Origin of the sequence: Granulicella sp. L56 (assembly GCF_009765835.1) — a bacterium.
Taxonomy (GTDB): Bacteria; Acidobacteriota; Terriglobia; order Terriglobales; family Acidobacteriaceae; genus Edaphobacter.
Map to the genome: position 1 here is coordinate 937,452 of NZ_LMUS01000006.1, position 57,671 is coordinate 995,122.

The following is a 57,671-nucleotide window of genomic DNA, read 5'->3' on the forward strand; positions in this document are numbered from 1 at the left end:
TCCACCGTCCTTCAAGCTCGAAACCGCATAAGCAAAAGAAAGGATAGGCTCCATGAAGTTCGTGATCTTCTGTCTGCTGTTTGCAGCAAGCTCAGTCTTTGCCCAAACCAAGACTCTCTTCTACATGACAGATCAGTCGCAGTCGGTCCGCGACTTCATGGAGCATCAATCCAAGATCGACATCATCGTCCCCACCTGGTACAGCGTCGATGAGACGGGCCTCGTCTACGGCGAGCCCGACCCCTCTGTCCTGCGCGTCGCCAAACAGCGCCACATCGCCCTCTTCCCCATCGTCGCGCTCTTCGACAAGGTAAAGATCCACACCTTGATGACCGATGACAAAGCACAGACAGCGATGACCGACTCCCTCATCGCCGCCTGCAAGAAAAATGGCTACGACGGCTTCCAGCTCGACTTCGAGAACATCAGCTGGAACGACCGCGACCTGCTCTCCGCCACCGTCAAACGAGTCGCCGACGCATTCCATCAACAGCATCTTCAGCTACAGATCGCAGTCGTCCCCAATGCCCCCGGCTATCCCGGCCACACTCCCTTCAGCAAATGGATCTTCTCCGACTGGCGCGGAGCCTTCGACCTCAAAGCCATCGGCGAGTCCGTCGACCTGCTCTGCCTGATGACCTACGACCAGCACACACGCTGGACGACTCCCGGCCCGGTCGGCGGTTGGATATGGACTAATGAAAATCTCGACTATGCGTTGAAGTCCGTCCCCAAAGACAAGCTCTCCCTCGGCATCGCGCTCTACGGATACCACTGGTTCACCGGCGATCCCGGCCTCAACGAAAAAGTTCAGAAGCCCAACATCACCGCCGAATACATCAGCGCCACCAACGCCCAATTCCTTCGCGACACCTACAACGGGCAGGAGCAGTGGGACCCCGTGGACCACACCGCCTGGTTCTACTTCTATCGCGACCAGATGCGTGAGTGGATCTTCTACACCGAAAAGCGCGGCTTCGTGGATCGCTACAACCTCGCCAAAGAACAGCACCTGCAGGGAATCTGTGCCTGGGTCCTCGGCGAAGAAGACCCTGCGATCTGGAGCGTACTCCCAGACCGCGCATCCAACTGACATCTCTAGGTGAGAATCTAAGCGTTCGTCAGGTTCTCGATCATCGCGCGCACATCGTCGCTCTCGACCACAAACCGGGACTGAGCAGAAGATCCGGCATCATCGTGCACGTCACGCCCACCATAGCGACGAGGCCCGGCAACGATCCGCCGTATCGAACCATGAAAGTGCCGTGCGCCGGTCGTTCGTGCCACCGCCGCGGCATTCTTCAAACGCAATCCTCCACCAGCTGCGATCTCGATCCTCCCGGCAGCCTGCTCGATCAGCCGCGCCAGAGCCTTGCCTCCACTCACAACATCGCGTTCGCCACCCGAGGTCAGCACACGCTGACAACCAGTCGCGATGACATCCTCCAACGCGTCATCAAGTGAAACAGCATGGTCAAAGGCTCGATTAAAAGTCACTTCAAGCGGCCCAGCCATCTCCACCAGCTCATGAGTACGCTCAACATCGACAGATCCATCTTCGCGCAGCACACCTAGCACGACACCGCTCGCGCCCAGCAGGCGCAGATGCTTCAAGTCATCGCGCATCACATCAAACTCCGCATCGGTATAAACAAAGTCACCGCCGCGAGGACGCAGCAGCACATGTACCGGCAGCCCACCGCGGCTTACAGCTTCACGAATCAAGCCATGGCTCGGCGTCAGCCCACCTTCACTGAGCGCACTGCAAAGCTCAATACGGTCCGCTCCTCCGTCACGCGCGACGAGGCATGCGTCGATACTCTCGGCACACAATTCAAAGATAATCTCACGCATTACAAACACACCCGCCTCAAAGCCACTAACACTAATATTTTCTAATCAAACACTTTGAATAAGCTATACGCTCAGCGTCGGCTCAAAGTTCCGAGCCGACGCTGAACTAATTCACAGAGACTGCACATTACCTGACGATCGCACAGCTAAAACCTGTAGTGCGCGGAGAATTGCAGATGGCGCTCGCTGGAACGAATCGAATTCTGCTGTGCAATCTGGCCAAAGCCAGTGTCGTTGATGCCGATATCCGGGTTGCCATAGCTCACGATGTTGAACGCATTGAAAGCATCGAACTGGAAACCAAGCGACTGCTCTCGATAGATGTGGAAGTCCTTCATCGCCGACATATCTACGTTGAGATACCCAGGGGCGCGAACAGAGCCATTCCGGGAAGTGCCAAAGGTGTTGGATGCCGGTGCGCCAAAGGCGCATGTACCATTGTCCACACCAGGCGTTGTGCAGGGCTGGGCAGATGGGTCTGTTCCAAACCAGTGGTAGATCGAACGATTGACGATCTTCAGCTTTCTGTACTGATTCGGCCGTTCATTGCCGTAACTGAGGGAGTTGCTGCTGACGCCGGTGGTAAGGGTCTCCGGAAAGCCCGAGTACGCCACGCCGGCAGCGGAAATCCTCCATCCGCCTACGGCTAGATCCACAATGCGATTGACGCCGTTCAGGTACTCCTGGCCTCGGCCGACAGGCAACGCATAGACGGCAGTGCCGGATACGTTATGGGTCACGTCATATCCTGCCGGACCATAATCCGCACCGCTGTCATAGTAGTTCTGAAATGCGCCGCTGAAGCCGTTGACGTTCAATCCATAGTTGCCCAGACTGTTGGTCATTGCCTTGCTATAGGTGTAGTTCAACTTGTACTCGAGCCCATGGCTCACCCGTTGCCGCAACACCGCCTGGAGGGCGTTGTAGTTCATCATCGCCCGCGACTCGGTAACCAGCAGAGAATTTGACCCGATGCCCAGGGCCGAATTCACGCCGATGTACTGGTTGTTGTAATACGGCGCCGAGGTCGGGTCGCCGTTGACCCGATACTGGTTCAGGTTGCCATAGTCCTCGATATGCTGCCCCTGCTCTCCGAGATATCCAACCTGAAGAGACAGTGTGCTGCTCAGCGCGTACTCCGTCGTCAGGTTCCACTGCTGCACATAGGCTGGCTGCATGTTCTTCGGATAGACGTTGAAGGTACCCCCGTTGCTGCTCGGTGAATCAAAGGCCGTCTCCGCAGTAAGCGGAGTCGGGATATCGGTGAGCGTTGGTTGCGTCAGGTTCACATTGATTGCCTGGATAAAGGGCGTAATCGAAGTCAGTCGCTGGTTGGAAGAGTTGCCTTCAAAAAAACTGGTCGCACCGTAACCACCACTAATCACGAGCCTGGGCTTTGCCTGATACGAAAATCCGAAGCGCGGCATAATCTGGCGATAGTTGTTGTCATAACATGCGCGGTTGCTGCAGAGTCCCGATCCAGCAGGCGCTCCAGCAGGGATACTGTGCGCGTACAGCACCTGACCCGTGGCTTCGTCGATATTTCCGGTTTTATTGTTGGACTCAACCCACGGCTGATCGAACTCGTACCGAACTCCAAAGTTCAAAGTGAGATCAGGAAGTACTTTGAAGTCATCGTTGATGAAACCGGCCACGCGCCATTGGCGCTGCCCGACATTGACACTGGCCAGGGTCGCGGCGACCTGACTCACACGATCCAACAGGAAGTCAGCGCCGCCATAACCCGAATTGGCGTCGTTAGGACTCTTGGTGTAATTGCCGTTGTAGTTGAGCGAACCCAGATAGCCGTTGTTGTTCGCGGTTGGGTAGTTATTCTGGTAACGCAAAGCTTGTGCGCCGATGCTCAATAGGTGGCGGCCACGTTGCCATGTCAGGTTGTCGATGTAGCTGTAGGTGTTGTCAATCAGACCGCCGCCAAACACCGGGTTACCACCTGCAAAGATACCGCCATTGATGGTCTGGCCAGAGTAGCCCGCGTACGCCTGATTCGGGAAGGTAATTCCCACCTTGGAATTGCCCGAGTCTCCAAATTCGCCAGTCGTATCGACAGGAAAATTCTGGGCCCAGACCGTGCGCGTGAATCCGATACGGGCGGAGTTGATCAGCGCTGGCGAGAACGTGTGCACCCAGTTGACGCCGAAAAGCTTGGTTGGATACAGCGTCACCCCGGTAAAGCTGATCGCCAGCACAGGGGTTGAGCCATTGTAGGCAGTGGACATGGAATAAAAGCCGGTGAACTTATCGCTCGTCCGGGGATCAAACTCGATCTTGATATCTCCCTGATTGTTGGCCGTGAAGGTGCGTGATGGGGCCTGGTAGTTGTCGTTCACGATTCCATCGGTCGGTGTTGCGTTTGGCAGCGGGTACAACTTGGAATTTGCAAACAGGAACTTGGCAACTGGGTTAGTGATTGGTATTCCCTTGTTATCTGCGTAGGGGGCGAAATTGTTGAGTGGATCATACAACTGCTTCGGAGTGGCTCCATCCAACAGAACGGAGAAATCGCCGTTGCGCATCGCCTGCGTAAATACGCTTGTCGAGCTGATGCCGCCCTTGTGATTCCGAGAGCCCAAGTAGTCGACGAAGAAGAACAACTTATCGCGCTTGATTGGACCACCGAAGGTTCCGCCGAACTGGTCCTGCGAGTACGGATTGACCGCAATGCTCTGGTTATTGTTTTGCCACGAGTTGGCGTTCAGCCTGTAGTCCTGCAGGTAGCCGTAAGCTGAGCCATGGAAGCTGTTAGTGCCGCTCTTGAGAACGCTCACAACTCCCGCACCATTGACATTGCCACTGTCCGTCGACGAGTTTGCGGTGATCACCTGCACCTCCTGGAGCGCCTCCGGAGCGGGACTATAAGAGATCAGGTTGTTGAACGTCTCGTTCATGTCGATACCGTCCAGCGTGTAATTGTTGGCCTGGGCGCGATTTCCATTGAGGTTGACCGAATCGGTGTAGTAGGTGCTGCGCTCAATGCTGGTCGTTCCGCCCGTGCCAGCCGTGCTCACAGCGCCGGGAACGTAGAGCGTAATTGCCGAAAAGTCGAGGCCGTTCAAGGGAAGGTTCCGGATCATATTGGCCGTGAACGTGCTACTCAGGGTGTCATCGTTTGTATTAAGGATGGGCGCTGTCTCCGCCGATACCTGCACCGTCTCCGCGACGCTGCCGGCATTCAATTGCACATTGAACTTGGCGGTCTGAGCTATCTCCAGAGAGAACGTAGGCAGAGTCTGCAAGGAAAATCCATTTGCCTGCACTGTAACTTGATAAGGGCCGATCGGCAGAAACTGGATCGTGTACGCTCCCGCATCGTTCGTCGTCGCCTGGGTCTTAACGCCAGTTCCGGTATTCAGTGCCGTCACCTGTGCACCCGGAACCACAGCACCGCTTGAGTCAGTCACCACTCCCGTAATCGATCCCGTCACCGTCTGCGCCACTGCGGGCGACACACAAAAGAGAACCGCGAGCGCACACCCGGCAAAATACTGAAAAAGCTTCGTCCTCATAAGATTCCTCACTCCGTGGTACTGGCTAATTTGGCTGCTTACGCAAAAAGAAAGAAAAACAAAGGCAATCGCATCTGCTCGCCTCTTTGAAACTTCACAGCGAGCTACTGATGGCGTTGAGCATAGAAACCAGAATGGACGCATGTCAACAAATATTTTCACTATTGTGCAAATAAATTACACAAATGATCATTTAAATGTTTAATAGTCGCCAGCAACGAATTCCGGTAACCTTATCGATACCGAGATTTGCCTTTGAAAGGACGCATCCAAGTGGCTGCAAAGACACACGATCGTGCAAATCAGATCCTTCACCTGCTTCTGCAGAAGGGCACCAGTAGCGTCGAAGACCTCGCCGCTACCGTTGACGCCTCATCAGCCAGCGTCCGGCGCGACCTCATCAAGCTCGAACAGCGCGGCCTGGTCCACCGCACGCACGGCGGCGTTGAGCTCGCCGGCAAGCTGACCTACGAACCCTTCCGCTTCGACGCAGCCTTCCCTCTCCGCGAAGAGCGCTTCGCCGACGAGAAGCGCCGCATCGCCATCGCCGCCGCCGAGATGGTCGCCGAAGGCGACACCATCGCGCTCTCTCCCGGCACCACCACCACCCAGGTCGCTCGCAGCCTGCGCCATCGCGAAGGCATCCACCTCGTCACCAGCGCAGTCAACATCGGCATGGAACTCTCCAGCCAGCCCAACGCCCGGGTCACCCTTACCGGCGGCACCATCCGCTGGCCCGGTTCGTTCTCCATGGTCGGAGCCACCGCATTCCATTCCATCCAGAAGCTCTACTTCGATAAGGTCTTCATGGGAGCCACCGGCATCCATCCTGAATATGGCCTGACCGTCATCGAGTCGGACGAAGCCCTCATCCTTACAGAGATGGCAAAGCATGCACGCCAGGTCGTCGCCGTAGCCGATGCCAGCAAACTCGGCATGATCAGCACCAACAAAGTCTGCGAGCCATCTCAGATACACACCATCATCACCGACGACAGCATCGACCCCGAGCTAGCCGAACAATTTCGCAGCCAGAACATTCACGTGCTCATCGTCTAGAGCAAAATAGGAGTTGGTGTAGAGTCTGCCGAGTCCTTTGTTTGTCATTCCCGAAGGGAATCTGCGGTTGCCTTCCTCCACACCAACAGCTAATCCGCTCTAAGCACGAAGCCCGTCAGCCGCCTGCGCCTTCTTCAGATCATCGCCCAGCACAATGGCGTCGGCAATCTCACGCATCGAGATCCGTCGCTGGCGGCTCTCTCGTTGCATCGTCCGATAAGCTTCGTCTTCGCTCATCGTCAGATCGCGCTGCAGAATGCCCTTCGCGCGGTCCACGGCCTTGCGCGTCTCCAGTCGCCCGGCCAGTTGCAGATTTTCCGTCTCCAGCCGCGTGCGCTCAATCTCTGCGCCCACCAGAAAGCCAAGCATCGAGAGCAGCCTGATCTCATTCGCTGTATGTTGATAGCTCATCTGGTGCTGCAGATTGATAACGCCGACGACCTTACTCGCACAAAGAATAGGCGTGCACAAAATCGCCTCGAAGTGATCTTCCGGCAGATTGCGAAACATAACGAACCGCGGATCGTTCGACGCCCCCGAAGCGATCGCCACCGGCTCGCGATGCTCCGCCACCCAGCCCGTGATTCCCTGCCCCAGCGACATGCCCAGATGGTCTACAAGGTCAGCATGAGGATTCTTCGATGCGCGCAGCACCAGCTTCTCGTTCTCCATCACATAGATGAAGCATGAGTCGCACGGAATCACCGTCGTCACAAAGTCAACGATGCTGCCCAGCACCACATGAAACGAGTCCGCCGATGCAAGCCTGCTGCTGATCTCGTGCAAAAAGTCGATCGAGGTAAGCCCATCGCGAAATCCCGCCATCGTAGGCGTGGAGACAGCAACGCGGCGCACCCCGGACTTCGGCTTCTCCACCGGCGCATCGTTGCTTTTATGAGAGGTCACCAGCGCACCGGCACCCGCGCTGCGTTTCCGCTCCAGGATCTTGCGGGAGTACTGCGCCGCCTCATTGACCAGGAAGCCCATCTTCGGATGCGATGGTTCAAAGTCGGGAGTGATTCCATAATGCGTCAACTCTTCCGACGTCGTAGGCCCAATCGAAACCACCACCATCGATATCAACCCGGCGCGCAGCTCCTCACGCATGACCATCTCCTCGGCTACCTGGAAGAGATGAATCACCTGCACTGCCGTCATAAACAGGACCACATCCACGCTGCCATTCGCAACGCCAAGCACGCACTCCCGCAGCGGCCCCACATCCTCAGGCAACGTCCACTGATACACAGGGACTTTCGTCACCTCACCACACTTCACCGTAAGCTCGGAGAGAAACTCAGGGTTCGAAGCCCCATACTCCTGCACCGCAACCCGCATCCCGCTCAACTGGTCGCCAAACTCCGCTTCCATCGAGTGCATCATCTCGCGCCACGTATTCGGTTCAGGCGCAGTCACCGTTACCGGAATGTTTAGCTCACGCAACGCAGCAGCAGGCTTCGGTCCCCGCGCGCCGATCTTTACCGATCGCAGCGCTTCAATCAACTCTTCGCGGTTGAACTTCGTCTGGGCAATGTCCAGCAAAGCGCGCAACCCCAGGCCAGTCAAAAATACAACAAGATCGAACTTCCCATGCAGTAGTCCCTCTGCGAACTCAAGCGCCTGCTTGTTCGAGTCCAGCGGCGCTTCGCGCATCGCAGGCACGACAAAAGGTTCCCCGCCATAGGTGCGTATCAATTTCGCGATCTCTTTTGCGCGTCGCGATTCAAGCGACAGAACCCGCAATCCATCAAAGCTCGCGTGAGTCATCCATCTCCCCCAGCCAGTCTGCAATCACAAATTACTTTGCGCTGGCCACCTGTTACTCACAATTCTAGCGGCTCTGCATCAACAATCACAGAGCCGCCGACAAAATCGTGCTGAACCGCTCTAGAAGATCAATCGCCCAGTCAGCACAAGGCCATGGTTATAAGCGTGATAAGTAGAAGTAGCGATCTGCATCCCTCCGCCAAACACCAGCCCCAGCCTGTCCTTCGGGTCTTTGCGCAACTTAATCCTGCTCACCATCATTCCAGGAGTTACAAAGGTCTGGTTCTTTCCATTGTTCGGCCCAAGATGGAAATAGCTCGCATTCACCTCAACCTCAGGCCAGAAGATCTTTGCCACCTGATATTGCGCGACCGTATTCCATACAATCGTTCTTCCAATCGTATGGACTGAGCCCACCGGCAAGGTTCCTCCCAGACTAGACTGAACATCGAACCGACCAAATCCTTTACCCAGAATCAACGTTGGATTGATCGTAGTTCTGGCCGTCCCATTCTTATAACTTCCAGTCGCACCCGTAGCTGCCACTTGAAACGCAGTCGAGTAGTTTCCCTTCTCTGCGCCTCCAGCAAACGGACGATACTTCAATACCATCGAAAAATCTCCGGCTCCATCGATCGCCTTCGGAGTATTGTGCTCGACATACGGCGGCAGATTCACATCCACCTCCGTCTTGTAGTACGGAATGAAGTTGAAACCCTTGCTATTGCCATAGTTCCACGTCGAAGTATGAGTCGAAGTCCATTGATGCAGCACATCGACTCGCGCCAATTGCACGATACCAGACGGCGGAGCCACGACAGGCACAGCCCAGCCCGGCTGTTGAGCAGACGTCTTCCGTACTCGATCCTGCCACTTGTCGAAAAAATTATCCTGCGCGACAGTCAGTGCTCCGGACAACGCCTGCACGGAAAAAAGAACGGCTAAAATAACACGTTTCATGGGCTCCCCTTGTAAGTGCCACAGTTAGGTACTTCGAATGAAGAGTTAGCCTCGCCCAGGGCAGCCATAGAGACAGAAATGCGTCCGGCTCGATAGTCGTGGCTTGACGCGAGAATTGAGTGTTGTTTGCTCAGGCGTAGAGCAGAAGAGTCCCATTGAAGCGGGATAGGTCGACACATCAAGGTGTCATTGAGCTGTGGGAGCTGTTACCAGTTTTGTAACATCGCAGCTCGAATGGAACAACAAACGAGCGCCTGTATAACAAAAACTTCTACTCCCCATCAAACTTTATTTGCCTCTTCCAATTCACCGCTTCGTCACTTGCACTCATGCAAAGCCCACAGTAGTATCAAGTTCACCGAATGCTATTCAGCCCGATCTGGATAGCCGAAGAAGTTCAGCCCGGCACCATGCTGTGTCCCGGCTCCCACTCTCACATTGTTTCATGCTCCCTGACGAGCCTTGAATCCATCGCACCTGAGCTATCTCAGCGCGATGTTTATCTGGCCCGCATCTGGCTGCACTCAATCCAGATTGCGCTTCAGGATCTTCCGGCCTTCATCCGCCGCAGACCGTAAAGGAGATTCAGCATGGAATCGCAAGCCACCACCACTCTGATCGAGACGCCAGGCTTCTCCCTCGCGCAGCAGCAGTATCTGCAGGGCTTCTTCGCTGGCGTAGCGCAGCGTGGTGTCATGCCCTTCGTCGGCCACACCGTCGGCGGGCAGATCACCAACGACCCAACCTCCGGCCTCGTCAACCAGGCTGCCGAAGAAGCTGAGCCAACCTGGTTCGGCACACCTCTCTCCGACCTGTGCAAAGAAGAACGTTGGAAGCAGGAAGAAAACGCGCTCGACATCTGGGACAAGCTCGTCGCACACTCCAACGAAGACAAGGTACCCGCTCCCGACGATCTCTTCCGCTTCAAATTCCACGGTCTCTTCTACGTCTCTCCAGCGCAGGACTCTTTCATGCTGCGCATGCGCGTTCCCGGCGGCACCCTCAGCGCGCACCAGCTTCGCGGCCTCGCGCAGATGGCCGCCGACTGGGGCTCGGGCCGCGCCGATCTCACCACGCGCAGCAACCTCCAGATCCGCGAGTTCCAACCGAAAAATATCGTCAACGTCCTCTCCAAAATTCAGGACCTCGGCATGACCTCGCGCGGATCGGGTGCGGACAATATCCGCAACATCACCGCGTCTCCCATCACCGGCATCGACCCGCACGAGCTCTACGACGTAGCGCCACTCGCCGACGCCCTCAACCGCTACATCCTCAACTCGCGCGATATGTACGGCCTGCCGCGCAAGTTCAACGTTGCCTTCGACAACGGCGGCTCCATCAGCGTCGTCGCCGACACCAACGACATCGGCTTCGTCGCCGTCCAGGTCAAAGAAGGCCACGGCATCCCCGCCGGCATCTACTTCCGCATCCTGCTCTGCGGCATCACCGGACACAAGCAGTTCGCGACCGACTGCGGCCTTCTCCTGCGCCCCGATCAGACTGTCGCTGTCGCTGCAGCAATGATTCGCGTCTTCGCCGAACATGGTGATCGCACCGATCGCAAGAAGGCACGCCTCAAATACCTCATCGACAAATGGGGCGTCGAAAAGTTCATCTCCAAAACCGAAAAGCTTCTCGCCTTCCCTCTCATCCGCGTTCCCGCATCCGCTTGCGAGCCGCGCAAGCCCATCGACCGCGCCGGACACATTGGGGTGCACGCACAGTCGCAGCCCGGCCTCCACTACATCGGCGTCTCCGTTCCCGTCGGCCGCCTGCCTGTCGATCAAATGCTATCCCTCGCGAACATCGCAGAGACATGCGGCACCAGCGAAGTTCGCCTCACCGTCTGGCAGAACCTCATCATCCCCAACATCCCCACAGCAAATCTCGAAGCCGCAAAGGCAGCAATCCTCACAGCCGGTCTCGCCTTTGAAGCAGGTACAGTCCTCAGCGGAACCGTAGCCTGCACCGGTAACAAGGGCTGCCGCTTCGCCGCCACAGACACAAAGACCCACGCCGTCGCGCTCGCCAACCTGCTCGATAGCCGCTTCAAGATCATGCAGCCCGTCAATCTGCACGTCACCGGTTGCTCTCACTCCTGCGCGCAGCACTACATTGGAGACATCGGTCTCATGGGTGTCAAAGTCGGCGGCGAAGAAGGCTACCAGGTCGTCATCGGCGGCGGCTCCGACTGCGATCAGGGCATCGGTCGAGAGCTCATCCAGGCCATCAAGTTCAGCGACCTGCCACCAGTCATGGAGCAGTTCTTCCACTCCTACACCACGCAACGCATCCCGGAAGAATCCTTCCTCGACTTCACGCGCCGTCACTCCATCACCGAACTGCAATCGTTCTGCACAACACAGGAGCTCGTATGACGATGCAAACTACCAGTCCGACTCTAGTGCCCTACATTCCCGACAACGCGCCCTTCAACAACGATCAGCGCGCATGGCTCAACGGCTTTCTCGCCGGAATCTTTTCTTCTGCGCAGCCCGCCATCGTCACCGAGGCCCCGCTGTCACTGAAGATCGCTGTGCTCTATGCCTCACAGTCCGGCACCGCCGAAGGCCTCGCACGCAAAGTCGCGAAGGATCTCAAATCCAAAGGTCACATCGCCTCGCTCATCTCGCTCGAAGGCTACACGCCAGCTGCGCTCGCCGAAGAGCGCTACGCTATCCTCATCGCCAGCACCTACGGCGACGGCGACGCTCCCGATGCAGTCAAGCCTTTCTATGAGAAGCTCTGCATCGAGCACTTCCCCCGCTATCAGGATCTCTCCTACGCCGTGCTCGCCCTCGGCGATTCGCACTACGAACACTTCTGCAAGTTCGGCATCGACCTCGACAACAAGCTCGACTCACTCGGTGCCGTTCGTCTCCACGATCGCATCGACTGCGATGTCGATCTCGACGATGCCTTCACAAACTGGAAGCAAGGCCTCTACTCCCGACTCGAATCCATCGTCTCCACCCGCCCGGCCAAGAACACGCCGCCGCCTTCAACAAAAATCATTGCACCCACACCAAAGACCATCGCGAGCGAAACCAGCACCTCCACCTACACTCGCGAGAATCCCTTCCTCGCGCCTCTGGTAGACAAGCACCCACTCACCCGCGAAGTCTCCAGCAAGCTCACCATGCACATGGCCTTCTCCATCGCCGACTCGAACCTGAAGTACGAGGCCGGAGATGCCTGCGGTGTCGTTCCACAAAACGACTACCAGCTTGTCGGAGACATCATCACCATGCTGAACTTCAGCCCCCAGGCTCCCGTGCAGCTGCCAAAAGCCGGAACCACAACGCTGATCGATGCACTCACCAACCACCTGCAGATCACTCGCCTCACCCGCAAGATGATCGAGGCCTACGCCACCATCGGCAACTGCAAGCCGCTCTTCGGTCTGCTCGTCCCTGAACAGCAGGCGCACCTCGAAAAATATACCTGCGACCGCGGCCTCATCGATCTCCTTCACGACTATCCCGGCGTCCTGCACAATCCCGCGGACCTCGTCGCCATGCTGCCCAGGCTCGCGCCGCGTCTCTACTCCATCTCATCGAGCCCCTATGCGCACGCTGGCGAAATCCACACCACCATCGCCGTCGTCCGCTATCGTTCGCACAACCGCGAGCGCGGCGGCGTCTGCTCCACCCTGCTTGCCGACCGCACCAACACAGGCGAACGTCGTGCCATCTACATTCAGCCGAACAAGAAATTTCGTCTACCCCAGCAGTCCGACGCACCCATCATCATGATCGGCCCCGGCACCGGCATCGCGCCCTTCCGCGCCTTCCTTCATCAGCGTCGCGCTCTCTCCGCCACTGGAAAGAACTGGCTCTTTTTCGGCGAGCGCAGCGCCGCAACCGACTTCCTCTACCGCGACGAGCTCGAGTCCATGCTCAGCGACAAGCACCTCACCCATCTCGATCTCGCCTTCTCCCGCGACCAGGAACACAAGGTCTACGTGCAAGACAAGATGCTCGAACAGGCACCGCGCTTCTGGTCATGGCTACAAGACGGAGCCAGCATCTACGTCTGCGGCGACGCCGCCCGCATGGCGAAAGATGTCGATGCCACTCTCCGCAGCATCGTCGCCCAACAAGGCAACCTCGACGCAGAAGCCGCAACCGAATACGTCCAGACATTGAAAGACGACCACCGCTACCACCGCGACGTCTACTAATTCCCATTGAGGTATCGAGCGTTATTTTCCTTTTGTTTGTCATTCCGCAGCAAAGCGAAGGAATTTGCTGTTTTGAGGAACCCCTCACCATCGACATACCGCTTAAGCCTTATCAGTGATTGACAGCAACTCACCGAAAGAAAGGAGGGAACAAGTGTCTCTACCTCTACAAGAACTCGCAGAGTCTTCCGCCGCTGAATCCATCGTGCGCATGACCTTCGCCGACCTCGGCCAGCCCTCCATACCCGCGGCAACCGTCGTCACTTCGCTCATCCCCACACGCGCTCTCGAAGCCGGAGAACAGTACCGCTTCCACTTCGACATGACCAAATGCATCGGCTGCCGCTCCTGCGAGATCGCCTGCAATGAGCAGAACGGCAACCCCGCCGACATTCGCTGGCGCCGCATCGGCGAAATCGAAGGCGGCACCTACCCCGACACGCTTCGCCACTATCTCTCTATGGGCTGCAACCACTGCCTCGACGCCGAGTGCGTCAAAGGCTGCCCCGTCGACGCCTACACCAAAGACCCCATCACCGGCATCGTCCTGCACTCCGCCGACGCCTGTATCGGTTGCCAGTATTGCGTCTGGAACTGCCCTTACTCCGTTCCGCAGTTCAACGCCGAGCGGGGAGTGGTCGGCAAATGCGACATGTGCCACGGCCGCCTCACCGACGGACACGAACCAGCCTGCGTCAACGCCTGTCCCGAAGCTGCCATCGAGATCGAAATCGTCAACACCACCGCATGGCGCATCGACTACGCCTCTGCGGAGTCGCCCGGCATGCCCGCCGCTGGCCACACCATCTCCACCACGCGCATCACGCTTCCTCCCAACTCCACCACGAAACTAGAGCGCGTAGACATAGGCCGCATCCAACCCGAGCACGCCCATCTCTCGCTCGTCTTCATGACGACGCTCATCCAGTCCGTTACCGGCTCGCTCATCTTCGCTCTGCTCTTTCGCGCAGCGCAGCCCATGCTACTCACCATCCTGCTCGTCATCACCAGCATCGCGCTCAACATCTCCGTCTTCCACCTTGGCCGCCCCGCCTATGCATGGCGAGCACTCAAGATGTGGCGCCGCTCCTGGCTTAGCCGCGAAGTCCTGCTCTTCGGCCTCTTCTTCGGCGCTATCGCCACATTCACCTTCGCCACATGGCTGCTCACGCCATCCATCGCATCGATCCTGCACAGCGCTTTCCTGCAGCATCTTCAGGTATTCTCCTTCACCTCGAACTTGCTCACAACAATCGGCTGCGTAGCCGCCCTCTTCGGCGTCGCAGGCACCATCGCCAGTGCCTTCATCTATCTCGTTCCCGCGCGTCCCGCATGGAACATGATCCACACACCCATCGACTTCCTTCTCAGCAGTCTGCTCATCGGTTCCACGCTTCCCATCACACTCAACTGGATCATCAAAAACCTCAACCGCATTACGCTACTGCAACCGCTCCATCTGCAAACCATCAACGCCTTTCCCGTATGGCTCACAGCCGTCGCAGCGATTCCATGGATCACCAACCATGCCATCCGTCTCATTCGCCTCAATCGCTCCAGCCTCTTTGAAGAGCGAGCCACCGCCGAACTTCTCGGCACACAAAACTTCCGTCCCGCCGTCATCGTCACCTTCGCTCTGGCCGCAGCCGCGGGCCTGCTCTCCTTCTGCGGAGCCTTCGCCTTCGCCACACTCGCCACCTTCGCCGCAGTCATCATCGCCCGTTATCTGTTCTTCGTCTCCGTCGTTCCGCTCAACATGGCGCTCACCTTCACTCGCGGAGGCTCTCACTAATGTTGAAACGAATCCGCCGGGCCCTCGGCATCGACACCCTCCAATCCGAGTACACCTTCCAGCGCGATCCCCACGTCGGCCACATCTCATCCAGCCGCGTCGCCGAAACATGGGTCAAGACCACCTGCGGCTACTGCTCCGTCGGCTGCGGCATGCTCGTCGGTGTCAAAGACAACAAAGCCGTCACCGTACGCGGCAATCTCGACCATCCCGTCAATCGCGGCAAGCTCTGCCCCAAGGGCCTCAGCGAGCATCACATCCTCGACGCCCCCGGCCGCGCCAAACAACCGCTCCTGCGAAAAGATGGCAAGCTCGTCCCCGTCTCCTGGGACGAAGCGCTCACCGTCATGATCGAAAAAATCTCCGCCGTCCAACAGAAATACGGCAACGATGCTCTCGGCGTCATCAGCACCGGCCAGCTCGTCACCGAAGAGTTCTACACTCTCGGCAAGCTCATCCAGCTAGGCTTCGGCAGCCGCAACTACGACGGCAACACCACACTCTGCATGGCCTCCGCCGTCTCCGGCTACAAGCTCACCTTCGGCAGCGACGGCCCACCCGGTTCCTACGCCGACATGGAGACCGCCGACCTCATCCTCCTCATCGGCGCCAACATCGCCGATAACCACCCCATCCTCTGCCAGCGCCTCGAACGTAATCGCCAGCGCAATCAAAACTCCACCGTCATCGTGGTCGACCCCCGCGTCACTAAGACCGCCATGATGGCCGACATTCATCTCCCCATCAAGCCACGCGGCGACATCGCTCTGCTCAACGGCATCGCCCACATCCTCATCCGCGACGGCCTCATCAATCGCGACTACATCGACCAGCACACCACAGGCTTCGAAGAATTCGCCGCATTCGTCGCCGACTTCACACCGCAACACGTAACCGAAGTCACCGGCCTCAGCGAAGAAAGCATCGTCAACACCGCGCACCTCTACGGCAAAGCAAAGGCCGCCTTCATCGGCTGGACCATGGGCGTCAACCACTCCACGCAAGGTGCAGCCACCGTCACCGCCATCAACAACCTCGCGCTCATCACCGGCAACATCGGTCGCGCCGGAGCCGCACCCTTCTCCATCACCGGCCAATGCAACGCGATGGGCAGCCGTGAAACCAGCTTCACCACGGCCCTCCCCGGCTACCGCAAATTCGAAAAAGCCCACGACCGCGAAGAGCTCGCTAACATCTGGAACATCGACGCCACACGCATCCCAACCTCACGCGGTCTAGCCTATCCCGACATCATCGAAGCCGCCGTCGCCGGCAAAGTCAAAGCGCTCTGGTTCATCGCCACCAACCCCGCAGTGTCCTTCCCTAACTATCCTCTCCTCAAGCAAGCGCTCGAGAGCGTCGACTTCCTTGTCGTGCAGGACGGCTTCCACCCCACACCCACCGGCGAGTTCGCCGACCTCATTCTTCCCGCCGCCATCTGGGGAGAAAAAGAAGGCACCTACACCAACTCCGAACGCCGCGTCAGCAAGGTCAACCCCGTCGTCACACCACCCGGCCTCGCACGCACCGACTTCGATATCTTCCTCGACATCGCCCAGCGCCTCGGCGTCCGCGACGACCTCTTCCCCGGCTGGACCAGCACACACGACGCCTTCAAAGAATGGCAGCGAGTCTCCGCAGGCCGCATGTGCGACTACAGCAAATTCACATGGCAGCAGTTAGAAGACGAAGGCGGCGCACAGTGGGGCGGCGACCGCCTCTACGCCGACGGCATCTTCCCCACCGCCACCGGCAAAGCCCAGCTCTACAATGTCCCCTGCCTGCCCTTCGTCGAGCAGCCAAACGAAGAGTACAACTTCATCTTCAACACCGGCCGCACCGTCGAGCACTGGCACACCCGCACCAAAACCGCCGAAGTCAAAATGCTCGACAGCATGGTGCCCAACGCGTGGCTCGAGATGAATCCCGTCGACGCGGCAAAACTCGAACTCCGCCCGCACGACCGCGTCAACGTCGTCTCGCGCCGCAGCACCGTCCGCAACATCGAGCTGCGCATCACCGGCATCGTCGCTCCCGGCCAGGTCTTCATGCCCTTCCACTTCGCCGAAGCCAACTCCAATCTCGTTACCCTCGGAGCCTTCGATCCCATCTCACGCGAACCCAACTTCAAGCAGTGCGCCGTCCGCGTCGAAAAGTTTTTCAAAACAGTGAAGTAAAAAAATCGGCCACGCCGCCGAATGCAAAACAAACACCACGGTCGAACCCCGACGTTCACCTCGCACCAGATGACAGATTGAACAACTCACACTCATCTCTCAGGGGAGCTATCCATGGCAAATCTAAAAGCATTCATGAAATCCGGACACCCACCCACCCTACTCGCTGCCTTCCTCTACTTCGATTTCAGCTTCGCCGTCTGGGTCCTTAATGGAGTCATGGGTCCCTTCATCTCCGAGCAGTTCCACCTCACCCAGGGCCAGGTCGGCCTCATGGTCTCCGTCCCTACGCTCGCCGGAGCCTTCATGCGCTTCCCGCTCGGCGTCGTCTCGCAATACATCGGCAGAAAAAACGCCGCCATCATCGAGATGTCGGCCATCGTCATCGCCCTGCTCTACGGCTTCTTCTTCGTCAAAACCTTCCACGACGTCCTGGCCATGGGCGTCCTGCTCGGCATCGCCGGAGCCAGCTTCGGCGTCGCGCTCTCGCTCGGCTCAGGCTGGTTCCCCAAGCAGTACAAAGGCCTCGCCATGGGCATCGCCGGAGCAGGCAACAGCGGCACCGCCGTCGCCGCACTCTTCGCTCCGCGCCTCGCCACCCACTACGGCTGGCAGCACGTCTATGGCTTCGCCGCGGCGATGATGCTGCTTCCCCTCATCGTCATGATCGTCTTCGCCAAAGAGCCGCCAGACATCGAGCACCAAAGCCTCAGCGATCATCTCAAGTGCCTCTGGGAAAAAGATGGCTGGGCCTTCAATCTCGTCTACATCATCACCTTCGGCGGCTTCATTGGCCTGGCCACATTCCTGCCATCGTTCTTCGTCAAGCAGTTTCACGTAACTAAAATCCAAGCCGGAAGCCTCACCGTCCTCGCCACCCTCACCGGCAGCGCCACCCGCGTTCTCGGCGGCTGGTTCGCCGATCGCATCGGCGGCATCACCACACTCTCTGTCGTCTTCCTCATCGTCATCGCCGGACTCTTCGGCCTCATCGCATCGCCCTCGCTGCTCGTCACCACGTTGCTCTTCATGCTCTGCTTCGCCGCTCTGGGTGCGGGCAACGGAGCCACCTTCCAACTCGTCCCGCTGCGCTGGCCCATCACCACGGCAGTCGCTGGCGGCATGATCGGCGAAATCGGCGCGCTCGGCGGCGGCATTCTGCCCAACCTCCTCGGCCAATCCAAACAACACACCGGCTCCTACTCCACCGGCTTCATCGCCTACGCCACGCTTGCATTCCTTATCCTCATCCTGTTGCGCATCGTCTCTCGCCGTTGGATGAAGACCTGGGTCGGCGCAGGCGGACGCGCGCTCCCTGACGAAAAAACCTTGGCCATCGCAGCAGACTAGCTATCAATAGCGCGTGTGTCTGTCTCCACACCTTCGGAGGCAGACGCTCGCAGATTAAAACAGAGACACCTTAGCCCGCCCCCTGCTCACGTCATCTCGACCGAAGCCGCGCGCCTCATCGCGCGGCGCAGTGGAGAGACCCTGTATTTCGCCTTTACTCCTGCCGCTGCCTGTTCTTTCGACGAGCATCTCTCCATCCTGCGGATGAGTAAAAACTAATACTTTGTCTCGATGTGTTTGATCGACAAAATTTCTATACTCATCCGACAGCTCCGACAGAGAACAACTATGCGCCGAAACCCGAATCGTAATATGCCATCGGCTCGTTCGTGGGCGTTCGCTTTTGTTGTGGCTGATTTGAAACATGATGGAGGCGAAGTAAATTGAAGCTAAATACGCAAAAGCATGCCGGCAATCGCAAGGGCGGCCAAACCAGACAGAAGACATTTAAAGTCTCCTTGGCACTCGGCGCCGCTCTCCTCATCACTCCGCTGCTGACGACCTGTGCATGGTCGCAGGGCTGTATTCTCGCCCGCTCGCCTGAGCAATCGGGCTTGCCGACCGGCGAAGGCGGCGTCCTTCAGCCTGGCCACTTCCAGATCAGCGTCGGGGAGCGTCACCAGTTCTCCTACCAGCACTACGTCGGCGATGTGTACCAGGAGTATCGTGCACAGGCGAAAACGCAGGTCGAGAACAGGATCAACCTCGTCACGGTAAATCTGACCTATCAAATTAGCCCACGCGTCAGCGTCGAGATCGATGCACCCTGGCTGTTCGCGACACGCAAGAGCCAGAACTCGCCCATCAAATACTCCGCAACCGGATTGGGCGATACCATCCTCGGCATTAATAGCTGGCTCTGGAGCCCGGCAGTCCCGCACCGCGGCAATCTCTCCGGCGGCCTTGGAGTCTTGACGCCAACCGGCAATGACGACGTGCAGAATACCGTGAACAGCAACACCACCGGAGTTGGCCCGGCCGTGGAAACTACGGGACCGGTCGATTACTCCGTTCAACCAGGTGGCGGCGGCTGGGGACTAGTCGCACAATGGACGGGCTACAGGCAAGTAGGCTCCTCCCTCATCTTCTACACCGATGGCGACTACATCGCAACGCAGGGTGGAACCAACGGCGTGCAGCGTGCGACCAGCACAACGACTCCATTGAACAACTTCGTCGCGATTTCAGATCAATATTTGCTGGAAGCGGGAGTCTTGTTTCCGATAAACCATGTGCAGGGATTGGGAGTTACGCTGGGACCGCGTGACGAAGGCGTCCCGGCAAAGAACCTCTTCCCCAACAGCAATGCGGGCTTTCGCAGGCCGGGGTATGCCGTAACCTTCGGCCCCGGAGCACAATACTCGCGAGGCGCGAACATCCTCACCGCCGGAATCTATAAAGCCGTCCGGCGCGATCGTACTGTCAGCTATCCGGATTCCGTCTACAAAGCGCATGGTGATGCAGCCTTCGCGCAATACGTCTGGCTCGCAAGTGTTACCCATCGTTTCTAACCCAGAACTTGTCCCTGCCGGCAATTGCTGCGGCAGGGACAATCCTTGAAAGAAGTCCTCCATGATCATCAAAAAGAGAACGATCCAAACCCTAGCGTCGATGATGCTCTGTTGCCTGATAACAACGGCGTATGCCAAGCGTATTCCTAACCTCGAAGCTAAAAACCTCTCGGGTGCACCCGAAAAAGTTGAGGCTCTGCGCGGTTCGATAGCCGTCATCAATTTCTGGGCTACATGGTGCGGCCCCTGCAAAGAAGAGATGCCCCGCTTAGCGAAGCTGAAGGATGAGTACTCTGCCAAAGGCGTTCGCTTTGTAGCAATCTCTGTCGACGAGCCAAAGAGCAGAGCCAAGATCGAACCCTTCCTCAAGCTCCAGAACATTGACATGGAGGTTTGGGTTGGCGGAAATCTCGACATGCTCACGCGTGCCGGACTGGGCAACGTGCTCCCCGCCACAATCATCATCGACCAGCAGGGCGAGATCATCGGCCGCATTATGGGCGAGGCCAAAGATGAAGACATCAAAAGCCGTCTGGACTGGCTTCTGAATGGGCGGCAAGGCCCCGCACCCGAACCATCTCTGAAGCGTTACTAAGTACATTTCCCACAAATCTAAATAGATAAAACCAGGCAGGCCCAGCCATAAACTGGGCCAATCCTTTTCATAAACAATATTTTGAAGCTGCCCATCAACAGCGATTTGCAGTATCCTGCAAACGTCCATGCCCTCCACCACATCCAACCTCCGCGTCAGTCAGATCTCCCCACTCATCATCCAGTCTGAGATCCGCTCCATGTCGGTCGAGTGCGACCGCGTCGGTGGCATCAACCTCGCGCAAGGCATCTGCGACACCGATCTGCCGACCTCTGTCGCAGACGAGGCAATCGAAGCCATTCGTACCGGCCAGAATATCTACACGCGCCTCGACGGCATCGCACCTCTACGCCAAACCATTGCCGCAAAGCTCCAGCGCCACAACAACATCACCGCCGATCCCGACTCCGAAATACTCGTCACGTCAGGCGCAACGGGTGCCCTCTACGCCACCAGCCTCGCGCTGCTCAATCCCGGCGACGAAGTCATCCTCTTCGAGCCTTTCTACGGCTACCACGTCAGCAGCATGATCTCCATGCGAGTGCAACCCGTCATCGTTCCGCTCGCACCGCCGAACTGGCAGCTCAATCTCGACACCCTCCGCCAAAGCATCACCCCGCGCACCCGCGCCATCATCCTCAACACACCATCGAATCCATCCGGCAAAGTCTTCAGCGCCGCCGAGCTCCAATCCATCGCAGATCTCGCTATCGAGCACGATCTCTTCGTCATCACCGACGAGATCTATGAGTACTTCCTCTACGACGGCGCTCGCCACATCAGCATCGCGACGCTGCCCGGCATGGCTGACCGCACCATCACCGTCTCCGGTCTCTCCAAAACCTTCAGCATCACCGGCTGGCGCGTCGGCTACCTCACCGCCAGCGCAAAGTGGATACCCTCCATCGGCTACTTCCACGACCTCACCTACATCTGCAGCCCCGCGCCGCTGCAATGCGGAAGCGTCGCCGGCCTCACCCAGCTCTCCGAATCCTTCTACGAAAGCCTCTCCACTGAGTACCAACAAAAGCGCGACCAACTCTGCCAGGCCCTCACCGAAGCCGGACTTCCGCCATCGATCCCCGCCGGGGCCTACTACATCCTCGCCGACGTCAGCCGCGTTCCCGGCAACACCGCGCAGAAGAAGGCTCGCAACCTGCTCGCCGCTACCGGTGTAGCCGCCGTAGCAGGAACCGCCTTCTTCGCCGAAGGACGAGGCGAAAACATCCTCCGCTTCTGCTTCGGGAAAAAACCCGAAGCCCTCGACCGCGCCTGCGAAGCGCTAAAAACCCTTTAGCATCTCAGCAAGCACAAACCGCACATCATCTTAACTACGAGAGTGGTTTATAGCTATTTGCTCTCAGGTGTAGCTTTCTTTGTCATTCCCGAACTTGTTTTTCATTCCCGAAGGGAATCTGCGTTTTGCTCGAACCACCAAAACGCCATCTGGAGAAGAGCCCCTCAAAAAACTACGTCATCTCGACCGAAGCGGAATGGCGAAGCCCCTGTATTCGCCTTTTGCATAAACAGCCAGCCAGAAGCGGGTGCCCCACGTCCCGCTTCTGGGACGTGGGCTTCCACCACTAACTCCAAGCATTAATCAGCAACCACCTACTTACCCACCACCTCAACAATCTCCGCATCCGGCTTCGTCCACGCCTTCGCACCCGCCGAAGTCAACTTCCCCGCAGCATCCGACCAATGCAGATGAGCGATCTCATCCTTGCCCTTCTCATAGTCATACGTCGTGCCATCGTCGCTGTACAACTGGAAGTCCCCATCTGCGCCCGGATAAACACGAACCTTGGCAATCTTCTGCACCTCGTTCGTGCTCTCCACAGCTTCGCCCAACGGCACAATCGATCCCGCCCGCACAAACAGCGGAAGCGTATCGATCGGCGCAGCCACCGTCACACGCTGTCCGCCATGCAGCCGCTCATTGGTCCAGAAGTTATACCAGTCCGTTCCCGCAGGCAGATAGACCGAACGCGTCGTCGCCCCCTGTTCCGTCACCGGAGCAACCAGGAACGCCGGGCCAAACATATACTCATCACCAATATTCGCGACCTTCTCGTCGTTCGGAAAGTCCATGAACAGCCCGCGCATAAAGGGCGCGCCCGTCTCATGCGTCATATAACCCAGCGAGTAGATATAAGGCATCAACTCATAGCGCAGCCGCAGATACTTCTCCAGTATCGGCTCCGCCTGCTTGCCATACGACCAGACCTCGTTATGCTTGCGGCTTCCATGGCTGCGGAAGTTCGGTTGAAACGCACCATACTCAAACCACCGCGTATATAACTCGGGATAGTCGTCGTAGTGCCCTACGTTGTCCCGCGCATCCGAAGGATCAAGCAGCGGAGGATGCTCCGGCTTGTGATAAGCAGGCAGATACTGCCACCCACCAATATCCGTGCTCCAATAAGGCATCCCCGACGCCACAAAATTAATTCCCGTAGGCACCTGCCTCTTCAACGTGTCCCAATTAGGAGCGATATCCGAAGACCAGAAGATCGCACCATTATGTTGCGCTCCCAGATAAGCATCGCGCGAAAGAATCAACGCACGCGTCTTCAGGTCCTGACGAAACCCGTTATAAAACGCAGCCGTATGAAACAGCGGATAGACATTGAAGAACTCCGTTCCCGGCCCCCCATGAAAGTAGCTTCCATTCGGCGGCAGATCGGGCTCCGTCTCATCCGCCCAGAACGCATCGAAGCCCTTGCTCACAAAGTTGTCGCGAACCGTATCCCAATACCACTTCGCCGCATCGGGGTTCGTCGTATCGATGTCCGATCCCGCACGATCATAGGGCAGGCCATTCGTAGGCGTTCCATCCGCCAGATGTTCGAACCAGCCATTCTTCAAGATCATGTCATAGAACCGCGACCCCGGAACGAACCGTGGCCACACGCTGATCATGCTATGAAAGCCCATCGCATGAAGCTCGCGATTCATCGCCGTCGGATCAGGCCACTTCGCCGGGTCCATATCCATCTGCCCCATCTTGGTGTAATAGAACCAATCCACCACCATCACATCCGCAGGCAGATGCCGCTCGCGATACCCCTTCGCGACATCCAGCACCTCCTTCTGCGACGTGTACCGCTGCTTGCACTGGATATAGCCATAAGCCGACTTCGGCAGCATCGGCGTAGATCCAGTCAGCTGCCTGTACCCTTCATAGATCTCGTCATACGTCTTGCCTGCAATCACAAAAAACGAAACCCGCTGCCCCACATCCGAGGTCCAGCGCGTCGAATCATTAAAACCAAACGCCACCGTCGTCCGCGAAGGATTGTCCCACATCAACCCATAGCCATAATTTGTAACTACAAAAGGAACACAAACGCTCTGCCCCGCTGGCGCGTTGTAATCATGCGCGCAGCGAACGACGTGTCCGCGGCGGTCCATATATCCTTCCTGGTTCTGACCCAGTCCGTAGTAATGTTCATCCTTAGGCGAATGGAACGAAGCCCCTACCTGAAAAAACTCGCGGTCAGTCGGTCGCCGGTCATAAAGAATATCCGCGTTGCCGTCCTTGTGGTTCGGCACCGACATCTGCCATCCCTGCATACTCAAAATCGGCTTGCCATCCGGTGTCTTGAACGAGATCCCCACACCCGGCGTCGAGCCATTGAAGAACTTCGCAATATCGGCAGCCGTCCCGGTAGGAGTCCAATGGCCACTCGGGCCGACCGTCACCACGATGCGATCGGACTTGAAGACATCGCCGCTCTTGCCGCTCTCCTGCGACCAACCGGTGGCCGAAGGACTGGCCGTAATCCCATATCCCGGAGCGCTGACAGCGTCGGCCTTATTCAAGCTCAAAGTGACGCGCACAATGTTTGGAGCATAAGGCTCCAGCATCACCGTCGCTTCGCCGCGACTCAGCACCACCTTCTCCTGCGCTTGCGCCTTGACTCCAATGAGAGTCAGAAGGCAGAGGACAGTGCACCAGAAAGAGAGGGTCTTACGCGCGTGCGAGGCGTTCGGCAGTGATTGCATGGTTTTGATTTAGCCTTCCATTACGATTCAGGGGATAAATCGTTTTAGTTGAATGGCATAACCACTGTCAAACCTCAACTTCAGCACGCCCGCCCAGCCTTATCAAATACCCAATCAACCCAACACCAAACGTACGTCATCTCGACCGAAGCGCAGCGAAGTGGAGAGACCCCTGTATTTGCCGTTGCCCTTGTCGTTGCCTGTCTCCACATCCACCAAAGCGGGTGCCCCATGTCCCGCTTCTGGGACATGGGTTTCAATCACCGCACCCTTTATGCAATCAAGAAAAATGCTCAACGAATCCGTTGTCAATTAAAAAGAAATCACTAGCTCAGGCCACGGCATTCGCAAGAAACTGCCGCATCGCAGCAGCGATCACTTCAACATGACTCTCCAAAGCGAAGTGACCTGTATCGAGAAACTGTACCGTCGCATTCGGAAGATCACGCTTAAAAGCCTCAGCTCCCGGCGGAATAAAGAAGGGATCGTTCTTGCCCCAGATAGCCAGCAGCGGAGACTTCGATTTGCGGAAGTACTCCTGAAAGGCCGGGTAGAGCTTCACATTGTTGGCATAGTCAAGGAAGAGGTCGAGTTGAATGTCCGCCTTGCCGGGACGCTCAATCAGAGCCGCATCAAGCGTATAGCCCTCGGGCGCAATCGCCGCGGGATCAGGCGTGCCGTGGGTGTACTGAAAGCGAATTCCCTCAAGAGTCAACCCTTCGCGCATGGCGTCGCGATTCTCCTGCGTCGGATTGCGCCAGTACCGCTGGCTGGGAGCCCAGGCATCGCCCAGGCCTTCTTCGTAAGCATTGCCGTTCTGCGACACGATCGCGGTCACGCGCTCAGGATGCGCCATCGCTACCCGCAGGCCAGTGGGAGCACCGTAGTCGAAGACATACAGCGCGTAACGATTGAGGTGCAGCGCCTCCGTAAAAGCTTCCACCGTCTTTGCCAGCGCATCGAAGTTGTACTTGTAGTTGCGCTCGGCAGGAACCTCAGTGAAGCCGAAGCCCGGCAGGTCGGGCGCGATGACTCGGTATTTGTCGGCGAGGCGAGGAATTAGCTCGCGATACTGAAACGACGACGTAGGAAAACCATGCAACAGCAGCACCACCGGAGCATCGGCGGGGCCAGCTTCGCGGTAGAAGACGCTGATGCCATCGGCTTGAACACGATGGATGGTGGTAAGTGGAACGTTTGCTTTTTCGGTCATAGGTCTTCCTTTCGTGGTTTTTCCGGTTGAGGGTTGCGCACAGGCTACGGGAACTGCACTGGCGAAGGCAGCAGCCTGCACGAGGAAGTTGCGACGGTTCACGAAAGCCTCCTGGAAGGTCAATTTCATGTAACCACTCTAATGCATTTTTACCGGTTACACACAATAAGATGTAACCGGTAAAATAAAGCTACAATGGTTACATAAAATTTAAGGAGCAGCGCAGGATGCCAAAATCCGGTCAACCGATGGAGCAGGAATTCCTCATGCTGGCCGATCATCCGGCCCTGGATTTTCTCAATACAGAAGTTCGCATTAATGGCGAACTCGTTGATCTTCTTCAGAGCGACGACGATGTTCTGCGCTGGTTCGCCCGCGCTGGCTGGCCTGTGGATAAAGCCTCCTTGAACTTGTACCCAGAGCTTCTACTCGATATTGCACGCGGCCTCCGCGCAGCAATTCACGGTGCGATCGAGAAGTACAAAGCAGGAGAGTCAGACAACGGAATCATGAATATGTTTCTCTTCGAGGCCAAGAGCTATCTGAAGCTGGTGCCGGACAACCAGGGAGGTCTGCGCCTCGAACGGAGATGGGAGCCAAAGACTCCCGAACAGGTTCTGGGGCCGCTGATGGAATCCGCTGCCGAACTGCTGGCCGCCAACGATCTCAAGATGATTAAACGCTGCGAGGATGCAGAGTGCATCCTCTGGTTCTACGATCGCACCCGCGCTCATCGCCGCAGATGGTGCAACATGGCCACATGCGGCACCCGCAACAAGGTTGCGGCATTCCGCCAGCGCGGCTAGGAGCAAATTTTCCTCTTAGCCTTGGAATCATACGACGCCCTGTGGATTTCCTGTGTAAAAAAACATAAAAACAATGACCTCTAAGTGTGATTAGGTACAACCTTTGAGTGCGCTATACTAAATTCACTGATATCCCCTTGGGTTTTACCTGTACGCTGGATGTTTTTCCTTTCTGCCAGCCGTTCGTACAGGCACTTGTGACATTCCTGCCAAATGATATTCGCTGACGATCTGCGTCGGCACACATAGACACACTTACCTCTCCCGGAAAAGGTTGTAAAAAGCCCATGCGCATTGCGTCAGTCGGTACCGCTTATCCTCCCCACCGCTATCCCCAGTCCGTTATTACAGAAGCCCTAAAAGGCCGTATGAAAGACAGGCCAGGAGTGCCTGCCGCGATGGAACGCCTCCACGCCAACTGCGGCGTCGACTTCCGCAATATCATGTTCCCGCTCGATACCCTGGGGAGCCTCTCCGGCTTTGGCCCGACAAATGACGCCTGGATTGCGGGCGCTCTCGATCTGGGGCAGAAGGCCGTTCAGTCGGCACTCGACCGCGCCGGTCTGGTTCCGTCCGATATCTCCGCCATCTTCTTCACCTCCGTGACCGGCATCGCCTGCCCCAGCATCGACGCGCGGCTGGTGAATTTGATGGGCTTTCCGGCGACGGTTAAACGCACGCCGATCTTCGGCCTTGGCTGCGTTGCCGGGGCGGCAGGCATATCGCGCGCGACCGACTACGTCCGCGCCTTTCCCAAGCAGTACGCGCTTTTGCTTGCGGTCGAACTTTGTTCGCTTACCTGGCAGGACCAGGACCAGTCGATGGCCAACCTGGTTGCCAGCGGTCTGTTTGGAGATGGTGCCGCTGCTGTTGTGCTTGCAGGAGAAGAGACAGAGCTGGCGCAGAAGCCGACCAGCGTGCAGGACCCATGCCCACGGGTTGTCAGCACCCGCTCCACGATGTACCCCGACACGGAGCACCTCATGGGGTGGAAGATCAATGAAACCGGGTTCAATATCGTCCTCTCCGCCGAGGTTCCCGACTTGGTCACCAACGAACTCCGCAAAACCGTCGAAGGCTTCCTCGAGGATAATGACCTATCGATGGGGCATATCTGCAGCTTTATCTTCCATAGCGGAGGGCCCAAAGTGCTGAAAGCGATGGAAGCTAGCTTAGACCTGCCCCGCGGTGCTCTCGCAGCCTCATGGAACAGCCTTCGCCAGCGCGGCAACCTGTCATCCGCCTCCGTTCTGACGGTGATGGAAGACTTTTTGATGAACCGGCCGGGAAGTCCGGGCTGCTACAGCATGATTGGCGCAATGGGTCCGGCGTTCTGTTCCGAGCTGCTTTTGCTTCAGTGGTAGGTGTGGGAAGTAATGTGCGAGATGCATCCGGATGTTGCAAATCCGGTTAAATCAAAAGAAGGGAGCCCGTTGCGGCTCCCTTCTTTTGCAAAAGCTTAAGGCTAAACCTATATAGGACTAGGCCTTGAACTTGCGGCGTGCCAACCCAACGATTCCGAACAGACCGGTACCGAAGAGAGCGAGCGAAGCCGGCTCCGGAACAGGAGCGGGTGCGGCTGAGGTTGATGCTGAGAAGGATGTTAGCTGAGCGACGTCCTGACCGGTCACGTACTGAGTGGTAAAAGAGAACGTGGCTGGTCCTGACTCCCCACTAAATACACCGGTTCCAACAAAGGTTCCATTGCCGGTGACGGACAGGCAAGTGCTGCCGAGATTGCATCCGCTCATCGGGTCTGTATTGCCGGTGACGTAGCTGGCGTTGTACTGCGTCATATCGAACGTGAAGGTCTCGCCATTCCCTGAAGTCGAGAAGAGTGGGACAAAGCCGCCCGTATACGGAGGATTAGGAGGAGTATTTATCCCGTTGTTATACGGGAGAGCTCCGGGAAGAAAATTGATCAGAGCTCCATCCGACAGATAGGTGGAAAACGCGCCGCTGATTCCCCCCACAATGATTGAATTGTTGGGACTTCCGGGTGCCCCGTTGGGATTAAACGTGATGGTTGAACTGGTAAAGGTGTCAGTTCCAGTCGCGGAAAAAAACCCGCTAATAGAATCTGCATGAGCCATAGCACCGCTGCTTATGGCAAGGACAAAAAGTACCGCAAAGCGCTTAAGCATTAGGATCCTCCAAATAAAAAACTGAACTTGCGAGAAAGCTACCTCGCTCCCTGTTAGTGCAGTTAGCGTGCCAACTTGACAAATGGCATTCACGCAACTTAATGCAACAGAAAGAATCAGTTAGATTAACTTTTTTTCCTCCAGCGAAGAATCACAGTGCAACTCTTTGCACAAAAGAGGGGTTCGTTTATCGAATTTGGTTCCACTCGCAAGTTGGAAAATGGAGGAAAACCACAAGAAATCCCCAGAATCGAGTGATACCTGGAATCTCTCGGTGGGCACCGCTGGCCAACTTAGGTCCGCTCTCTCTTCAGCCCTGGCGGCCATGATCGCGACTTCCACTAAAACTCAGGGTGCACAAGCTGGTTGACGATCAGAAGCATCGAAGCCGGTCATCCATCACCGACGGACTGTGTGGCAGCGGGTATTCTAACGCACCGCAATAAAGGGCGGACTCTTTCGAGTCCGCCCTTTATTGCGGTTGTAGTTAAGGTTTCACGCGAAGCGTCGAGAACGGTACGAAGTACTATTCGGCGGCCATTTCTTCCTGTTCGCCTTCCATGCGCATCTGTTCTAGTTCGCGCTCTTCGGCGTCGTGGGCTTCCTGTACCTCGGCCTGGACCTGGGCTGCCGCTTCTTCGAGCTCGGGTGAGAGCTGGACGTTGCGGTAGTACTCCATGCCAGTGCCGGCGGGGATGAGGCGGCCTACGATGACGTTTTCCTTGAGGCCGCGGAGCGTATCGATGGAGCCGTTGATGCTGGCTTCGGTCAGTACGCGAGTGGTCTCCTGGAAGCTGGCGGCCGAGATGAAACTGTCGGTCGAGAGCGACGCTTTGGTGATGCCGAGCAGAAGCGAGCGGCCGATGGCGGGACGGCCACCTTCCATGAGGACGCGCTGGTTTTCGGCGTTGAAGCGGAAGCGGTCCGTCTGCTGATCGACGAGGAACGTGGTGTCGCCGACCTCTTCGATCTTGACCCAGCGAAGCATCTGGCGAACGATGGTTTCGATGTGCTTGTCGGAGATGGCCACGCCCTGCAGCCGGTAGACTTCCTGAATTTCGTTGACGAGGTACTGTTGCAGTGCACGCTCGCCGAGAACTTCCAGAATGTCGTGCGGGTTGCGGGGACCGTCGATGAGTGCGTCACCGGCACGGAGGCGTTCGCCTTCCTGCACGTTGACGTAGACACCGCGGGGAACGCTGTACTCCTCTTCCTGACCGTTGTCGGCAGTGACGTAGACCTTGCGCTGGCCCTTGGCGACTTCACCGAAGCGAACGACACCATCGATCTTGCTGATGATCGCCGGGTCGCGGGGCTTGCGGGCCTCGAAGAGTTCGACGACGCGAGGCAGACCTCCGGTGATGTCCTTGGTACGCGTGGTTTCGCGTGGGATCTTGGCAAGGATGTCGCCGGGGTAGAGCTCGTCGCCGTCGGCCACCATAAGGTGAGCACGCGAGGGCATGAGGTAACGCTTGTTGCCCTGCGCCGACTTGATGATGATCGCTGGCTGGCGCTTCTCGTCGGCAGAGTCGGCGACGACCAGACGGCTGAGGCCGGTGACTTCGTCGACTTCTTCGTTGAGGGTGACGCCTTCCTGGAGGTCCTTGAACTGGACGGTTCCGGCGATCTCGGTGAGCAGAGAGAAGGTGTACGGGTCCCACTCGCCGAGCTTGTCGCCGATGCTGACCTTCGCGCCTTCTTCGATCTTGAGCTTGGCGCCGTAGACGATGGCGTAACGCTCTTTTTCGCGACCCTTGTCGTCGATGATGGCGACCGAACCGTTGCGGTTCATGGCGACCAGATCGCCGGACTTGGAGCGGACGGTGACCAGGTTGATGAAGCGAACCGTACCGGAGTTCTTGGCCTCAAGGTGAGAGGCGTCGGAGACGCGGCTGGCGGTTCCGCCGATATGGAAGGTACGCATGGTGAGCTGGGTGCCGGGCTCGCCGATGGACTGCGCCGCGATGACGCCGACGGCTTCGCCCATCTCGACCATTTTTCCAGATCCGAGGTTACGGCCGTAGCACAGGATGCAGACGCCGCGCTTGGACTCGCAGGTGAGCACGGAGCGGATCTTGACCTTCTCGATACCGGCAGCCTGGATTGCGCTGGCGAGATCTTCGTCGATCTCCTGATTGACTTCGACGATGGTCTTGCCCTCGAAGTCCTTCAGCTTCTCGAGCGAGACGCGGCCGATGATGCGGTCGCGCAGAGGCTCGATGGTCTCACCGGCTTCGATGATCGGGGTGACATAGATGCCCTCGACCGTGCCGCAGTCGTTGTGCGAGATGATGACATCCTGCGCAACGTCGACGAGACGGCGGGTGAGGTAACCCGAGTCAGCGGTCTTGAGTGCGGTATCGGCGAGGCCCTTACGTGCTCCGTGGGTCGAGATGAAGTACTGGAGAACGGTGAGGCCTTCGCGGAAGTTCGCCGTGATGGGGGTTTCGATGATTTCGCCCGAGGGCTTGGCCATCAAACCACGCATACCGGAGAGCTGACGGATCTGCTGTTTGGAACCACGAGCACCGGAGTCGGCCATGATGTAGATCGGATTCATGGCGCCGTCTTTGTCGGCCTGCTTCATGTTGTTGAACATGTCGTCTGCGACGCGCTCGGTGACGGTGGACCACATCTGGATGACCTTGTTGTTGCGCTCACCGTTGGTGATGGCACCGTCGAGGTACTGCTGCTGAACGTTGATGACCTGCTTCTCCGCCTCGTGAACAACGGTGTACTTCGAGGCAGGGATGACCATGTCGTCGAGGCCGACGGAGAGGCCGGACTGGGTGGCGTACTTGAAGCCGAGGTCCTTGATCTTGTCGAGCGTCTTGACCGTAACTTCGAGGCCGAGGTTCAGGTAGCAATAGTTGATGAGCTGGCCCATGCCCTTCTTCTTGAGCAGGCCGTTGACGTAAGGCATCGCGTCGGGCAGCGCATCGTTGAGGATGGCGCGGCCGACGGTGGTCGAGATGAACTGGCGGTTGAACTCGACCGGCTCGGTGTGAGTGAGGTCCTGATCGTCGTACGCCGTGGTCATGTCGAGGACAGGGCCGGTGTAGCGCAGACGAATCGGGGTAAGCGTCTCAACCTGCTTCGCTTCGAGGGCCATGAAGACCTCTTCGATGTTGGCGAAGACGCGGCCTTCACCTTTGGCGTTGACCTTGGCCTTGGTGAGGTAGTAGATGCCGAGCACGAGGTCCTGCGTCGGCACGGTGATCGGCTGGCCGCTGGCGGGCGAGAGGATGTTGTGCGAAGCAAGCATGAGCACGCTGGCTTCGATCTGGGCCTCGGGCGAGAGCGGGATGTGGACGGCCATCTGGTCGCCGTCAAAGTCCGCGTTGAAGGCGGTGCAGACGAGCGGATGGATCTTGATCGCCTTGCCTTCGACGAGCACCGGCTCAAACGCCTGGATGCCAAGGCGGTGAAGCGTCGGAGCGCGGTTCAACAGGACGGGGTGGTCCTTGATGACCTCTTCGAGGATGTCCCAGACGATGGGGTCCTGCATTTCGACCATCTCTTTGGCCTGCTTGATGGTGGTGCAGTGGCCGGTCTGTTCGAGACGATGATAGATGAAGGGCTTGAAGAGTTCGAGCGCCATCTTCTTAGGAAGACCGCACTGGTGCAGCTTCAGCTCGGGGCCGACGACGATGACCGAACGTCCGGAGTAGTCGACGCGCTTGCCGAGAAGGTTCTGACGGAAGCGGCCCTGCTTGCCCTTGAGGGTGTCGGAGAGCGACTTCAGCGGACGATTGTTCGCGCCACGGAGAACGCGGCCACGGCGGCCGTTGTCGAAGAGAGCATCGACGGCCTCCTGCAACATGCGCTTCTCATTGCGGACGATGACCTCAGGAGCATGCAGGTCCATCAGCTTCTTGAGGCGGTTGTTGCGGTTGATGACGCGACGATAGAGGTCGTTGAGATCGGACGTGGCGAAGCGTCCGCCGTCGAGCGGTACGAGGGGGCGAAGCTCTGGCGGGATCACGGGGATCACGTCGAGGATCATCCACTGCGGCAGGTTGTCGGACTTGCGGAAGGCCTCGACGATCTTGAGGCGCTTGGAGTACTTGAGCTTCTTCTGTAGCGAGGTCTCGGTCTTCATGCGCTCGCGCAGTTCGACGGAGAGCTCGACAATTTCGACACGCTTGAGGAGTTCCTTGATGGCCTCGGCACCCATCATCGCCTTGAAGCCGGAGGGGCGGTACTGAGCATCGAGTTCGCGGAACTTGGTCTCGTCCTTGATGACCTCGCGCTCCTTGACGGGCGCGTCGCCTGGATCGACGACGACGTAGGACTCGAAGTAGAGGACGGCTTCGAGCTCACGCAGGCTGATGTCGAGCAGGTGGCCGATGCGGCTGGGCAGGCCCTTGAAGAACCAGACGTGCGAGCAGGGACTGGCGAGCTCGATGTGGCCGAGGCGTTCGCGACGGACCTTCGAGAGTGTGACTTCAACGCCGCACTTGTCGCAGATGACGCCGCGGTGCTTCATGCGCTTGTACTTGCCGCAGAGGCACTCCCAGTCGGTGATGGGTCCAAAGATGCGGGCGCAGAAGAGGCCGTCGCGCTCGGGCTTGAAGGTGCGGTAGTTGATGGTCTCGGGCTTGGTGACTTCGCCGTGCGACCAACTGCGGATCTTCTCGGGGCTGGCGAGCTGGATCTTGATGGCGTCGAAATCGGCGATGGGACCGGTCAGTTCAAAGGGGCTGGAGCGGAACATATTGGGCGTCTCCCTTATTTCCTGCGCTTGCAGGTTGCAGCGTGGGCTGCGGTTACTAAATCTGTTTGCGATGACTTGTGGCGCATCGCGTTACCAGTACTTCTAAAGCTGTTGCTCGTCTTTCAATTGTGGTGTTGCTCAAAACTTTTAATACCGGGGCAAAAGCCCCAAAGCATTCGCCGCCGGGAGTGTCCGGGCTAAAGCCCGGACTGATCCCGGAAGCAATCTGGTTAGTCGGCTGCTGCGATCTCAGGCAGTGGGTGCTTCTTCTGGTCGGCCAGCTTGATGAGTTCTACATCGAGGCAGAGCGACTGGAGTTCGCGGATCAGCACGTTGAACGACTCAGGCACACCCGGCTCGATGGCTGCTTCGCCCTTGACGATGGCCTCGTAGATCTTGGTACGGCCGAAGACGTCGTCGGACTTCGCAGTGAGCAGTTCCTGCAGGATGTAAGCCGCGCCGTATGCTTCGAGCGCCCAGACTTCCATCTCACCGAAGCGCTGTCCGCCGAACTGCGCCTTACCACCGAGCGGCTGCTGGGTGATGAGCGAGTACGGCCCGATCGAGCGAGCGTGGATCTTGTCGTCGACAAGGTGAGACAGCTTCAGCATGTAGATGTAACCAACGGTGGCGGGCTGTTCGAACTCTTCGCCCGTCATGCCGTCGTGCAGCATCGACTTGCCGGAGCTGGGCAGACCAGCGGCCTTGAGCAACGCCTTGATCTCGGACTCGCGCGCGCCGTCGAAGACCGCCGTGCCGAACCAGATGCCACGCTTCATGCCGGCGGCGACACGCAAGGTCTGCTCGTCGTCGAGGTCAAGAAGCTGGTTGAGAGCGGCAGTGTTGACGAAGCGCGCCTTGAAGAGCTCGCGGACCTCATTGGCAGACTGCATGGTGTTGGCGAGTTCGGCGACCTGCTTGCCGAGCTCGTGCGCTGCCCATCCGAGGTGCGTCTCGAGGATCTGACCGACGTTCATACGAGAAGGCACGCCGAGCGGGTTGAGGACGATCTCGACCGGGGTTCCGTCGGGGAGGTACGGCATGTCCTCTTCCGGCAGAATGCGGGCGATGACGCCCTTGTTACCGTGGCGTCCGGCCATCTTGTCGCCGACCGACAGCTTGCGCTTCATGGCGATGTAGACCTTGACCATCTTGATGACGCCGGGCGAAAGCTCGTCACCCTTGGACATCTTGCTGATCTTCTCGTTGGTGATCTTGCGCAGAACGTCGATCTGACGTGAGGTCATCTCTTCGATCTCGTCGATCTGCTCGTTGACGCGGGGATCCTTGTCAGCGTAGCGGATGCGCTTGAGGTTACGGGTGGAGATCAGCTCGATGGTGTCGCGGTCGAGAATGTCGCCCTTGTTGAGAAGCTTCTTGTTGGTGCGCTCGTCGTGCAGGTCGGCGAGAACTTCCTTCGCGCCGAGAATTGCCTCAAGACGCTTGAGGCGCTCGTCGGTGAGAATACGAATCTCATCGGCGAGGTTGCGCTCGAGCTTCTCGATCTGCTCCTGCTCGATCTGCTTGGCCCGCTCGTCCTTCTCCTGGCCCTTGCGGCTGAAGATGCGAACGTCAACGACGGTGCCTTCGATACCCGGAGGGCACGTCAGCGAGGCGTCGCGAACGTCTCCGGCCTTTTCACCGAAGATGGCGCGCAGCAGCTTCTCTTCCGGCGTCAACTGGGTCTCGCCCTTGGGCGTTACCTTGCCGACCAGGATGTCGTTGTGGCTGATCTTCGCGCCGATGCGGATGATGCCCGACTCGTCGAGATCACGCAGGGCGTGCTCGCTGACGTTGGGAATATCGCGCGTGATCTCTTCCGGCCCGAGCTTGGTGTCGCGGGCTTCGATCTCGAACTCCTCGATGTGAATCGAGGTGTAGTAGTCCTCGCGGACCAGCTTCTCCGAGATGAGGATCGCGTCCTCGAAGTTGTAACCGCGCCACGGCATGAAGGCCACCAGCACGTTGCGTCCAAGGCCGAGTTCGCCCTGCTCCGTGCAAGGACCGTCGGCGATGACCTGACCCTTGATCACACGGTCGCCCTTGCGAACGATCGGCTTCTGATTGATGCAGGTGTTCTGGTTGGAGCGCTTGAACTTCGTGAGCTGATAGATGTCGGAGCCGACCTCACGCGAGAGCTGCGTGGGGTGGTGCTCGCCTTCGACGCGCACGATGATGCGCTCGGAGTCGACCGAATCGATAATGCCGTTACGCTTGGCCAGAATGACGGCGCCGGAGTCGCGGGCGGTGACGCCCTCCATTCCGGTTCCGACGAACGGGGCCTCGGCGACGAGCAGAGGAACCGACTGGCGCTGCATGTTGGCACCCATGAGAGCGCGGTTGGCGTCGTCGTGCTCGAGGAATGGGACGAGCGAGGCGGCGACCGAGACAAGCTGCTTGGGCGAGACGTCAACGTAGTCGACTTCGGCCTTGTTGACGAGCACGAAGTTGCCCTGACGACGGGCATCGACGATGTCCTGAACAATGTTCAGCTTCTCATCGAGCTCGATGTTGGCCTGCGCGATGGTGTGACGGTCCTCTTCCCACGCCGAGAGATAGAAGCTGAAGGGGGCAAGGTCCATGGTGCGCTTCTTGTCCTTCTTCAACTGCTCATTCTGCTTGCGGGCTTCGCTGACCTCGAGGTAGTCGCCCTGACGCAGACCGGACTCACCGGCGTTGACGACGGAGACGAAGTCGAGCGCGCGGCCATCCTTGACGCGGCGGTAGGGAGACTCGATGAAGCCGTACTCGTTAATGCGCGCAAAGCAGGACAGCGACGAGATCAGACCGATGTTCGGGCCTTCCGGCGTCTCAATCGGGCAGATGCGGCCGTAGTGAGTGGGATGCACGTCGCGGACTTCGAAGCCTGCGCGCTCACGGGACAGACCACCGGGCCCAAGGGCCGACAGGCGGCGCTTGTGGGTGATCTCCGAGAGCGGGTTGGTCTGGTCCATGAACTGCGAGAGCTGCGAGGAGCCGAAGAACTCACGAATCGCGGCCATGACCGGCTTCGCGTTGATGAGGTCGTGCGGCATCGCCGTCGACATCTCCTGATAGACCGACATCTTCTCCTTGATGGCGCGCTCCATACGGACAAGGCCGATGCGGAACTGGTTCTCCATCAGTTCGCCGACAGCGCGAACGCGGCGGTTGCCAAGGTGATCGATGTCATCAACGTTGCCGATGTTCTTGCGCAGCTTGAGGAGGTAACGAATGGTGCCGTAGAAATCCTCGGGGGTCAGCGTGCGGTTGTCGAGGCCAGAGGTGTCCTGGTTCTCGTAGAGCTTGATGTTGAACTTGAGACGGCCCACGCGCGAGAAGTCGTACTTGCGCGCATCGAAGAACATTCCTTCGAAGAGCGCGGTCGCGGTGTCGAGCGTCGGTGGGTCGCCGGGACGAAGCTTGCGGTAGATCTCGATGAGAGCTTCCTCAGGCTTGCGCACGGAGTCGCGGCGCAGGGTGTTGGTGATGATGTTGCCCACGTCGTCGCGCTCGGGGAAAAAGACCTCGAAGCTGGCGACACCGGACTGGAGAATCTTGTGCAGCTTGTCGGCCGTCAGTTCCTGATTGGCTTCGTAGAGCAGCTCGCCGGTGGTGAGATCTACGACATCGGCGGCAGTCATGGCGCCGTCGAACTCGCTGGTCTCGACTTCGACCTGCTCGATCTTGTGGCTGCGCAGGCCCTTGAGCGAGTGTGCCGAGATCTTGCGAGTGGCCGGGGCAATCTCTTCGCCCTTCACCGTGATCGCAGTGGCAGGACGCGTTCCCTGCAGGTTGCTCGGCGTGCCTTCAGCGGCGACCTTCCAGCTCAGCTTGCCTTCCTTCACGTTGATGGTGTCGACGGTGTAGAAGGTCTTGAGGATCTCTTCGTCGGTGCGCAGGCCGAGCGCGCGCAGGAAGATGGTGCCGAGGAACTTGCGCTTGCGGTCGATGCGGACGTAGAGGGTGTTCTTCTGGTCGTACTCGAACTCGACCCAGCTACCGCGGTAGGGGATGATCTTGCCGAGGAAGTAGGTGCGGTTGTTGGCGGTCTCGAAGAAGACGCCGGGCGAACGGTGGAGCTGCGACACAATGACGCGCTCGGTGCCGTTGACGATGAAGGTGCCGTTCTGGCTCATCAGCGGAATATCGCCGAAGAAGACTTCCTGCTCCTTCATGTCGCGCAGGCTCTTGACGCCTGTCTCGGGGTCCTTGTCGTAGATCTTGAGGCGAATGGTGACCTTGAGCGGCGCAGAGTAGGTCATGCCGCGCTCTTCGCACTCTGCCTGGTCGTACTTCAGTTGCAGACCGACGGGGTCGCCGCACTTGGTGCAGAAGTCAGGGGTGTTCTTGTTGTAGGTTCCGCAGAAATTACAGAGCACATCGCCGGGATGAAAGGGGTCGGTGATGACCATGTGACCGCAGTGCGAGCAGGCGGTGCGCAGGTGGTTGAGGCCCTTGAGGTAGCCGCACTTGCACTCCCAGTTGCCGATGGAGAAGTCGACGAACTCGAGCTCCGAGACGTTGCGGAAGTCGGTGATCGGGAAGACCGAGGTAAAGACCGACTGCAGGCCATTGTCCTCGCGCTCCTGGGGAAGCTTGTCCATCTGCAGGAAGCGCTCATAGCTGCGGCGCTGGACCTCGATGAGGTTGGGAATCTGGATGGCGGTTGGGATTTTGGAAAAATCGAGACGGCTGCGGATCGCGCGCATTTCGCTGTTGTTGGACTGACCAGACATGCTCTCTCCTGAATACTTACCTTCGAGGTCCTCATTTGCTTTGACTGCCCACCGAAAGGCCCGTCAACGCCAATAAGGGGAGGGTTGGGTACGGCCCTCCGGGTTTACTTCTGCTTGCGCCGTTACTGCTGTTTTCGGGCCCTGCTGCCCTCGATTGCTGCAGGCCCCGTGCGCAAAATGTCTTGCCGTATACAACCGCCGGCAATCAATCAAACTCGTAACTCATGAAACTTTTACTGTTCGCCGATGTTAGGAACTGCTATAAAGAACGCGTACTAAATGTCCCGAGCGCCCGCAGGCTGCGGAAATGCCGATAAACGCGGCAAAGCGCTCGATGGGACAGCGTGTCCCATGAGCGCAAAGATCGACTTGTGCACTGTTTCTGTGATTGTGGTGTAGATGCCTGCCGCCGTTTGAGGCTCGCCGTGCCCCAAAGTTGCTGCGCTCGCTTGTCCCATGACACTATGCACTTCTGCCGCTCGAAACGCATAATGGCCGACTCCTTAGCCTGTTTTCTACAGGATGAGCCGGATTTACTGCCTAAAGTCTGCCGGTTTTTTGCCGTTCGCCAAACAGCACGCCGAGGCGGAACGAATCTTTTCTAAAGAAAAGAATATCTCATTCTGCCTCAGCGTGCAAGTTTGTGGCCAATTACTTGATTTCGACGGTTGCGACGCCTTCGAACTTCTTCGCGATGGCGGCTGCATCATCCTTCGAGATGTTCTCCTTCAAGGGCTTGGGGGCGCCGTCAACCAAATCCTTGGCTTCCTTGAGGCCAAGAGCGGTGACTTCGCGTACAGCCTTGATGGTGTTGATCTTGTTCGCGCCGGCATCCTTCAGGATAACGGTGAACTCGGTCTTCTCTTCGACTGGCGCCGCTACTGCGCCGCCGCCTGCTGCCGGGGCTGCAACTGCTGCTGCTGCCGAAACGCCGAGACGCTCTTCGAGCTTCTTGACCAGAGCCGAAGCCTCGAGGAGGCTGAGGCTAACGATTGAATCTTCCAACTGCTGGATGTCTGCCATTTTATTTCTCCAATATAAGTCTGAACTTTTGTGATGCCTATTGCCGATTACTTCTCCGAAGCCCAACTGCGCTCCGGTTGCCTATGCCCTCTTGGGTTTCCGTTGCGCCCAGACCGGCGCACCCAAAAAGACCAGGCGAAACTTGTTGTCCCGCTTAGCCTTCGACGGGGTCCGTGCTTGCCGCTTCCCCACCCTGCGATGCGGTGGAGTTCTCCGGCTGCTCTGCTCCGGAAGGCTGCTCGCCTGCCGCCGACTCAACCTCGTGCGCCTCGGCGACCTTATCGGCCTCGGGTGCTGCGGGAGCTTCAGCCTTCGGCGCTTCTTCTGCCGATGCCTCTGCCGCGGGAGCCGCTGCCGGTCCGGCAAACTTGCCCTTCTCGACGCCCTGATTGATGACGACGGCGAGATCGCGGCCAGTCGCGTTGATGACCGTGGCCAGACGCTGTGCGGGAGACTGAATCAGGAAGAGGAGCTTCGAGAAGAGCTCTTCCTTGCCCGGCATGGTCGCCAGTTCGGCAATCTCGCGAACGTCGATCACCTTGCCGTCGATGATACCCAGCTTGAAGGTGAACTCGGCGTTGTCCTTGACCCAGGTGGAGAGGGCCTTCGCCAGCGCCACCGGATCGCCCGAGGTGTAAGCCACCGAGGAGACGCCCTTGAGACCCTTCAACGCGGCTTCAATTTTGGTTCCCTCAGCCGCACGCGCGGCCAGCTTGTTCTTGACGACGTGATAGCTTCCGCCTGCGCCGCGAACTGCCTTGCGCAGCTCGAAGTCCTTCGACGCGGTCAGGCCGGAGAACGTGCCGATGATCGCCGAGGTCGAGCCTTCGAGCTCGCCCGCCAGCTTTTTAACCTTGTCCGTCTTTACTGCTCTGGTCAATGCCATGACTGAATCCTCTTCGCTTTCGCTGCCCTGCTCCTCGCTTACGCGGCCAGAGTGGGCTTGATGCTATCTAAATAAATTAGGCTTTGCCTGCTGCCTCAGCAGCGGCGTAGTCGAGCTGGATGCCGGGGCCCATCGAGGAACTGAGCGTCACGCCCTTGATGTACTTGCCCTTGGCCGCCGAAGGCTTGGCCTTGACCACGCTGGCAATGACCGTCATCGCGTTGTCGACCAGCTTCTGCGGATCGAACGAGAGCTTGCCCACGGGAACGTGAACGAGCGCGGTCTTGTCGGTGCGGAACTCGACCTTACCGGCCTTGATCTCTTTGACCGCAGACGCAACGTCGGTGGTGACCGTGCCGGTCTTCGGGTTGGGCATCAGACCCTTGGGGCCGAGCACCTTGCCGAGACGGCCGACGGACTTCATCATGTCCGGGGTGGCGATCAGGGCGTCGAAGGCGGTCCAGCCTTCTTTCTGAATCTTCTCGACCAGCTCTTCGCCGCCGAAGAACTCAGCGCCGGCAGCTTCCGCATCCTTGATGCGGTCGCCCGAGGCGATGACGGCAACGATCTTGGTCTTGCCCAGACCGTGCGGCAGAACCACAGTGCCGCGAACCATCTGGTCGGCGTGCTTGGGGTCAACGCCAAGACGCATGGTCAGATCGACGGTCTCGTCGAACTTCGCGTACTTTGCTTTTTGCAGGAGCGGAACTGCGTCCGCCAGAACGTAAGGACGTGGCTCAACAAGCGCGCGGGCCTTAGTCAAATTCTTGGAGATCTTCCTTGCCATTTTCCCTCGTCTCCCACCCCTCTGGAAGTGTTCTTCCGGGCGTGGTTATCGACTGGCCTCAACTTGGTGCTGAGACACTCTTACAAGTATGCCGGAAGCACAGCTTTTGGTCAATTTTTTTTGAATAAAGGCTGGACGCGCTCTGAACCCGCTGGTATACGTCTCTCCGTAGCTTTAGGAGATTACGATGACGCCACTTTTGGAAATGTCCTTCCACGAAACCGTTAAAGTACGAATTCATGGATTATCCGGTAGAACCTCGTCACCAAAGTTGGTTGAAGAGTTTGAGATTGCGGAGGCCACAGATGCAATTGAGCGTCATAAGGTTTTTCGTATAGAAGTGCGAACCGCCTTGGCAGAACTCATACACAAACGAATCCTCATTCGAGAATTAAGTATGGAGGAAATCTTGGCATATCGTGAAGCTGAACCTCTCAGCTAATCCCCAATATGCATCATGCCTCGCAGATGGCTCCGTGCCGAGAATCCAAGGAATGCTCATCTATCTACGCAAAGACCCGGATGAGCACATTCGAACTGCTTACTGCACTGCGACCTGTTGCGCGAAGACGCCTGCGAATGCCCGGCGGACGCTCCTGAAGACGACCAGCCAGAGCAGCGTCGTTACCAGCGCCAACGGCAGGCCTGCCGGAGCCAGGAACGAATGGAAGAGCAGGATGTTCACCAGCACCGGGCCCAGCAGGGTCAGCGCCAGCGGGACGAAGCGGTTGGCCAGCAGCAGCGCGCCGCCGATTACCTGGAGCAGGAAGACCACGGTGAGGTAGTGCGAGATAAACAGGGCTCCCATGTACTGCCCCGCCAGACCTGTCGGCGGAGGCATGGGGATGAAGTGCAGAAATCCATTCAGGCCGAAGATAAGGAACAACAGGCCCAGCAAAATACGCGCGATCAGAACGGCAATCTTCATTATTTTTCCCTTTCCGGCTTACGCCGCCACCGTTCTTACTTGTTCGAGGACTGGCTGCAGGAAGGCTGCGCGATCGATGGTTCCGCGCATGAGCTGCGATGCGCCGCTGGCGGTAACGAAATTTATGTCGGTTACACCGAGGAAACCCAGAACGGCCTTTAGATAAGGCTCGACGAAGTTCATCGCTCCTGCCGGGGTGCCTACCTCATACACGCCGCCGCTGGCGATCACGATGGTCGCCTTCTTGTCTTTGAGCAGGCCCTCTGCGCCGGTTTCATCGTAGGTGAAGGTGCGTCCGTGACGGGCTATCTGGTCGATCCAGAGCTTCAGGACAGAGGGAACGCTGAAGTTATGCATGGCTACGCCGAGGATGTACTCATCGGCAGTTTCCAGTTCGGCGATCAACTGGTCGGAGATCGCCAGTGCTGCAGCCTGCTCGGAGGTTCGGGCGGCTTCGGGGGTATGGACGCTGCCGACCCATGTGGCATCAATCAGTGCTGGCGGATGGGCGGCCAGATCGCGCTCGATCACGGCGCCGTCGGGATGGGCGGCCTTCCAGGTCTTGACGAACTCGCGCGTCAACTCGCGGGTGATAGAGCTTTCCAGCGGGCTTGAATCCAGATGCAGAAGGGTAGGCATATCAAATTCTCCTTGGCGACATACGCCGCATAGACAACATATGTTGGTATAGACGACATGTGTCGTAAATAAGATTCTTTTTCTGTTTGATAACCTCTAATCACCAGAACCTTATGCCGATCTCTGACTGTGAAGTTCGCGACCCTCGCATCCGCCGCACCCGGCAGCTCCTCCAAGGAGCGCTGCGCGACCTGATGCAGACGAGGAGCTTCGACGAGATTTCGGTGCAGGACATCACCGATGCGGCGACGGTCAACCGGGCGACCTTCTATGACCACTACACCGATAAGTTCGCGCTTCTGGACGCGATGGTTGGGGGTGGGTTCCACAAGCTGCTGCATGAGCGCAACGTCAGCTTCGACGGCACCTGTCCCAGCGCTGCGGCATCGATCATTCTGGCTACCTGTGACTATCTGACCGAATCACATGGCGATCGTGCGGCGTGTACACGCCAGAACGCCTTTGAGCCGCTGATGGAGTCGGCCATGACCGCGGCGATTCGCAAGGTCCTGATTAAGGGGATGGAAAAGGACGGCTCGGCTGGGGCCTCGGAGATGGTTGCGACGACGGCGAGCTGGGCGATCTACGGCGCGGTGAAGCAGTGGTTTTATACTTCCGAGCATGTGCCTGCGGAAGAGATCGTTGGCCGGATACTTCAACTCGTTATGCCGATTTTGGAGGCAGGCCGCACGCTTGAATCGGCTGATGCGCCAGTGATGGCGCATGACCAGGTTTGAAGCTGCGGTGCAGACGGGTGTTTTGATGGGACGGCAAAGACAACGGCGAAATACAAGGATCTCTCCACTCCGCTTCGCTACGGTCGAGATGACGTGGTTTCCAGCGTAGGATGTGATTCCGAACGTAGATTGACGGCCCCTAAAAGTTTTGGACCATCGACTCCAATAGAGCGATTGCCATCTGGTTGCATGGCGTGGCAATTCCATGCTTCTTTCCGAGCCGAACGATCACGCCATTGCGAGCGTCGATTTCCATCGGCCTGCCTGCCAGACGGTCGGCGTGCAGCGAATTGATGCCATCGGCAGGGGCAGTGCGATAGGCATGTAGCACTGCTTCGGCAACGTCGTCGTCCAACATTGCGCCTTCGGCACGGCCTACGGCGATGCATTCACGAACAATCTGTAATGCGGTCTCGCCGATGGCCTCGTCGTGAAGTACACCTGATGGCTGTAACAGCAGTGTAGGCAGCACTCCGGCAGCGTTGTGGCAGAGCTTTCGCCAGGCGACGGTCGTGAAATCGGAGACCACTACGGCATCCGCTGCTGTTCCGGCAAACAGATCGACGAAGGCGCGGCCCAACTCGCTCTCGAGAGCTTTCAGATGCATCACGCCGCGCTGGCGAACTCGCTCGGAAGACTGGCGCTCGGCGGGGCAATCGACAATGATCGGAAGAATGGAATTCACCGGCACATACGGCGCGAAGCGTTCGCGATGCTCCACGCCATTCTGCAAGACCGCCACCGGAGCGCCTTCTGCGCGAAGCTGCTTCAGCCACTTGGCTGCGCCGGGAACGTCATAGGCTTTGGTGGCAACAATGACCCAATCCACAGTGGAGGCCTTTGTGGGATCGGTCAGTACCGTAGCGTGAATGGCTATTGGCCCGTCCGGGGTGTCCACCGTTAGCTGTGCCAGCGGCCGCCGCACGCACAGCACTAACTCGTGGCCTGCCTGCTGCAATAACGAGGCGATGATCGCGCCGATTGCGCCTACTCCAATGATTGCTATCCGAGCCATGCAATACCCTCGTTGCGATCTTATAACCTGCCCAGAAACTCCTATGGGCCGGGCTTTCAGCCCTCGGCACGAGGGTATCGCAACCCCAGGGCTACGCCCTGGGCTGGTATAGCACGCGCCGTTGGCGCTTCAAGACAAAAGCAGATCCTCCGCCTGCGGCGAAGGATGACAATGTTTGATGACAGGGCGAAACAAGTTTGATACAGGCGAAGGAGGACAAGTTTGATTGCAGGCCGAAAGCCAGAACTTGATCAGGAGTTGCTTCGATCAGAACCGATAGCCGGGCTTCAGCTCGCAGCGGTAGACCGTGGTTTGATCGCTCCCTTTGCTGGTCCGCGCGGTACAGTTGGCCCAGCTTAGATAGAGGTCCGGCCCCAGGGGAAAGACCATGGGAGCGCCGTCGATATCGCCTTCGAGGCTTACGCCCTCCTGCGTGGGCGGCAGCGTAAAGTTGAGCGCGCTGCCAAAGATCACAGGGTAGGACTCGCGCACGTTCGAGCTGATGGCGGTATGAAAGACCTCGGCCTCCAGCAGAAAAGTCGCCGTATTCGACCAGTCAATCGCGGAGACGGTGATGTGCCGTCCGCCATGCTCAAAGCCGCTGTCGTCGATCTTGGTAAAGGGGCACGGCCCGGCGATGCACGAGGCGCGCACATTGCCGAAGGTATTGTCCTGCCCGGCATCGAGCGTCGCTGAACCTCGCGATGCCTTCCACTTCTTGTCGGGAGAGCAGAGTTCATGCTTCTCGCAGGGGAGGTTGCCCTGGTTCACCACCTGAAAGGTCTTGACCGCGCTTCCGACGTTCGACTGCGTGCGCGAGTTGATGGTGTATCGCACCCGAATATTTGAGACCACGGACTCTTTGCCGCCGGGAGTCGCCTGCGTCGGCTCGGGCAACGGAACCATGGCGACGATGTGCAGGCTCTCGTCGATCACGAGCCTGCCGGCTTGCAGGTTCAGGTCAAGCGGCTCATAGTCCGAGTGGCGGAAGTGGACGACGATGGGCTGTCCCGACCATACCTGCCGCTGCAGCTCTAACTTGAAGTACCCCGCAGCATCGGACTGCGTCGTCGCGCTGACCACGCCATCGGATGCAGTGACGGTGACATTATCGAGCGGCAGTTCTTTTCTGGTGTCGGCCTCGCGCCGTATCACCGCGCCTTCAATTGGAATCGATCTGCGGATCGAGGGGGGGCGATGCACATGCAGGCGCAGCAGCAACACAGCCGCCAAGGCTACCACCACTGCGATCATCGTCCAGACAAGAGCTTTACCTTTCATTCCTCACCGGCAACTTTGCTATTGGACGTTTGATTTGCGGGATACGCTGCCCCATGCTCATGATTGTCTTCGATATGCATCTAACTCCTGCATGGTATCGTTCAGCATCAAACTTCTGGACGAATACGGAAGAGATGAATGAGTGTGGATGATAACGAAGAAATAAGCAGGCGGATTCGCCTGACGGCAGGACAATACGGGAATAAGAGCTCGCGGCGCAACCTGCTGCGCCAGATGGCGGGGATCTCTCTTGGACTGCCGCTTGCGCATGCGCTCCCTCTGCTGGGGCAGGCAGCAGTCCAGCAAAAGCCCTCTGAGCCGCATAAGACTCCGGCGCCGCTGCCTTTGCCGAGCGCACTTTCTCCTGAGGACGATCAGCTTCTTGACGAGATCGAGCGCGCCAGCTTTCTCTACTTCTGGGAACAGGCCAACCCGCAGACCGGCCTCATCAAGGACCGCAGCAACACGCGCACTACAGATACCAGCATCGTAGCCAGCATCGCCTCCACCGGGTTCGGTCTTACTGCCATCTGCATTGCGGACAAGCGCGGCTTCATACCGCATAACGAGGCACGCCTGCGCGTCGTCAACACGCTGCTGTATATCTGGAAGAAGCTGCCGACACATCGCGGCTTCTTTTATCACTTCGCCAATATCAATACGGGCGAGCGCATCTGGGACTCCGAGGTGTCATCGGTCGATACGGCCATGCTGCTCTGCGGAATGCTCACCTGCAAACAGCACTTTCAGGACCACGGCATCACTGGACTCGCCGACGCTATCTTCAACCGTGTCGACTGGACCTGGCTCTCAGAAGACACCTCGCTATTGCCCATGGGCTGGACGCCGGAGTTCGGCTTCCTGCCCTACAAGTGGGACTACTACAGCGAACTGATGATGATCTACCTGCTCGGCATGGGATCATCCGCTCATCCGCTCAACCCGCAGGCATGGACGGCATGGAAGCGCACCACCTTTGAGTACGATGGCCTGCGCTACATCGGCTCGTTTGCGCCGCTGTTTGTGCATCAGTACTCGCAGGCGTGGTTCGACTTTCGTCGAAAGAAGGACAAATACGCCGACTACTTCCAGAACTCGGCCATCGCTACCGACGTCCACCGGCGCTTCTGCATCGAGTTGAACAAAATATTTCCCGATTACAGCAACGATCTGTGGGGCATTACCGCGTCGGACTCTGAAAAAGGCTACGTCGTGTGGGGTGGGCCGCCTGCAATGGGTCCTATCGACGGCACTGTCGTACCCGCCGCTGCGGGGGGCTCACTGCCCTTTCTGCCCGACGCGACCATGCGTGTCATTCGAAATATCAGGAAGAATTATCCGCAGGCCTGGTGCCGCTACGGCTTTGTCGACGCCTTCAATCCTCTGAAAAAGTGGTACGACTCTGACGTCGTCGGCATCGACACCGGGATCACCCTGCTGATGGCGGAGAACGCCCGCAGCGCCTTTATCTGGGAGACGTTTATGAAGAACCCGGAGGCTCAACGCGGCATGGCCAAAGCCGGGTTCAAGGAATATCAGCCTACCGTCGGCTGAGAGAAATCTACCTGAAATCGTCGCTTGACATGGCCCTTAGGCAGGGCTAATGTCGTTCTCAGAAAGGCGAACAAATGGCGAATAAATTAAGACAGGAAGATACGGCGCTCTTTCCTATCCTGCCGCAGCCAACCGGCATCGCCCGCCTCGCCTCCCATGCCGAGCACGCCGACGACGGACACCTGATCGAGTTCAAGGCACTCGAAGTCCGCAGTATCCTCAATAAGTCCACCTCGAAGCGCCTGCGCTGGCTTGCCTGGAGCATCAATCCCTATCGCGGTTGCGAGTTCGGCTGCAAATACTGCTACGCCCGCTATACGCATGAGTTTATGGAGCTGCGCGATCCGCTCGCCTTTGAGCGCATCATCTTCCTCAAGCAAAATGCGGCGTGGCTGCTGGAACAGGAGCTGCGCAAGATCGATCCCGCCGACGAGATCGCTATCGGAACCGCAACCGATCCCTACCAGCCCATCGAAAGGCGCGCACGGATCACACGCAGCCTGCTCGAGGTCTTTGCCCGTCGCCAGGGCTATCGCCTTGGCATCGTCACGAAGTCGCGTTTGATCGAGCGAGACATCGATCTGCTGACCGAGATCGCAAAGCGCAACAAGCTTGTGCTCCACATCACCATCACCACACCGAACACAGAGCTGGCGAGGTTGCTGGAGCCGCGTGCACCGCGCCCTGATCTGCGTTTTCAGGCGGTCAAGCGGCTGCGCGAGGCCGGGTTGCGCACCGGCATCCTCTGCTGCCCGCTGCTGCCCGGAATCACCGATACGCAAGAGGCGCTCAACGAGATGGCGCGTCGAGCGGCAGAGGTCGGTGCTAACTTTCTGTCTGCCAATCCCCTCTTCCTCAAGCCGTGCTCACGTCCTACTTACCTGAGCTTCGTTCGTGAGCACTTCCCTTCACTGGTGGACGATTACCACAAACGCTTCGACCACGCCGACTTTGCCGCACCGGCCTATCGTCAGAAGTTGGCGCTGATGCTCGAGCAGGCTCGTCACCTTCACGGCCTCTCGCGACGCCCACTCGATGTTCTGCCCCAACCGGGGAATACCGTCCGCAAACCTCCGGAGAGCGTAGGCATTGCTGTTCAGCAGAGCCTGTTCGCATAAATGCAGCGTCACTTATTATTATTTTTCGGTCGCGACAGAAAAAGCGAAATACAGGGGTCTCTCCACTACGCCGCGCGATGAGACTGCGCGGCTTCGGTCGAGATGACGTTTCTTTGAGCTGATTTGAGGTCAGATAATGGAAAAGACACCGGAGAGCCGTTGGCATCTGCCATCAACGGTCTTCCGGTGTCTTCTTGATTTGAGCTACAGCCTGCAGATTACTTAGGCGACGACTTCGATGCCCATCGAGCGAGCGGTGCCGCGGATGGTCTTCGATGCTGCCTCAACCGACGAGGCATTCATGTCCGGCATCTTCTGCGTGGCGATCTCGCGAATCTGCTTCTCGGTCACCTTGCCCAGCTTCTCCTTGTTCGGAGTGCCCGAGCCCTTGGCGATTCCGGCAGCCTTCAGCAGCAGCACCGGCGCCGGAGGCGTCTTGGTGACGAAGCTGAACGTGCGGTCAGCGTAGACGCTGATGACGACAGGGATGGTGAGGCCGACCAGATCGGGAGCCTTGGTGCGTTCGTTGAACTGCTTGCAGAACTCCATGATGTTGACCTGCGCCTGACCGAGCGCGGGGCCTACGGGCGGTGCCGGGGTGGCCTTGCCGGCCATAATCTGAAGCTTGACGTATCCAGTAATCTTCTTCGGTGCCATTGCGGTAAATCCTCTTTATGCTTCTAGCCGCGGGCCTGGGCCTTTTGGCCTGACCTGCTGCTGAAATAAGATAGGTAATTCCAAATTCCTCTTCCGCTTGATGGCGGAAGTACTGCTTATTCGGTGATCTTGTCCACCTTCGAGAACTCGATCTCGACCGGGGTGGAACGGCCAAAGATGCTGACCATGACCTTCAACGTCTGCTTGTCTTCGTTCACTTCGTCGACGGCCCCGGTGAAGTTGGCGAAGGGGCCCTCGTTGATGCGGACCTGCTCGCCCTTGTCGAACTTGATCTTCATCGAAGGCTTGTCCTTCGTGGAGTCGGAACGGAAAATAATCGAGCTGACTTCCTGCTCGGAGAGCGCCACCGGATTATCGCCGGTGCCAAGGAAGCCCGTGACCCGAGGCGTGTTCTTGATGACGTGCCAGAGGTCGTTGTCGAGATCCATCTCGACCAGAACATAGCCGGGAAGGAAGACGCGCTCGATGGTGTACTTCTTGCCGTTGCGCAGTTCCGTGACCGGCTCGGTCGGAATCATGATGCGGCCGATCTTGTTCTGCAGGCCGAAGGCCGAGATGCGGCTCTCCAGCGACTCGCGTACCTTGCGCTCGAACCCGGAGTAGGCGTGGATGATGTACCACTTGAAATTTTCATTCACCGGCGGGGCAAGCTGCTCCTCCGGATTTTCAGTGGATGCTTCCTCTCCGGCCTTTGCTGCCGCGAGGTTCTGCTCTTCCGGATTTTGCTCTTCTGCCGCCATCGTTGTGCCTTCTTCGCGCATCGTTTACTTCTCTCTACTACTCATGCTACCGAACTTCCAAAACCTGCCTAGCTTGCAGTCAGCGCATGCAGCAGCGCTTCAATCGCGCGGCCGATGATGTTATCGACCAGCCAGAAATAGCCCGCGAAGATAAAGACGGTGATAACGACCACGACCGTCGTGGACTGCACTTCGGGCCATCCCGGCCACCAGACCTTGCGCATCTCACTGCGCACTTCCTTCAGGAACTCGCGCAGGCGTTCCGGCTGGTTCTTCAACTGCTGGATTCCAGGGCTTGTCTGTTCCGCTATTGCTACCGTCTTGGCCATAGTGCTGCCTCAATCTTCGTGCTGCTGAATTCTGTACTGCATCCGGACTCTGCGACCGGACAAACTGGCGGGGGAGCTCGGATTCGAACCGAGAAGTTCGGTTTTGGAGACCGACAGTTTAACCGTTGAGCTTACTCCCCCCGGTTAATCCTTCAGCCGGGCTACCAGCCCCTGGCTAAAAGCCATGAGCCGTCGGCCAAACTGCTTACTTCGTCTCTTTGTGGTCCGTGTGCTTGCGGCAGGTATTGCAGAACTTCGAGAACTCGAGACGGCCAGTGGTCGTCTTCTTGTTCTTCGTCGTCGAGTAATTCCTGTTCTTGCACTCGGGGCATTGCAATGTAATGATTTCGCGCATCTTTCTATCCTAACCGATTTCGCGGAAAATCATGCCTCTGCCGCGAAATCCCTTTATTTTGAGTAGCAATGTGGCCGGGAGAGGAATTGCTACCCCCGGCCATGTTGCCGAATTACTTGATGATCTCTGAGATGGTTCCCGCGCCGACGGTACGTCCGCCTTCGCGGATGGCGAAGCGCAAGCCCTTCTCCATGGCAACCGGCGTGTGCAGCGTGATCTCCAACTGGATGTTGTCGCCCGGCATCACCATCTCGGTGCCTTCCGGCAGCTTCGCCGATCCGGTCACGTCCGTGGTCCGGAAGTAGAACTGGGGACGGTAGCCGTTGAAGAACGGAGTATGACGTCCACCCTCTTCCTTCGACAGCACATAGATCTCGCCCTTGAACTGGGTGTGCGGCGTAATCGATCCCGGCTTCGCCAGAACCATGCCGCGCTCCACATCTTCCTTTGCGATACCGCGCAGAAGAAGACCGGCATTGTCGCCCGCCAGGCCTTCGTCCAACTGCTTCTTGAACATCTCGACGCCCGTGCACACCGTCTGCTGGGTGTCGCGGAAGCCGACGATCGAGCACGCCTCGCCAACCTTGATCTTGCCACGCTCGATACGGCCAGTCACTACCGTGCCACGGCCCGAGATCGAGAAGATGTCTTCGATCGGCATCAGGAACGGAAGGTCGACCGCGCGCTCCGGCTGGGGAACATACTTGTCCACCGCCTCCATCAGCTCGTCGATCTTCGCTTCCCACTGCGCTTCGCCGTTCAGGGCTCCAAGAGCCGAACCGCGGATGATCGGGGTATCGTCGCCAGGGTAGTCGTACTTCGACAGCAGCTCGCGAACCTCCATCTCGACCAGCTCGATCAGCTCTTCGTCTTCGACCGCATCGCACTTGTTCAAAAACACAACGATGAATGGAACGCCAACCTGGCGCGCCAGCAGAACGTGCTCCTTGGTCTGTGGCATCGGACCGTCGGTCGCAGCCACCACCAGGATCGCGCCGTCCATCTGCGCCGCACCCGTGATCATGTTCTTGATGTAGTCCGCGTGGCCAGGACAGTCGACGTGCGCGTAGTGACGGTTCTTTGTCTCATACTCCACATGCGAAGTCGCAATCGTGATACCGCGCTCACGCTCTTCAGGAGCGTTATCGATCGTGTCGAACGAACGGAACTTGTTGTTCGGGTTGTGCTTCGACAGCACCTTCGTGATCGCCGCTGTCAGCGTCGTCTTGCCGTGGTCGATGTGCCCAATCGTTCCAATGTTTACGTGCGGCTTTGACCGGTCAAACTTTTCCTTGCCCATGACTCTCTCCGTGTTTCGTTGCTTCTAAAGTGATACTGCTAAATTCGTTGTACTACGTGGCAGAAGCTTACTTGCTATCCTTGCCCTGCACCTTGGCGATAATCTCTTCCGAGACCGACCGCGGTGCCTCTTCATACTGCTTGAACTGCATTGAGTAGTTAGCGCGGCCTTGCGTGGACGACCGCATGTGCGTCGCATAACCGAACATGGTGCTCAGCGGGACAGTCGCCTTGATCGCCTGCGTGCCGCCAACCATCTCCATGCCTTCGATGCGTCCACGGCGGCTGTTCAAGTCACCGATGATGGTACCCATATACTCTTCAGGAACCGTAACTTCCACATCCATCACCGGCTCAAGCAGAACCGGCTTCGCCTTGCGGGCCGCTTCCTTGAACGCCATGGAACCAGCGATCTTGAATGCCATTTCGTTCGAGTCGACATCGTGATAGCTGCCGTCGTAAAGCGAGACTTTGATGTCGACCATCTCGTAGCCAGCCAGAATGCCGCGCAGCATGGCGTCCTGAATACCCTGGTCGATCGGCTTGACGTACTCCTTGGGAATCGCTCCACCCTTGGTGTCGTTTGAAAACTCGTAGCCCTTGCCAGGCTCATTGGGGCTGATGCGAATCTTGCAGTGGCCGTAGTTACCTGAACCGCCGGTCTGGCGAATGTACTTGCCCTCTGCGTCCGAGTTGGAACGGATGGTCTCGCGGTAAGCAACCTGCGGCTTGCCGACGTTGGCCTCAACCTTGTACTCGCGCATCATGCGATCGACGATGATCTCAAGGTGAAGCTCGCCCATACCCGCAATAATGGTCTGACCCGAATCAATGTCGGTGTGAACGTTGAAGGTAGGATCTTCCTGCGCCAGCTTGGCGAGGGCCATGCCCATCTTTTCCTGGTCAGCCTTCGTCTTGGGTTCAACCGCAACCTCAATCACGGTCTTCGGGAAGTCAATAGACTCGAGCGCAACAGGGTACCTGTCGCTGCAGATCGTGTCACCGGTCACAAGGTTCTTAAGGCCGACAGCTGCGCAGATATCGCCAGCCAGAATTTCTGTAATCTCTTCGCGCTTGTTGGCGTGCATCTTCAGCAAACGGCCAATACGTTCCGTCTTGCCGGTACGCGGATTGAGTACAGAATCGCCGGTCTTGAGCTGACCCGAGTAGGCGCGGATAAAAATAAGCTGACCAACGAACGGATCGGTCATAATCTTGAAGCCAAGGGCCGCGAAAGGCTCGCTATCGTCCGCGTGACGAAGAACCTCTTCTTCCATGTTGTCAGGATTGTGTCCGACAATGGCGGGAATATCCAGCGGGCTGGGCAGATAGTCAACAACAGCGTCAAGCAGCGTCTGTACGCCCTTGTTTTTGAAAGCCGAACCGCAGAGCACGGGGAAGATCTTCATCCCAATGGTCGCCTTGCGAATGCCAGCCTTGAGCTGCGCCTCGGTCGGCTCCTGCCCCTCGAGATACATGTGCATCAGCTCATCGTCATTCTCTGCAACTGCTTCGATCAGAGTATGGCGCGCCTCTTTAGCCGTCTCCAGCAAGTCGGCGGGAATCTCTTCCACCGAATACTCGGCACCCATCGTCTCATCGTGCCAGAGAATGGCCTTCATCGTGACCAGGTCAATGACACCGGCAAATTTTGCTTCGGCGCCCACGGCAATATTCAAAGCCACGGCACGCGCGCCCAGACGGTCAACAATCGTCTTGGTCGCATAGACCGCATCGGCTCCTGCGCGGTCCATTTTATTAATGAAGCAGATGCGGGGAACCTTGTACTTATCAGCCTGACGCCATACCGTCTCCGACTGAGGCTGAACACCGGCCACAGCATCGAAGCAGGCAACTGCGCCGTCAAGAACGCGCAGCGAACGCTCCACCTCGGCCGTAAAATCTACGTGGCCGGGCGTATCGATGATATTGATGCGGATGTTCTTCCAGGTGCAGGTCGTAGCAGCGGACGTAATCGTGATGCCGCGCTCCTGCTCCTGCTCCATCCAGTCCATGGTCGCAGTACCCTCATGCACCTCACCGATACGGTGCGTGATGCCCGTATAGAAGAGGATGCGCTCGGTCGTCGTCGTCTTGCCGGCGTCGATGTGCGCCATAATCCCGATATTTCGGCAACGATTCAGAGGTGTAGTGCGTGCCACGGTCAATCTCTCATCTGCGAACTTTCGCTCGCGGTAAAAAAAGCGTTAAGGCAAAATCTGAAGACAAAAGCTCTTTTGCGAAGAAGCTTTTGCTTTACCAGCGATAGTGAGCAAACGCCTTGTTTGCCTCAGCCATGCGGTGAACGTCTTCCTTCTTCTTCATCGCGGCGCCACGGCCATTGGCGGCATCGAGCAGCTCGGCGGTCAACTTCTCCACCATGCCCTTCTCACCGCGTGCACGGCCATACGTCACCAGCCAGCGAATCGCCAGCGAAGTGCGGCGCTCCGGCAGAACTTCGATCGGCACCTGATAGTTCGCACCGCCAACGCGGCGGCTCTTGACTTCAAGCAAAGGCTTGCAGTTCTCGATGGCCTTCTTGAACAGCTTGAGGGCCTCGTCGCCACCCTTCTGCTCCAGGTTGGTCATGGCAGTGTAGAAAATACCCTGCGCGGTCGACTTCTTGCCGCCCCACATCATTGAGTTCACGAACTTCGTAACCAGGGTCGAGTTGTACACCGGGTCCGGTGCAACTTCACGCTTCGCGATATAGCCTTTTCTGGGCATTGTTCTTCTCGTCTTCCTTCAGGGCTTTTCGCCCCGGTTCAGGACTGTCGACTTCTCAAGACCTGAACTGTTAAGTGTCAAATCTAAAATTCATGCGGCGGACCGCAGGGTTTACTTGGCAGCGGCCTTCGGACGCTTCGCGCCATACTTCGAGCGGCTCTGCTTGCGGTTGGCAACGCCGACCGAATCCAGGGTTCCCCGAACAACGTGGTAGCGAACACCCGGCAGATCCTTCACACGGCCGCCGCGAATCAGCACAATCGAGTGCTCCTGCAGGTTGTGGCCGATGCCCGGGATATAGGTCGTAACTTCAATCCCGTTGGTGAGACGAACACGCGCGACCTTGCGGAGGGCCGAGTTCGGCTTCTTGGGGGTCTGGGTGTAGACGCGGGTGCAGACGCCACGGCGCTGGGGCGAACCCTGCAACGCGGGGCTGGCGGTCTTATAACGTGTGGGCGTGCGGCCCTGCTTGACGAGCTGATGGAACGTAGGCACTCGAACTCCTTGATAATGCAAACCTAAACTTTTGTCAGGCGCGCAGAAGGGAGAGTAACTTCGCAATTCGTGTCGTACACACAAAAAGAATGAGGACGCTGAAGCGCCTCTTGCGAAGATCTGCCCTGCTTCGCGTCTGTAAACCATAACCAGACGAAAACAGTCGACGGTGGCCGAGCGTATTTCCTAAACAGGAAGAGCCGACTCCGTTTCGCTGTCCCGGCCCGCATAGCCCATCCAGGGTGGAGGGTGTCGCAGGCACGATTGCGATAGGCCGCAGATTACGACACTCCAAAATCAAACCTGAGGAATGTCCTGCGGTGAAATCTCTTGTATCCAGTGTAACCCAAGCGGATATTCTCTGCCTGCGCGGGGTATGTCTCCACCCCAATTACGCGTCAAGCCTGAATCGTTCTTAGCTGACAGCGCAATCCGGATACTCGCGGAACCTTCTAACAATAGCAATTCCCCGTAATTCCGTCAACAAAATCCTGTGGACAATGCTATTTTCGACAGCTGCTTCTGTTACCTCAGAGTTTCACCGATTCTCTACTCATAATGAAGAATTTTTGCCATATTCAACTGCAGTGCCCGCCTGGCTGGAAGGAGGGTTGCGAGGCCTACGATTCCAACCAGAACCGCAATCGCCCCCACGTAACTCGCAGGATCAAGATTGCTGATCCCAAACAACACCTTTCGCAGTACCTTCGATGCGCCTGCTGCCACGCCAACGCCTGCAAATAATCCAATCATCATCGGCCATGCGAACTGGCGCAGCACAGCAGCCAGCACATGCGCCCGCTCCGCGCCCAATGCCAGCCGTATCGCAATCTCCTTGGTCCGCTGCGATACGGAGTAGGCCACCAGCCCAACAATCCCTATGCCTGCCAGCAGCACCGCCACAAGCCCAATCAGACTTACAATCATGGCGATCTGCTCCACTTTCGATACCGTTTCGTTAAACATGCTCTTGAGCGGGCGAATCTCTGGAAATACCTTCGGATCAAGACCTTCGGCGATGGTCTTTGCCACAGGGATGAAACTTTCCGTCGGACCGGCCATCTTCACAACCAGCGACATGGCTGGCATATCGTCCGCTTGCGCAGACCAATATTCTTCTACCGCATCGTCGTCATTAAGGGCGTTCAGGTGAGCGTCTCCGACAACCCCCACGACCGTATCGTGCTGGCCACTCGCAGACTTATCGGTCTCAAACTGCTTGCCGAGCGGGTTCTGGTCCGGCCACCGTCTACGGGCGAACGATTCGCTGATGACAACCGCATTCTTCTCACCCGGCAGCAGAGTACGCCCGATCAGAAGCGGAATGTTCATCGTCTGAAAAAAGCCTGGCTCGACCCAGTTCGGATAGATCGCCCAGGAATGTCCCTCGATTTCAGTGTCGATGCGCGAGACACTTCGGCCCATAGGCGGCAGCCTGACCAGCGACACTGACGTCACGCCTGGCATAGCCAGCAATCGACTCTCCATCTGATTCAGATACATCTGCGCAGAGCTTGGCGTATAGCCGTGCGCCCCCAGTTGCGGATCAATCGAAAAAACATGTTCATACCCAAAGCCTGGCGAAGTATAGAGCGTGTGGTGCATTGCCCGCACCAGCAACCCCGCCACAATCAGCAGAACGCAGCTCGCCGCCACCTGCGCGCCTATCAGCACCTGTCGCGCTATCGTCTTCCTCTGCCGCTGCCGCGCGATCTGCAAGGCCGGCGTCAATCCAAAAAAGATCGCGGCCCCCAATGCCACGCTGATCGAAAACGCGAGGACCCGCCAATCCGGCACAGGGCTCAACCACGGCGGAGCGTCGAGCCAGACCAGGGCCACACGCAGCACCGCATAGCTGAGTGCAACCCCGACAATCGCACCCAGGGAAGCTAACAGCAGGCTCTCCGTAAACAACTGCCGGAAGATACGCTTCCTGCTGGCGCCGATGGCCATTCGAATTCCCATCTCATGCTCCCGCGTAACGCCGCGCGCCAGCAACAACCCTCCCAGATTGGCACACGCCACCATGAGAATCAGAAGGGTCAGCACGGCAACCATAGCCGCCACCTGATACATCTCCGGCCTCATCACCTGCAAATGGCCGCCCGGATCACTACGAATATATTCGTTGTCCCAGATCTCCTTGGGATGCTGCCTGCGCAGTTCATTGGTCAACGCCAGCAACTCCTGCTCGGCCATCTTTGCGGTAACACCCGGAGCCAGCCGCGCCCACATGCGGACGCTCGAAGCCGAGCTATCGGTCAGCACCTTGCTGCCTTCGATGAAGTAGGGTTGTTGCGCCAATGGCAGCCAGACATCGGGGGTCTGCCCTCCCAGACTGGCAAACGCAGATGGCAGAATCCCGATCACGGTAGCAGGCTTATTGTCGAGACGAATGGTTCGTCCCACCACCGAGGGGTCTCCCCCAAAGCGTCTCTGCCACGCACCATAGCTCAACACAGCCACGGGGGCCGCATCCACCTTGTCCTCCACGACCGGCTCGAAGAGCCTGCCCAGGGCGGCAGGAGTTCCCAGTTCGCTGAAGTAGTTTCCCGTAGCAAAGCTGGTACGCACCGGCTCCGCACTGCCTTCGAGATTCATCGGAGGAACACCCATCACCGCCATCACAGCGGACAAGGTCTTCGCATGGTCGCGATAGAAGATCACGGAGGGATAGGGCATCTCTCCCTGGATAA

Annotated in this window: 43 protein-coding genes and 1 tRNA gene (2 of these 44 cut by a window edge); 17 read left to right on the forward strand and 27 right to left on the reverse strand. The window is 58.0% G+C overall.

What is annotated here, in order from left to right; genetic code table 11:
• Together GSQ81_RS11905 and GSQ81_RS11910 are read left to right on the forward strand one after the other, a co-directional pair.
• Positions 1–31, forward strand: the 3' portion of a protein-coding gene (locus GSQ81_RS11905; protein WP_158910955.1) for a GH92 family glycosyl hydrolase. 2,300 nt of this gene lie to the left of the window's left edge; 31 of the gene's 2,331 nt are visible here — the last part of the coding sequence; its start codon lies off the left edge, out of view; it ends in the stop codon at positions 29–31.
• Between the two features lie 21 nt (positions 32–52).
• Positions 53–1,093, forward strand: a complete 1,041-nt coding sequence (locus GSQ81_RS11910; protein ID WP_158910956.1) for a glycosyl hydrolase family 18 protein — start codon at positions 53–55, stop codon at positions 1,091–1,093.
• A gap of 17 nt (positions 1,094–1,110) precedes the next feature.
• Here GSQ81_RS11910 and GSQ81_RS11915 read toward each other — a convergent pair whose 3' ends face one another.
• Entirely contained in the window at positions 1,111–1,854 is a 744-nt protein-coding gene (locus tag GSQ81_RS11915; protein WP_158910957.1) for a copper homeostasis protein CutC, read from the reverse strand.
• A gap of 146 nt (positions 1,855–2,000) precedes the next feature.
• Entirely contained in the window at positions 2,001–5,381 is a 3,381-nt protein-coding gene (locus GSQ81_RS11920) for a carboxypeptidase regulatory-like domain-containing protein (protein WP_158910958.1), read from the reverse strand.
• Between the two features lie 273 nt (positions 5,382–5,654).
• Between GSQ81_RS11920 and GSQ81_RS11925 the strand changes: the two genes are divergently transcribed.
• Positions 5,655–6,440, forward strand: coding sequence for a DeoR/GlpR family DNA-binding transcription regulator (locus GSQ81_RS11925; protein ID WP_158910959.1), 786 nt, complete (start codon positions 5,655–5,657; stop codon positions 6,438–6,440).
• A 99-nt stretch (positions 6,441–6,539) separates the two neighbouring features.
• Here GSQ81_RS11925 and GSQ81_RS11930 read toward each other — a convergent pair whose 3' ends face one another.
• Positions 6,540–8,207, reverse strand: coding sequence for a uroporphyrinogen-III synthase (locus tag GSQ81_RS11930; RefSeq protein WP_158910960.1), 1,668 nt, complete (start codon positions 8,205–8,207; stop codon positions 6,540–6,542).
• A gap of 120 nt (positions 8,208–8,327) precedes the next feature.
• Positions 8,328–9,167: a hypothetical protein gene (locus GSQ81_RS11935; RefSeq protein WP_158910961.1), complete on the reverse strand. Its 840-nt coding sequence runs from the start codon at positions 9,165–9,167 to the stop codon at positions 8,328–8,330.
• 590 nt (positions 9,168–9,757) lie between these two features.
• On the opposite strand from GSQ81_RS11935, the gene GSQ81_RS11940 reads away from it, so the two are divergent.
• The 5 genes from GSQ81_RS11940 (at position 9,758) to GSQ81_RS11960 (ending at position 18,672) form a co-directional block, all read left to right on the forward strand.
• Entirely contained in the window at positions 9,758–11,548 is a 1,791-nt protein-coding gene (locus GSQ81_RS11940) for a NirA family protein (protein WP_158910962.1), read from the forward strand.
• On the forward strand, positions 11,545–13,353 hold the full coding sequence (locus tag GSQ81_RS11945; protein WP_254060146.1) for a sulfite reductase flavoprotein subunit alpha: 1,809 nt from the start codon (positions 11,545–11,547) through the stop codon (positions 13,351–13,353). Before GSQ81_RS11940 ends, GSQ81_RS11945 begins: the two co-directional genes overlap by 4 nt.
• A gap of 154 nt (positions 13,354–13,507) precedes the next feature.
• Complete coding sequence (locus GSQ81_RS11950; RefSeq protein WP_158910963.1) at positions 13,508–15,145, forward strand: DmsC/YnfH family molybdoenzyme membrane anchor subunit; 1,638 nt, start codon at positions 13,508–13,510, stop codon at positions 15,143–15,145.
• Positions 15,145–17,322 (forward strand): molybdopterin oxidoreductase family protein, encoded by a 2,178-nt coding sequence (locus GSQ81_RS11955; protein ID WP_158910964.1) that lies wholly within the window; start codon positions 15,145–15,147, stop codon positions 17,320–17,322. The genes GSQ81_RS11950 and GSQ81_RS11955 overlap by 1 nt, the downstream gene beginning before the upstream one ends.
• Before the next feature lie 114 nt (positions 17,323–17,436).
• The gene (locus tag GSQ81_RS11960; RefSeq protein WP_158910965.1) at positions 17,437–18,672 is read left to right on the forward strand and encodes a NarK/NasA family nitrate transporter; all 1,236 of its coding nucleotides are present in this window, start codon (positions 17,437–17,439) and stop codon (positions 18,670–18,672) included.
• 54 nt (positions 18,673–18,726) lie between these two features.
• On the opposite strand, the gene GSQ81_RS11965 is transcribed toward GSQ81_RS11960, so the two are convergent.
• The gene (locus GSQ81_RS11965) at positions 18,727–19,119 is read right to left on the reverse strand and encodes a hypothetical protein (RefSeq protein WP_158910966.1); all 393 of its coding nucleotides are present in this window, start codon (positions 19,117–19,119) and stop codon (positions 18,727–18,729) included.
• 11 nt (positions 19,120–19,130) lie between these two features.
• Here GSQ81_RS11965 and GSQ81_RS11970 point away from each other — a divergent pair, with 11 nt between their 5' ends.
• The 3 genes from GSQ81_RS11970 to GSQ81_RS11980 all read left to right on the forward strand — a co-directional run bounded on the left by GSQ81_RS11970 (position 19,131) and on the right by GSQ81_RS11980 (position 22,075).
• Positions 19,131–20,183 carry a hypothetical protein gene (locus tag GSQ81_RS11970; RefSeq protein WP_158910967.1) on the forward strand — a complete coding sequence of 351 codons (1,053 nt, stop codon included), beginning with the start codon at positions 19,131–19,133 and terminating at the stop codon, positions 20,181–20,183.
• Between the two features lie 61 nt (positions 20,184–20,244).
• Positions 20,245–20,778, forward strand: coding sequence for a TlpA disulfide reductase family protein (locus tag GSQ81_RS11975; RefSeq protein WP_254060147.1), 534 nt, complete (start codon positions 20,245–20,247; stop codon positions 20,776–20,778).
• 127 nt (positions 20,779–20,905) lie between these two features.
• The gene (locus tag GSQ81_RS11980; protein WP_158910968.1) at positions 20,906–22,075 is read left to right on the forward strand and encodes a pyridoxal phosphate-dependent aminotransferase; all 1,170 of its coding nucleotides are present in this window, start codon (positions 20,906–20,908) and stop codon (positions 22,073–22,075) included.
• A 314-nt stretch (positions 22,076–22,389) separates the two neighbouring features.
• On the opposite strand, the gene GSQ81_RS11985 is transcribed toward GSQ81_RS11980, so the two are convergent.
• Together GSQ81_RS11985 and GSQ81_RS11990 are read right to left on the reverse strand one after the other, a co-directional pair.
• Positions 22,390–24,786 (reverse strand): glycoside hydrolase family 31 protein, encoded by a 2,397-nt coding sequence (locus GSQ81_RS11985; protein ID WP_158910969.1) that lies wholly within the window; start codon positions 24,784–24,786, stop codon positions 22,390–22,392.
• Between the two features lie 331 nt (positions 24,787–25,117).
• Entirely contained in the window at positions 25,118–26,101 is a 984-nt protein-coding gene (locus tag GSQ81_RS11990; RefSeq protein WP_254060148.1) for an alpha/beta fold hydrolase, read from the reverse strand.
• Between the two features lie 125 nt (positions 26,102–26,226).
• On the opposite strand from GSQ81_RS11990, the gene GSQ81_RS11995 reads away from it, so the two are divergent.
• Both GSQ81_RS11995 and GSQ81_RS12000 read left to right on the forward strand, forming a co-directional pair.
• Complete coding sequence (locus GSQ81_RS11995; RefSeq protein WP_158910970.1) at positions 26,227–26,805, forward strand: ABATE domain-containing protein; 579 nt, start codon at positions 26,227–26,229, stop codon at positions 26,803–26,805.
• A gap of 368 nt (positions 26,806–27,173) precedes the next feature.
• Positions 27,174–28,169 (forward strand): type III polyketide synthase, encoded by a 996-nt coding sequence (locus GSQ81_RS12000; RefSeq protein ID WP_254060149.1) that lies wholly within the window; start codon positions 27,174–27,176, stop codon positions 28,167–28,169.
• Between the two features lie 117 nt (positions 28,170–28,286).
• On the opposite strand, the gene GSQ81_RS12005 is transcribed toward GSQ81_RS12000, so the two are convergent.
• The 6 genes from GSQ81_RS12005 to rplA all read right to left on the reverse strand — a co-directional run bounded on the left by GSQ81_RS12005 (position 28,287) and on the right by rplA (position 41,068).
• Entirely contained in the window at positions 28,287–28,898 is a 612-nt protein-coding gene (locus GSQ81_RS12005; RefSeq protein ID WP_158910972.1) for a PEP-CTERM sorting domain-containing protein, read from the reverse strand.
• 577 nt (positions 28,899–29,475) lie between these two features.
• On the reverse strand, positions 29,476–33,666 hold the full coding sequence (gene rpoC, locus GSQ81_RS12010; RefSeq protein WP_158910973.1) for a DNA-directed RNA polymerase subunit beta': 4,191 nt from the start codon (positions 33,664–33,666) through the stop codon (positions 29,476–29,478).
• A 230-nt stretch (positions 33,667–33,896) separates the two neighbouring features.
• Positions 33,897–38,384: a DNA-directed RNA polymerase subunit beta gene (gene rpoB, locus GSQ81_RS12015; protein WP_158910974.1), complete on the reverse strand. Its 4,488-nt coding sequence runs from the start codon at positions 38,382–38,384 to the stop codon at positions 33,897–33,899.
• 651 nt (positions 38,385–39,035) lie between these two features.
• Positions 39,036–39,407 carry a 50S ribosomal protein L7/L12 gene (gene rplL, locus GSQ81_RS12020; protein ID WP_158910975.1) on the reverse strand — a complete coding sequence of 124 codons (372 nt, stop codon included), beginning with the start codon at positions 39,405–39,407 and terminating at the stop codon, positions 39,036–39,038.
• A 154-nt stretch (positions 39,408–39,561) separates the two neighbouring features.
• Entirely contained in the window at positions 39,562–40,293 is a 732-nt protein-coding gene (gene rplJ, locus GSQ81_RS12025; RefSeq protein WP_158910976.1) for a 50S ribosomal protein L10, read from the reverse strand.
• Between the two features lie 76 nt (positions 40,294–40,369).
• On the reverse strand, positions 40,370–41,068 hold the full coding sequence (gene rplA, locus GSQ81_RS12030) for a 50S ribosomal protein L1 (RefSeq protein WP_371715342.1): 699 nt from the start codon (positions 41,066–41,068) through the stop codon (positions 40,370–40,372).
• 199 nt (positions 41,069–41,267) lie between these two features.
• Between rplA and GSQ81_RS12035 the strand changes: the two genes are divergently transcribed.
• The gene (locus GSQ81_RS12035) at positions 41,268–41,522 is read left to right on the forward strand and encodes a hypothetical protein (RefSeq protein ID WP_158910978.1); all 255 of its coding nucleotides are present in this window, start codon (positions 41,268–41,270) and stop codon (positions 41,520–41,522) included.
• Between the two features lie 99 nt (positions 41,523–41,621).
• Here GSQ81_RS12035 and GSQ81_RS12040 read toward each other — a convergent pair whose 3' ends face one another.
• Positions 41,622–42,008 carry a hypothetical protein gene (locus tag GSQ81_RS12040; RefSeq protein ID WP_158910979.1) on the reverse strand — a complete coding sequence of 129 codons (387 nt, stop codon included), beginning with the start codon at positions 42,006–42,008 and terminating at the stop codon, positions 41,622–41,624.
• 18 nt (positions 42,009–42,026) lie between these two features.
• On the reverse strand, positions 42,027–42,647 hold the full coding sequence (locus GSQ81_RS12045) for an FMN-dependent NADH-azoreductase (protein ID WP_158910980.1): 621 nt from the start codon (positions 42,645–42,647) through the stop codon (positions 42,027–42,029).
• A gap of 113 nt (positions 42,648–42,760) precedes the next feature.
• On the opposite strand from GSQ81_RS12045, the gene GSQ81_RS12050 reads away from it, so the two are divergent.
• A complete protein-coding gene (locus GSQ81_RS12050; protein WP_158910981.1) occupies positions 42,761–43,384 on the forward strand; it encodes a TetR/AcrR family transcriptional regulator in 624 nt (207 codons plus the stop codon).
• Between the two features lie 139 nt (positions 43,385–43,523).
• Here GSQ81_RS12050 and GSQ81_RS12055 read toward each other — a convergent pair whose 3' ends face one another.
• Together GSQ81_RS12055 and GSQ81_RS12060 are read right to left on the reverse strand one after the other, a co-directional pair.
• A complete protein-coding gene (locus GSQ81_RS12055) occupies positions 43,524–44,399 on the reverse strand; it encodes a 2-dehydropantoate 2-reductase (RefSeq protein WP_158910982.1) in 876 nt (291 codons plus the stop codon).
• Between the two features lie 267 nt (positions 44,400–44,666).
• A complete protein-coding gene (locus tag GSQ81_RS12060; RefSeq protein ID WP_158910983.1) occupies positions 44,667–45,680 on the reverse strand; it encodes a carboxypeptidase regulatory-like domain-containing protein in 1,014 nt (337 codons plus the stop codon).
• 138 nt (positions 45,681–45,818) lie between these two features.
• On the opposite strand from GSQ81_RS12060, the gene GSQ81_RS12065 reads away from it, so the two are divergent.
• Positions 45,819–47,234, forward strand: a complete 1,416-nt coding sequence (locus GSQ81_RS12065) for a glucoamylase family protein (RefSeq protein WP_158910984.1) — start codon at positions 45,819–45,821, stop codon at positions 47,232–47,234.
• A gap of 74 nt (positions 47,235–47,308) precedes the next feature.
• Positions 47,309–48,352, forward strand: a complete 1,044-nt coding sequence (locus tag GSQ81_RS12070) for a radical SAM protein (protein WP_158910985.1) — start codon at positions 47,309–47,311, stop codon at positions 48,350–48,352.
• 222 nt (positions 48,353–48,574) lie between these two features.
• Here GSQ81_RS12070 and rplK read toward each other — a convergent pair whose 3' ends face one another.
• From rplK to GSQ81_RS12120, 10 genes are all read right to left on the reverse strand, one after another.
• Positions 48,575–49,009 (reverse strand): 50S ribosomal protein L11, encoded by a 435-nt coding sequence (gene rplK, locus GSQ81_RS12075; RefSeq protein WP_158910986.1) that lies wholly within the window; start codon positions 49,007–49,009, stop codon positions 48,575–48,577.
• Positions 49,010–49,125: 116 nt separating this feature from the next.
• On the reverse strand, positions 49,126–49,791 hold the full coding sequence (nusG, locus tag GSQ81_RS12080) for a transcription termination/antitermination protein NusG (protein WP_158910987.1): 666 nt from the start codon (positions 49,789–49,791) through the stop codon (positions 49,126–49,128).
• A gap of 47 nt (positions 49,792–49,838) precedes the next feature.
• A complete protein-coding gene (secE, locus tag GSQ81_RS12085; RefSeq protein WP_158910988.1) occupies positions 49,839–50,099 on the reverse strand; it encodes a preprotein translocase subunit SecE in 261 nt (86 codons plus the stop codon).
• Positions 50,100–50,164: 65 nt separating this feature from the next.
• A tRNA-Trp gene (locus GSQ81_RS12090) sits at positions 50,165–50,240 on the reverse strand.
• A gap of 64 nt (positions 50,241–50,304) precedes the next feature.
• A complete protein-coding gene (gene rpmG, locus GSQ81_RS12095) occupies positions 50,305–50,454 on the reverse strand; it encodes a 50S ribosomal protein L33 (RefSeq protein WP_013579310.1) in 150 nt (49 codons plus the stop codon).
• A gap of 112 nt (positions 50,455–50,566) precedes the next feature.
• Complete coding sequence (gene tuf / locus GSQ81_RS12100) at positions 50,567–51,754, reverse strand: elongation factor Tu (protein ID WP_158910989.1); 1,188 nt, start codon at positions 51,752–51,754, stop codon at positions 50,567–50,569.
• 67 nt (positions 51,755–51,821) lie between these two features.
• The gene (gene fusA, locus GSQ81_RS12105) at positions 51,822–53,915 is read right to left on the reverse strand and encodes an elongation factor G (protein WP_158910990.1); all 2,094 of its coding nucleotides are present in this window, start codon (positions 53,913–53,915) and stop codon (positions 51,822–51,824) included.
• Between the two features lie 94 nt (positions 53,916–54,009).
• The gene (rpsG, locus tag GSQ81_RS12110; RefSeq protein ID WP_020715236.1) at positions 54,010–54,480 is read right to left on the reverse strand and encodes a 30S ribosomal protein S7; all 471 of its coding nucleotides are present in this window, start codon (positions 54,478–54,480) and stop codon (positions 54,010–54,012) included.
• A gap of 111 nt (positions 54,481–54,591) precedes the next feature.
• The gene (gene rpsL / locus GSQ81_RS12115) at positions 54,592–54,975 is read right to left on the reverse strand and encodes a 30S ribosomal protein S12 (RefSeq protein ID WP_014263802.1); all 384 of its coding nucleotides are present in this window, start codon (positions 54,973–54,975) and stop codon (positions 54,592–54,594) included.
• Positions 54,976–55,524: 549 nt separating this feature from the next.
• Positions 55,525–57,671, reverse strand: partial view of an ABC transporter permease gene (locus tag GSQ81_RS12120; RefSeq protein ID WP_158910991.1) — the 3' portion only. Its footprint extends 379 nt past the window's final position; 2,147 of the gene's 2,526 nt are visible here — the last part of the coding sequence; the start codon falls outside the window, past its right edge; its stop codon occupies positions 55,525–55,527.

Excerpts from the sequence above, each read along its gene's own strand:
- tuf (WP_158910989.1), bottom strand. The coding sequence starts at position 51,754 with ATGGGCAAGGAAAAGTTTGACCGGTCAAAGCCGCACGTAAACATTGGA.
- nusG (WP_158910987.1), bottom strand. The coding sequence starts at position 49,791 with ATGCGCGAAGAAGGCACAACGATGGCGGCAGAAGAGCAAAATCCGGAA.
- GSQ81_RS11910 (WP_158910956.1), top strand. The coding sequence starts at position 53 with ATGAAGTTCGTGATCTTCTGTCTGCTGTTTGCAGCAAGCTCAGTCTTT.
- GSQ81_RS12000 (WP_254060149.1), top strand. The coding sequence starts at position 27,174 with ATGAAAGACAGGCCAGGAGTGCCTGCCGCGATGGAACGCCTCCACGCC.
- GSQ81_RS12070 (WP_158910985.1), top strand. The coding sequence starts at position 47,309 with ATGGCGAATAAATTAAGACAGGAAGATACGGCGCTCTTTCCTATCCTG.
- GSQ81_RS12040 (WP_158910979.1), bottom strand. The coding sequence starts at position 42,008 with ATGAAGATTGCCGTTCTGATCGCGCGTATTTTGCTGGGCCTGTTGTTC.
- GSQ81_RS11985 (WP_158910969.1), bottom strand. The coding sequence starts at position 24,786 with ATGCAATCACTGCCGAACGCCTCGCACGCGCGTAAGACCCTCTCTTTC.
- GSQ81_RS12045 (WP_158910980.1), bottom strand. The coding sequence starts at position 42,647 with ATGCCTACCCTTCTGCATCTGGATTCAAGCCCGCTGGAAAGCTCTATC.
- GSQ81_RS11915 (WP_158910957.1), bottom strand. The coding sequence starts at position 1,854 with ATGCGTGAGATTATCTTTGAATTGTGTGCCGAGAGTATCGACGCATGC.
- GSQ81_RS12050 (WP_158910981.1), top strand. The coding sequence starts at position 42,761 with ATGCCGATCTCTGACTGTGAAGTTCGCGACCCTCGCATCCGCCGCACC.
- GSQ81_RS12005 (WP_158910972.1), bottom strand. The coding sequence starts at position 28,898 with ATGGCTCATGCAGATTCTATTAGCGGGTTTTTTTCCGCGACTGGAACT.
- GSQ81_RS11995 (WP_158910970.1), top strand. The coding sequence starts at position 26,227 with ATGCCAAAATCCGGTCAACCGATGGAGCAGGAATTCCTCATGCTGGCC.
- GSQ81_RS11935 (WP_158910961.1), bottom strand. The coding sequence starts at position 9,167 with ATGAAACGTGTTATTTTAGCCGTTCTTTTTTCCGTGCAGGCGTTGTCC.
- rpoC (WP_158910973.1), bottom strand. The coding sequence starts at position 33,666 with ATGTTCCGCTCCAGCCCCTTTGAACTGACCGGTCCCATCGCCGATTTC.
- GSQ81_RS11945 (WP_254060146.1), top strand. The coding sequence starts at position 11,545 with ATGACGATGCAAACTACCAGTCCGACTCTAGTGCCCTACATTCCCGAC.
- GSQ81_RS11975 (WP_254060147.1), top strand. The coding sequence starts at position 20,245 with ATGATCATCAAAAAGAGAACGATCCAAACCCTAGCGTCGATGATGCTC.
- rplK (WP_158910986.1), bottom strand. The coding sequence starts at position 49,009 with ATGGCACCGAAGAAGATTACTGGATACGTCAAGCTTCAGATTATGGCC.
- rplL (WP_158910975.1), bottom strand. The coding sequence starts at position 39,407 with ATGGCAGACATCCAGCAGTTGGAAGATTCAATCGTTAGCCTCAGCCTC.
- GSQ81_RS11980 (WP_158910968.1), top strand. The coding sequence starts at position 20,906 with ATGCCCTCCACCACATCCAACCTCCGCGTCAGTCAGATCTCCCCACTC.
- rpmG (WP_013579310.1), bottom strand. The coding sequence starts at position 50,454 with ATGCGCGAAATCATTACATTGCAATGCCCCGAGTGCAAGAACAGGAAT.
- GSQ81_RS11955 (WP_158910964.1), top strand. The coding sequence starts at position 15,145 with ATGTTGAAACGAATCCGCCGGGCCCTCGGCATCGACACCCTCCAATCC.
- secE (WP_158910988.1), bottom strand. The coding sequence starts at position 50,099 with ATGGCCAAGACGGTAGCAATAGCGGAACAGACAAGCCCTGGAATCCAG.
- GSQ81_RS11930 (WP_158910960.1), bottom strand. The coding sequence starts at position 8,207 with ATGACTCACGCGAGCTTTGATGGATTGCGGGTTCTGTCGCTTGAATCG.
- rpsG (WP_020715236.1), bottom strand. The coding sequence starts at position 54,480 with ATGCCCAGAAAAGGCTATATCGCGAAGCGTGAAGTTGCACCGGACCCG.
- GSQ81_RS11965 (WP_158910966.1), bottom strand. The coding sequence starts at position 19,119 with ATGTCTTCTGTCTGGTTTGGCCGCCCTTGCGATTGCCGGCATGCTTTT.
- GSQ81_RS12035 (WP_158910978.1), top strand. The coding sequence starts at position 41,268 with ATGACGCCACTTTTGGAAATGTCCTTCCACGAAACCGTTAAAGTACGA.
- GSQ81_RS12065 (WP_158910984.1), top strand. The coding sequence starts at position 45,819 with ATGAGTGTGGATGATAACGAAGAAATAAGCAGGCGGATTCGCCTGACG.
- GSQ81_RS12055 (WP_158910982.1), bottom strand. The coding sequence starts at position 44,399 with ATGGCTCGGATAGCAATCATTGGAGTAGGCGCAATCGGCGCGATCATC.
- rplJ (WP_158910976.1), bottom strand. The coding sequence starts at position 40,293 with ATGGCATTGACCAGAGCAGTAAAGACGGACAAGGTTAAAAAGCTGGCG.
- GSQ81_RS12060 (WP_158910983.1), bottom strand. The coding sequence starts at position 45,680 with ATGAAAGGTAAAGCTCTTGTCTGGACGATGATCGCAGTGGTGGTAGCC.
- GSQ81_RS11960 (WP_158910965.1), top strand. The coding sequence starts at position 17,437 with ATGGCAAATCTAAAAGCATTCATGAAATCCGGACACCCACCCACCCTA.
- GSQ81_RS11940 (WP_158910962.1), top strand. The coding sequence starts at position 9,758 with ATGGAATCGCAAGCCACCACCACTCTGATCGAGACGCCAGGCTTCTCC.
- rpoB (WP_158910974.1), bottom strand. The coding sequence starts at position 38,384 with ATGTCTGGTCAGTCCAACAACAGCGAAATGCGCGCGATCCGCAGCCGT.
- GSQ81_RS11920 (WP_158910958.1), bottom strand. The coding sequence starts at position 5,381 with ATGAGGACGAAGCTTTTTCAGTATTTTGCCGGGTGTGCGCTCGCGGTT.